Origin of the sequence: Microbacterium sp. JAI119, from assembly GCF_013410135.1 — a bacterium.
Lineage (GTDB): Bacteria > Actinomycetota > Actinomycetes > Actinomycetales > Microbacteriaceae > Microbacterium > Microbacterium oxydans.
In genome coordinates this window covers 170409-226843 of the sequence record NZ_JACCCK010000004.1, presented here as the reverse complement: position 1 = coordinate 226843, position 56435 = coordinate 170409, and the positions used below count along the sequence as shown (strand labels likewise).

General features: G+C 68.0%; 54 protein-coding genes, 1 tRNA gene, 1 pseudogene and 1 riboswitch (2 of these 57 cut by a window edge). Of the genes and pseudogenes, 31 read left to right on the top strand and 25 right to left on the bottom strand.

What is annotated here, in order from left to right; genetic code table 11:
• Positions 1-491: the 3' portion of a penicillin acylase family protein gene (locus HDC31_RS17200; protein WP_113680097.1), read on the top strand. It extends 2173 nt beyond the left edge of the window; the window shows 491 of its 2664 coding nt (coding positions 2174-2664); the start codon falls outside the window, past its left edge; it ends in the stop codon at positions 489-491.
• A gap of 56 nt (positions 492-547) precedes the next feature.
• A complete protein-coding gene (locus HDC31_RS17195) occupies positions 548-1309 on the top strand; it encodes an alpha/beta fold hydrolase (protein WP_046748041.1) in 762 nt (253 codons plus the stop codon).
• A gap of 47 nt (positions 1310-1356) precedes the next feature.
• Here HDC31_RS17195 and mnhG read toward each other — a convergent pair whose 3' ends face one another.
• The 6 genes from mnhG to HDC31_RS17165 are packed head-to-tail and all read right to left on the bottom strand — an operon-like array spanning position 1357 to position 7711.
• A complete protein-coding gene (gene mnhG, locus HDC31_RS17190) occupies positions 1357-1746 on the bottom strand; it encodes a monovalent cation/H(+) antiporter subunit G (protein WP_046748040.1) in 390 nt (129 codons plus the stop codon).
• Positions 1743-2012, bottom strand: a complete 270-nt coding sequence (locus HDC31_RS17185; protein ID WP_021200077.1) for a monovalent cation/H+ antiporter complex subunit F — start codon at positions 2010-2012, stop codon at positions 1743-1745. Before HDC31_RS17185 ends, mnhG begins: the two co-directional genes overlap by 4 nt.
• Positions 2009-2599: a Na+/H+ antiporter subunit E gene (locus HDC31_RS17180; protein ID WP_113680098.1), complete on the bottom strand. Its 591-nt coding sequence runs from the start codon at positions 2597-2599 to the stop codon at positions 2009-2011. Before HDC31_RS17180 ends, HDC31_RS17185 begins: the two co-directional genes overlap by 4 nt.
• Positions 2599-4149 (bottom strand): Na+/H+ antiporter subunit D, encoded by a 1551-nt coding sequence (locus tag HDC31_RS17175; protein WP_045262651.1) that lies wholly within the window; start codon positions 4147-4149, stop codon positions 2599-2601. The genes HDC31_RS17180 and HDC31_RS17175 overlap by 1 nt, the downstream gene beginning before the upstream one ends.
• Positions 4146-4742 carry a Na(+)/H(+) antiporter subunit C gene (locus HDC31_RS17170; RefSeq protein ID WP_046748038.1) on the bottom strand — a complete coding sequence of 199 codons (597 nt, stop codon included), beginning with the start codon at positions 4740-4742 and terminating at the stop codon, positions 4146-4148. The genes HDC31_RS17175 and HDC31_RS17170 overlap by 4 nt, the downstream gene beginning before the upstream one ends.
• Complete coding sequence (locus HDC31_RS17165; RefSeq protein ID WP_113680099.1) at positions 4742-7711, bottom strand: Na+/H+ antiporter subunit A; 2970 nt, start codon at positions 7709-7711, stop codon at positions 4742-4744. The genes HDC31_RS17170 and HDC31_RS17165 overlap by 1 nt, the downstream gene beginning before the upstream one ends.
• Before the next feature lie 120 nt (positions 7712-7831).
• Between HDC31_RS17165 and HDC31_RS17160 the strand changes: the two genes are divergently transcribed.
• Positions 7832-9331 carry a hypothetical protein gene (locus HDC31_RS17160; protein ID WP_113680100.1) on the top strand — a complete coding sequence of 500 codons (1500 nt, stop codon included), beginning with the start codon at positions 7832-7834 and terminating at the stop codon, positions 9329-9331.
• A gap of 19 nt (positions 9332-9350) precedes the next feature.
• Here HDC31_RS17160 and HDC31_RS17155 read toward each other — a convergent pair whose 3' ends face one another.
• The gene (locus HDC31_RS17155) at positions 9351-10412 is read right to left on the bottom strand and encodes a LacI family DNA-binding transcriptional regulator (RefSeq protein WP_113680101.1); all 1062 of its coding nucleotides are present in this window, start codon (positions 10410-10412) and stop codon (positions 9351-9353) included.
• Positions 10413-10472: 60 nt separating this feature from the next.
• On the opposite strand from HDC31_RS17155, the gene HDC31_RS17150 reads away from it, so the two are divergent.
• A complete protein-coding gene (locus HDC31_RS17150; RefSeq protein WP_046748034.1) occupies positions 10473-11711 on the top strand; it encodes an MFS transporter in 1239 nt (412 codons plus the stop codon).
• Positions 11712-11714: 3 nt separating this feature from the next.
• Here the strand turns inward: HDC31_RS17150 and HDC31_RS17145 are convergent, their stop codons facing one another.
• Both HDC31_RS17145 and HDC31_RS17140 read right to left on the bottom strand, forming a co-directional pair.
• Positions 11715-12362, bottom strand: a complete 648-nt coding sequence (locus tag HDC31_RS17145; protein ID WP_179516375.1) for a response regulator transcription factor — start codon at positions 12360-12362, stop codon at positions 11715-11717.
• On the bottom strand, positions 12359-13555 hold the full coding sequence (locus tag HDC31_RS17140; protein WP_113680433.1) for a sensor histidine kinase: 1197 nt from the start codon (positions 13553-13555) through the stop codon (positions 12359-12361). The genes HDC31_RS17145 and HDC31_RS17140 overlap by 4 nt, the downstream gene beginning before the upstream one ends.
• Positions 13556-13670: 115 nt before the next feature.
• Here HDC31_RS17140 and HDC31_RS17135 point away from each other — a divergent pair, with 115 nt between their 5' ends.
• Together HDC31_RS17135 and nucS are read left to right on the top strand one after the other, a co-directional pair.
• Entirely contained in the window at positions 13671-14549 is an 879-nt protein-coding gene (locus HDC31_RS17135) for a GAP family protein (protein ID WP_113680432.1), read from the top strand.
• Positions 14550-14605: 56 nt separating this feature from the next.
• Positions 14606-15301 carry an endonuclease NucS gene (gene nucS / locus HDC31_RS17130; RefSeq protein WP_045262658.1) on the top strand — a complete coding sequence of 232 codons (696 nt, stop codon included), beginning with the start codon at positions 14606-14608 and terminating at the stop codon, positions 15299-15301.
• Between the two features lie 10 nt (positions 15302-15311).
• On the opposite strand, the gene HDC31_RS17125 is transcribed toward nucS, so the two are convergent.
• Complete coding sequence (locus HDC31_RS17125) at positions 15312-15734, bottom strand: response regulator (protein ID WP_113680437.1); 423 nt, start codon at positions 15732-15734, stop codon at positions 15312-15314.
• A gap of 143 nt (positions 15735-15877) precedes the next feature.
• Here HDC31_RS17125 and HDC31_RS17120 point away from each other — a divergent pair, with 143 nt between their 5' ends.
• A complete protein-coding gene (locus HDC31_RS17120; protein ID WP_058630908.1) occupies positions 15878-16543 on the top strand; it encodes an HAD hydrolase-like protein in 666 nt (221 codons plus the stop codon).
• Between the two features lie 125 nt (positions 16544-16668).
• On the opposite strand, the gene HDC31_RS17115 is transcribed toward HDC31_RS17120, so the two are convergent.
• On the bottom strand, positions 16669-16875 hold the full coding sequence (locus HDC31_RS17115; protein ID WP_017203899.1) for a cold-shock protein: 207 nt from the start codon (positions 16873-16875) through the stop codon (positions 16669-16671).
• Positions 16876-17520: 645 nt separating this feature from the next.
• On the opposite strand from HDC31_RS17115, the gene HDC31_RS17110 reads away from it, so the two are divergent.
• Together HDC31_RS17110 and HDC31_RS17105 are read left to right on the top strand one after the other, a co-directional pair.
• Positions 17521-18345, top strand: coding sequence for a shikimate 5-dehydrogenase (locus tag HDC31_RS17110; RefSeq protein ID WP_258546250.1), 825 nt, complete (start codon positions 17521-17523; stop codon positions 18343-18345).
• 25 nt (positions 18346-18370) lie between these two features.
• Positions 18371-19114, top strand: coding sequence for an aspartate/glutamate racemase family protein (locus tag HDC31_RS17105; protein ID WP_113680431.1), 744 nt, complete (start codon positions 18371-18373; stop codon positions 19112-19114).
• On the opposite strand, the gene HDC31_RS17100 is transcribed toward HDC31_RS17105, so the two are convergent.
• Positions 19085-19522 carry an SRPBCC family protein gene (locus HDC31_RS17100; RefSeq protein WP_061016319.1) on the bottom strand — a complete coding sequence of 146 codons (438 nt, stop codon included), beginning with the start codon at positions 19520-19522 and terminating at the stop codon, positions 19085-19087. The two genes, HDC31_RS17105 and HDC31_RS17100, sit on opposite strands and share 30 nt — an antisense overlap.
• Positions 19523-19715: 193 nt before the next feature.
• On the opposite strand from HDC31_RS17100, the gene HDC31_RS17095 reads away from it, so the two are divergent.
• Both HDC31_RS17095 and HDC31_RS17090 read left to right on the top strand, forming a co-directional pair.
• A complete protein-coding gene (locus HDC31_RS17095) occupies positions 19716-21044 on the top strand; it encodes a cytochrome P450 (protein WP_113680430.1) in 1329 nt (442 codons plus the stop codon).
• 105 nt (positions 21045-21149) lie between these two features.
• On the top strand, positions 21150-22334 hold the full coding sequence (locus tag HDC31_RS17090) for a zinc-dependent alcohol dehydrogenase (protein ID WP_058630980.1): 1185 nt from the start codon (positions 21150-21152) through the stop codon (positions 22332-22334).
• Between the two features lie 56 nt (positions 22335-22390).
• On the opposite strand, the gene HDC31_RS17085 is transcribed toward HDC31_RS17090, so the two are convergent.
• Complete coding sequence (locus HDC31_RS17085) at positions 22391-22693, bottom strand: hypothetical protein (RefSeq protein ID WP_046748025.1); 303 nt, start codon at positions 22691-22693, stop codon at positions 22391-22393.
• On the bottom strand, positions 22690-22860 hold the full coding sequence (locus HDC31_RS17080; RefSeq protein ID WP_156172634.1) for a hypothetical protein: 171 nt from the start codon (positions 22858-22860) through the stop codon (positions 22690-22692). Before HDC31_RS17080 ends, HDC31_RS17085 begins: the two co-directional genes overlap by 4 nt.
• A 153-nt stretch (positions 22861-23013) precedes the next feature.
• Here HDC31_RS17080 and HDC31_RS17075 point away from each other — a divergent pair, with 153 nt between their 5' ends.
• Positions 23014-23256, top strand: a complete 243-nt coding sequence (locus tag HDC31_RS17075; RefSeq protein ID WP_046748024.1) for a hypothetical protein — start codon at positions 23014-23016, stop codon at positions 23254-23256.
• Positions 23256-24251, top strand: a complete 996-nt coding sequence (locus HDC31_RS17070; RefSeq protein WP_179516374.1) for a Clp protease N-terminal domain-containing protein — start codon at positions 23256-23258, stop codon at positions 24249-24251. Before HDC31_RS17075 ends, HDC31_RS17070 begins: the two co-directional genes overlap by 1 nt.
• Positions 24252-24519: 268 nt before the next feature.
• On the opposite strand, the gene HDC31_RS17065 is transcribed toward HDC31_RS17070, so the two are convergent.
• Together HDC31_RS17065 and HDC31_RS17060 are read right to left on the bottom strand one after the other, a co-directional pair.
• Entirely contained in the window at positions 24520-25101 is a 582-nt protein-coding gene (locus tag HDC31_RS17065; RefSeq protein ID WP_113680428.1) for a hypothetical protein, read from the bottom strand.
• Positions 25079-26794, bottom strand: a complete 1716-nt coding sequence (locus HDC31_RS17060; protein ID WP_113680427.1) for a cytochrome bc complex cytochrome b subunit — start codon at positions 26792-26794, stop codon at positions 25079-25081. The genes HDC31_RS17065 and HDC31_RS17060 overlap by 23 nt, the downstream gene beginning before the upstream one ends.
• A gap of 179 nt (positions 26795-26973) precedes the next feature.
• A riboswitch (guanidine-III (ykkC-III) riboswitch) is annotated at positions 26974-27038 on the bottom strand.
• Between the two features lie 138 nt (positions 27039-27176).
• On the opposite strand from HDC31_RS17060, the gene HDC31_RS17055 reads away from it, so the two are divergent.
• Together HDC31_RS17055 and HDC31_RS17050 are read left to right on the top strand one after the other, a co-directional pair.
• Complete coding sequence (locus HDC31_RS17055; RefSeq protein ID WP_113680426.1) at positions 27177-27461, top strand: hypothetical protein; 285 nt, start codon at positions 27177-27179, stop codon at positions 27459-27461.
• A 138-nt stretch (positions 27462-27599) separates the two neighbouring features.
• Complete coding sequence (locus HDC31_RS17050; protein WP_113680425.1) at positions 27600-28751, top strand: calcium:proton antiporter; 1152 nt, start codon at positions 27600-27602, stop codon at positions 28749-28751.
• A gap of 24 nt (positions 28752-28775) precedes the next feature.
• On the opposite strand, the gene HDC31_RS20345 is transcribed toward HDC31_RS17050, so the two are convergent.
• Entirely contained in the window at positions 28776-29450 is a 675-nt protein-coding gene (locus HDC31_RS20345; RefSeq protein WP_308472285.1) for an iron-sulfur cluster-binding domain-containing protein, read from the bottom strand.
• Positions 29451-29527: 77 nt separating this feature from the next.
• Positions 29528-30334 (bottom strand): annotated as a pseudogene (locus tag HDC31_RS20340) (MOSC domain-containing protein); the annotation flags it as partial.
• 486 nt (positions 30335-30820) lie between these two features.
• Here HDC31_RS20340 and gap point away from each other — a divergent pair.
• Entirely contained in the window at positions 30821-31852 is a 1032-nt protein-coding gene (gap, locus tag HDC31_RS17035) for a type I glyceraldehyde-3-phosphate dehydrogenase (protein WP_113680423.1), read from the top strand.
• On the top strand, positions 31845-32399 hold the full coding sequence (locus HDC31_RS17030; protein WP_058630916.1) for a peroxiredoxin: 555 nt from the start codon (positions 31845-31847) through the stop codon (positions 32397-32399). Before gap ends, HDC31_RS17030 begins: the two co-directional genes overlap by 8 nt.
• 9 nt (positions 32400-32408) lie before the next feature.
• On the opposite strand, the gene HDC31_RS17025 is transcribed toward HDC31_RS17030, so the two are convergent.
• Positions 32409-38384: an LPXTG cell wall anchor domain-containing protein gene (locus tag HDC31_RS17025; RefSeq protein WP_179516346.1), complete on the bottom strand. Its 5976-nt coding sequence runs from the start codon at positions 38382-38384 to the stop codon at positions 32409-32411.
• Between the two features lie 236 nt (positions 38385-38620).
• Here HDC31_RS17025 and HDC31_RS17020 point away from each other — a divergent pair, with 236 nt between their 5' ends.
• The 4 genes from HDC31_RS17020 (at position 38621) to HDC31_RS17005 (ending at position 40789) form a co-directional block, all read left to right on the top strand.
• Positions 38621-39118 (top strand): MarR family winged helix-turn-helix transcriptional regulator, encoded by a 498-nt coding sequence (locus tag HDC31_RS17020; protein WP_058630918.1) that lies wholly within the window; start codon positions 38621-38623, stop codon positions 39116-39118.
• Positions 39115-39918, top strand: a complete 804-nt coding sequence (locus HDC31_RS17015) for an SDR family oxidoreductase (protein WP_113680422.1) — start codon at positions 39115-39117, stop codon at positions 39916-39918. Before HDC31_RS17020 ends, HDC31_RS17015 begins: the two co-directional genes overlap by 4 nt.
• Before the next feature lie 305 nt (positions 39919-40223).
• Positions 40224-40490, top strand: coding sequence for a hypothetical protein (locus HDC31_RS17010; RefSeq protein ID WP_058630920.1), 267 nt, complete (start codon positions 40224-40226; stop codon positions 40488-40490).
• Positions 40487-40789, top strand: a complete 303-nt coding sequence (locus tag HDC31_RS17005; RefSeq protein WP_113680420.1) for a hypothetical protein — start codon at positions 40487-40489, stop codon at positions 40787-40789. Before HDC31_RS17010 ends, HDC31_RS17005 begins: the two co-directional genes overlap by 4 nt.
• Positions 40790-40821: 32 nt before the next feature.
• Here the strand turns inward: HDC31_RS17005 and HDC31_RS17000 are convergent, their stop codons facing one another.
• Positions 40822-41460, bottom strand: a complete 639-nt coding sequence (locus tag HDC31_RS17000) for a hypothetical protein (protein WP_147251193.1) — start codon at positions 41458-41460, stop codon at positions 40822-40824.
• Positions 41461-41606: 146 nt separating this feature from the next.
• On the opposite strand from HDC31_RS17000, the gene HDC31_RS16995 reads away from it, so the two are divergent.
• Positions 41607-42575 (top strand): GNAT family N-acetyltransferase, encoded by a 969-nt coding sequence (locus tag HDC31_RS16995; RefSeq protein WP_113680418.1) that lies wholly within the window; start codon positions 41607-41609, stop codon positions 42573-42575.
• Positions 42576-42628: 53 nt separating this feature from the next.
• Here the strand turns inward: HDC31_RS16995 and HDC31_RS16990 are convergent, their stop codons facing one another.
• Positions 42629-42814 (bottom strand): hypothetical protein, encoded by a 186-nt coding sequence (locus HDC31_RS16990; RefSeq protein ID WP_113680417.1) that lies wholly within the window; start codon positions 42812-42814, stop codon positions 42629-42631.
• A 171-nt stretch (positions 42815-42985) separates the two neighbouring features.
• Positions 42986-44404 (bottom strand): MFS transporter, encoded by a 1419-nt coding sequence (locus tag HDC31_RS16985; protein WP_058630925.1) that lies wholly within the window; start codon positions 44402-44404, stop codon positions 42986-42988.
• A 94-nt stretch (positions 44405-44498) separates the two neighbouring features.
• Here HDC31_RS16985 and HDC31_RS16980 point away from each other — a divergent pair, with 94 nt between their 5' ends.
• Entirely contained in the window at positions 44499-45554 is a 1056-nt protein-coding gene (locus HDC31_RS16980; protein ID WP_113680416.1) for a LacI family DNA-binding transcriptional regulator, read from the top strand.
• A 3-nt stretch (positions 45555-45557) separates the two neighbouring features.
• Here HDC31_RS16980 and HDC31_RS16975 read toward each other — a convergent pair whose 3' ends face one another.
• Complete coding sequence (locus tag HDC31_RS16975) at positions 45558-46490, bottom strand: nucleoside hydrolase (RefSeq protein ID WP_061016291.1); 933 nt, start codon at positions 46488-46490, stop codon at positions 45558-45560.
• Between the two features lie 115 nt (positions 46491-46605).
• On the opposite strand from HDC31_RS16975, the gene HDC31_RS16970 reads away from it, so the two are divergent.
• Positions 46606-47454 carry a ribokinase gene (locus HDC31_RS16970; RefSeq protein ID WP_058630928.1) on the top strand — a complete coding sequence of 283 codons (849 nt, stop codon included), beginning with the start codon at positions 46606-46608 and terminating at the stop codon, positions 47452-47454.
• A 20-nt stretch (positions 47455-47474) separates the two neighbouring features.
• Here the strand turns inward: HDC31_RS16970 and HDC31_RS16965 are convergent, their stop codons facing one another.
• Together HDC31_RS16965 and HDC31_RS16960 are read right to left on the bottom strand one after the other, a co-directional pair.
• On the bottom strand, positions 47475-48119 hold the full coding sequence (locus tag HDC31_RS16965; protein ID WP_147251192.1) for a hypothetical protein: 645 nt from the start codon (positions 48117-48119) through the stop codon (positions 47475-47477).
• A gap of 113 nt (positions 48120-48232) precedes the next feature.
• Positions 48233-48315, bottom strand: a tRNA-Leu gene (locus HDC31_RS16960).
• A gap of 145 nt (positions 48316-48460) precedes the next feature.
• Between HDC31_RS16960 and HDC31_RS16955 the strand changes: the two genes are divergently transcribed.
• The 7 genes in view from HDC31_RS16955 to pknB are tightly spaced (at most 44 nt apart) and all read left to right on the top strand, a layout consistent with a single transcriptional unit that may run on beyond the window.
• Complete coding sequence (locus HDC31_RS16955; protein WP_113680415.1) at positions 48461-49186, top strand: DUF3662 and FHA domain-containing protein; 726 nt, start codon at positions 48461-48463, stop codon at positions 49184-49186.
• A complete protein-coding gene (locus HDC31_RS16950; protein WP_046747993.1) occupies positions 49183-49701 on the top strand; it encodes an FHA domain-containing protein in 519 nt (172 codons plus the stop codon). The genes HDC31_RS16955 and HDC31_RS16950 overlap by 4 nt, the downstream gene beginning before the upstream one ends.
• A 7-nt stretch (positions 49702-49708) precedes the next feature.
• Positions 49709-51013 (top strand): PP2C family serine/threonine-protein phosphatase, encoded by a 1305-nt coding sequence (locus tag HDC31_RS16945; RefSeq protein ID WP_046747992.1) that lies wholly within the window; start codon positions 49709-49711, stop codon positions 51011-51013.
• Positions 51010-52395 carry an FtsW/RodA/SpoVE family cell cycle protein gene (locus tag HDC31_RS16940; RefSeq protein ID WP_046747991.1) on the top strand — a complete coding sequence of 462 codons (1386 nt, stop codon included), beginning with the start codon at positions 51010-51012 and terminating at the stop codon, positions 52393-52395. The genes HDC31_RS16945 and HDC31_RS16940 overlap by 4 nt, the downstream gene beginning before the upstream one ends.
• A 1-nt stretch (position 52396) precedes the next feature.
• The gene (locus HDC31_RS16935; RefSeq protein ID WP_046747990.1) at positions 52397-53851 is read left to right on the top strand and encodes a penicillin-binding protein 2; all 1455 of its coding nucleotides are present in this window, start codon (positions 52397-52399) and stop codon (positions 53849-53851) included.
• Complete coding sequence (locus HDC31_RS16930; protein ID WP_218867881.1) at positions 53848-55587, top strand: serine/threonine-protein kinase; 1740 nt, start codon at positions 53848-53850, stop codon at positions 55585-55587. The genes HDC31_RS16935 and HDC31_RS16930 overlap by 4 nt, the downstream gene beginning before the upstream one ends.
• Positions 55588-55631: 44 nt before the next feature.
• Positions 55632-56435, top strand: the beginning of a protein-coding gene (gene pknB, locus HDC31_RS16925) for a Stk1 family PASTA domain-containing Ser/Thr kinase (protein WP_058630932.1). 885 nt of this gene lie beyond the right edge of the window; the window shows 804 of its 1689 coding nt (coding positions 1-804); its start codon is at positions 55632-55634; its stop codon lies off the right edge, out of view.

The window sequence follows — 56435 nt, the reverse complement described above, 5'->3', positions numbered from 1 at the left end:
TCTGGACCAACGAGCAGCTCGACGTCGACGGGATGGAGCAGATGCTCGCGCTGTCGGCGGAGGAGGCCTACGACGAGCTCGCAGCCCTGCAGGGGACCACGATCTCGCGATGGAACTGGGGTGACCTGCACGCGATCACCCTCACCAGCGACACGCTCGGCTCGTCGGGGATCGCCCCGATCGAAGCACTGTTCAATCGCGGGCCGTTCCCCGTGAGCGGAGGAGCGTCCGTCGTGAACGCGACCGGATGGGAGCTCGGCGTCTCGTATGCGACGACGACGGTGCCGTCGATGCGGATGGTGGTCGATCTCTCCGACTTCGACGCCTCGACCTGGAACCACCTGACCGGTGCCTCCGGACACGCGTTCCACGAGCACTACACCGATCAGACCGCCGACTGGGCGGTAGGCGCCCAGAAGCCGTGGGCGTACTCGACGCAGGCGGTGAAGTCCGCAGCCGTCGACACGCTGGTGCTCAGCCCGGCCGACTGAACCCGAGGGTCGGAGTATCCGAGCACTGCCCCAGGATGCTCGGCTAGCGTGGATGGGTGCCAACCAGCTACCTCGCCCCCAAGGGCACCCCCGTCACGCTCCTGGAGTTCGAGCACGGAGGCGCGACCCTCATCGCCGAGACGTTCGGAGAAGGACCGCACACCTACCTGCTCCTGCACGGTATCGGCATGGGGCGCAGCGTCTACCTCGACGTGGTGCAGCGGCTCGATGGACGAGTCATCGCGGTCGATCTGCCGGGCTTCGGGGAGGCGCCAGAGCCCACGCGCACCCTCACGATGGAGCGGCACGCCGACCTGGTCGCGGCCTACCTCCAGCACGTGGACTCCGGTCCCGTTCTCGTGATCGGCCACTCCATGGGGAGCCAGATCGCTGCCGAGCTCGCCGCACGCCATCCGTCCCTCGTCGAAGGAGTGGTGCTCGCCGGTCCCACCGTGAACAAGGCGGCACGCAACATCGGAGCGCAGGCCCGCTACCTGCTGACCGACCTCATCGGCGAGCGGCCGCTGGTCATCTGGCGTGGAGCCCGCGAGTACCTCCGCGGCGGACCACACCTCTTCCGCAAGATGCGCGCAACGATCGTGCACGAGCCGGAAGACGCCTTCGTGCGCATCGAGTGCCCGGTGCTGGTGCTGCGCGGAGAGAGCGACCCGCTGGCACCGATGAGCTGGTGCCGCGAGATCATCGACGCGATCCCCGGAGCCGACCTCGAGGTGATCCCCGACCACGGTCACGGCACCCTGATCAGCGACTCCGAGCCCGCGGCACGCCTGATCCACGAGTTCGCCGCCCGTATCTGACGCCCGCGGGCCTTCCGTCGCGCGGCTCCCGGGATCAGACCTCGAGGTCAGCCGGCGGCGGGCGGGGTCTGCTTCGACTCGGCGAGTTCGTCGACCACGAGACCGCGCTGCTCGATGGTGCCGTTGCGGTACGCCTGCCGTCCGACCATGTGCGCCGAGAGCGGAGCGGTCGCGAACTGCATGAGCACCACCGGGGCGACCAGCACGAACCCGAGCAGGATGCCGCCGATCGAGCGCTGCGACAGTGCGATGGCGATGCAGATGAGGAGCAGACCGAGAACCTGCGGCTTGGTCGCCGCGTGCAGTCGCGAAGGCACATCGCGGAAGTGCAGCAGCCCGACCGCAGCCGACAGGCACAGCACGGCGCCGAGCAGGATGAGCACGAGCACCGCCACGTCGATGACGGCGTCGGGGATCATGAGACCGAACACGTTCATGGTGTCGTGTTGTCCCTTCTCGCGACGAAGCGGGCGACGGCGATCGAGCCGAACACCCCGATGGCCGCGATGATCAGGAGCACCGGGATGTTGCGGGTGTGACCGTTGATGGCCATCTCCGCACCGATCACGCACATCACCTCGGTGAGGAGCACGTCGGAGGCCACGGCCCTGTCGAGGATCGACGGCCCGCGCACGATCCGGATCAGGGCGAGCACGGCGGCGATGCCGAACACCACCATGATCAACAGCAGGAGGATGTTCATCGGGCACCGCCCTTCGTCGGTCCGAGGCCCGCACGCTCGTCGGCCTTGAGGGCACGATACTGAGCGGGGTCTCCGAGCGCACGCACGACCCGCTGCTCCCAGCGCAGCACGCCCGCACGCTGCTTCTCCACGTCGTCGAGGTTCCGGACGCCGATCACGTGCAGGTACAGGATCCGGCGGTCGCGGTCGGTCTCCACGACCAGCGACCCGGGGATCAGAGACGACACGACAGCGACGTGCGTCATGACGAGGTCGTCCGCGTAGCGCAGCGGCACCGCGATGATGGCCGTCCCCGGCTGTCGGCGGAAGTCGAAGACCTGCACGGTGACCGAGAGGGCGCCGCTCAGCACGGCGAACAGGAACTGCACCACGAAGAGCGCCGCGTACCAGAGGTTGATCCGGCCGGAGAGCGCGACGGTCGGCAGGCGGAACACGCGGGTGACGAAGATCGCGACGACGAGTCCCGTGAGGAACGACAGCACCGTGAACTGCGCCCACAACAGCATCCAGAGCACGACGAGCCACGCGAGGAACGGCAGCTGCACGCGGATGTCGCGCCACAGGTGACGCCGGGTGTCACGCGCCATCAGCCCACCTCGTCTTCCAGTTGCACGAGGCTCACGGGCTGCAGCAGTCCGGCGCCGATGCGGTCGCAGAGGGCGTACAGGGGACCGGCGAACACGGTCAGAGCGAGGGTCACAGCGACCATGCCTCCGGTCGCGAGGGTCATGATCTTCGGGATGCGGCGACGCTCCTGCTGCTCGTCGGCGGCGGGGGCGTTACCCAGGTAGGAGATGCGGCCCTCGGTCTCGGTGGAGTCCTCCTCCTCGCGCCAGAAGGCGAGGTTCCAGGCGCGCATCAGCGCGTACAGCGTCAGCAGCGAGGTGATGATACCGCCGAAGATCAGCACGATCATGATCGGAGTTCCGACGGAGGCCGCAGCTTCGAACAGCGCGAACTTGCCGATGAACCCCGAGAAGGGTGGCAGGCCGCCGAGGTTGATCGCGGGAACGAAGTACAGCACCGCGATGACCGGGGCGACCTTCAGCAGCCCCTTGACCCGCAGGATCGACGTGCTTCCCGCTCGGCGTTCCACGAGCCCGACGGCGAGGAACAGCGTCGTCTGCACGACGATGTGGTGAACGATGTAGTACACCGTCGCGCCGATAGCGGCGGGCGTCGCTATCGCGAGCCCGAAGATCATGTAGCCCACGTGGCTGACCAGCGTGAACGACAGGATTCGTTTGAGCTCTGCCTGCGCCACGGCGCCGAGCACTCCGACGATCATGGTCGCGAGCGCGATGATCAGCAGCAGGGTGTCGATGCTGTTCGAGGCGAAGAGCTGCGTCTCGGTGCGGATCAGCGCATACACGCCGACCTTCGTCAGCAAGCCGGCGAACACGGCGGTGACCGGGGCCGGAGCGGTCGGGTACGAGTCGGGCAACCAGAACGACACCGGGAAGATGGCAGCCTTGATGCCGAAGGCCACCACGAGCATCAGGTGCAGCACCAGCTGCGTCTCCTGGGGGAGCTCCGACATCCGCTCGGCGATCTGGGCCATGTTGACCGTGCCGAGCGCGCCGTAGATCATGGCGATCGAGGCGAGGAACAGGATCGACGAGACCAGCGAGACGACGATGTAGACCGCGCCGGTGCGGATACGGGACTCGGTGCTGCCCAGCGTGATCAGCACGTAGGAGGCGACGAGCAGGATCTCGAATCCGACGTACAGGTTGAACAGGTCCCCGGCGATGAAGGCGTTGAAGATACCGGCCGCGAGGATCAGGTACGACGGGTTGAAGATGGAGATCGGCGTCTCGTCGGTGCCGTCCGCCGCACCTTGGCCGATGGAGAAGAGCAGCACCGCGAGCAGCACGATGCTGGAGATCAGCACCAGGAGCGCGGCGAGCCGGTCGACATAGAGCACGATGCCGAACGGAACGGGCCATCCGCCGACCGACACCGCGAGCGGAGCACCCGAATCGACGACGACCAGGAGCACGGCGGCGATGATCGAGACGGCGGCGAGGGTGGCGACGGTGACGACGACCTGGAGGCGCGCGTTCCGGCCGAACACGAGAGTGACGGCGGCACCGAGCAGTGGCAGTGCGACGAGGAGGGGGACGAGGGCGGTCATGGCCTGCCCTCCTCGTTCTCGTCGTGGTCATCGGGTTCGTCGGGGCGCGGTTCTCGACCCTCGTCCGCAGCAGAGGGTTCGCTCCCCCAACCGGTCGGAGCGTCATACGGCGCATCGTCGTGGATGGAGGGGTGGTCCCGCATGTGCAGCACCGTGATCGGCGCGGTCTGCACGCCGACGAAGTCCGTGGTCGCCTCGTCGTCGTCCGTCTCGGATTCGTCGTCCATGAGGTCTTCGTCGGCATCGGTGCGCTCGCGCAGGGCGATGTCTGCCTCGTCGTCCTCGACCGTGTCGGCCTGTCCGAGCTGCCAGGAGCGATAGATCAGTGCGAGGAGGAAGGCCGAGACCGCGAACGTGATCACGATGGCCGTGAGGGTGAGCGCCTGCGGGAGGGGGTCGCTCATCTCGCCCTCGGTACCGAAGAACGGGGCGTTGCCCGGCACGCCCATCACGATCAGCAGCAGCAGATTGGTGGCGTTGCCGAGCAGCAGGAAGCCGATCAGCACGCGGGTCAGGCTGCGCTCCAGCATCGCGTAGACACCGCATGCGAAGAGGATGGCCATGATGACGATCAGGGTGAGGGAGACATCCATCAGCTGCTCCTCCCGCCCCGCGAGAGGAATCCTTCAGGACCGGGCGTGGTGCGCAGCGCGGCCTGACGGTCGACCTCGGCCCCGAGGCTGCGGAGCACGTCGAGCACGAGTCCGATCACGACGAGATAGACGCCCACATCGAAGATGGTCGACGTGACGAACTCCATGTGTCCGATGAGCGGGATCTCCCACTCCCAGAACGTGCTGGTCAACGGGGCGAGGCCGAAGAACAGGGGCACCACGGCCGTGCCGACGGCCAGGATGAGGCCGGTGCCGAGGAGGCGCCCCGCGTCCGTCGGGGCCGCGGCTCCCAGCTCCCAGCGACCGCCGGCGATGTAGCGCATCACCAGCGCCATACCCGCGACGAGACCGCCGGCGAACCCGCCACCCGGCAGGTTGTGCCCGGAGAACAGCAGGAAGATCGACACCACGATGATCGTGTGGAACAGAATGCGGACGATCACCTCGAGCAGGATCGACCTGTTCTCGGGCTTCATCTTCTGGCCGCCGACGAGCCATGCCCGCGGGCTGCTCTCGTTCTCGGACGTCTGGAAGCGGATGCCCTCGGTCGTCTCGACGAGGGGGCGGCTGCGCGCGGCCTTGCGCGTGGCTCGCGGCAGGTTCTTGGTGGCGGCCAGCAGATCGGCGCGGTGCGTGACGAACACGAGGGAGGCGACGCCCGTCGCGGCGAGCACGAGCACCGAGAGCTCGCCCATGGTGTCCCAGCCACGCAGATCGACGAGTGCCACGTTGACGACGTTCTTGCCGTGGCCGATCTCGTACGCGAGCTTCGGGAACGCCTCCGAGATCGGGTCGGCGACGCGGGACTGGGTGGCGACGACGGCCACGAAGGCCATCGTGACGCCCACGCCGATGGCCAGCAGGGCGCGGGGGATGCGCCCGACCGAGGCGTTGTGCTCGCCCATGCGCGCGGGAAGACGACGCAGCACGAGGGCGAAAGTGACCATCGTGACCGTCTCGACCAGGATCTGCGTGAGCGCGAGGTCGGGAGCGCCGCTCGTCGCGAAGAGCACGACCATTCCGAGTCCAGTGACCGAGACCAGCACCACGCCGGTGTAGCGCTTGCGCGCACGGACCGCGAAGATGCCGGCGATCGCCATGATCGGCGCGACGGCGATCTGCGCCGGGGTGTGCCAGAGGGACAGGTTGTACCGATCGATGTCGCTCGCGATCAGCGCCGTGACCTCGGCGGCGACGAACACCACGAAGATGGTGCCGACGTACACGGGCAGCGAGCCGCGCTGCGTGAGCGTCGTGCTGAGCACCGAGAGACGGTCGACGCCGCGCATGACGAAGTAGTACACGTCGGCCGCGGTGAAGCGCAGGATGCGAGCCTTGCGGTCCCAGGCGGTCCTGCGGGTGAGCAGGAACAGCCCGATGCCGAGCAGGATCGACAGGATCGAGATGCCCAGCGCCGGTTCGAAGCCGTGCCAGAGCGCCAAGTGGCCAGGGCCCTCGACGGCTTCCCCGGAGTGATCGAGGCCGGGAGTCGCCGTGAGGGCGTATCCCTGCAGAGCGGTGTCCAGGGCGGGAGCGCCGATGCCGGTGGCGAGGGTGACCCCCGCGAGGATGATCGGCGCGGACAGGAAGCCCACCGGCGGATCGGGCCATGCGGTGTCGGGAAGCTGCTGGCCCTGGTCGTCGCGCTTCTTCCAGAACGCACCCCAGAGGAAGCGCACGCCATATGCCGCAGTCAGCATGGAGCCGAGGACGATCCCGATCAGCGCGACGAGACCCCAGGCGGAGCCGCCCTGCGCGTCGTCGAGGAGCGCGGTGAGCGTCGATTCCTTGGCGACGAAGCCGATGGTCGGCGCGATACCCGCCATGGAGGCGACGGAGATGAATGCCGCTGTGGCCATGACGGGCGCCTGCCGACCGACACCGGAGAGCTCGCTGATGTCACGGGTCGACAGTTGGCGGTCGATCACACCGACGATGAGGAACAGCGCCGACTTGAACAGCGCGTGGCCGATGACCAGGGCGAGACCGGCGAGGGCGGTCGCCTGCGTGCCGTAGCCGACGACGATCGCGAAGAAGCCGAGCTGGCTCACGGTGCCGAAGGCGAGGATGCGCTTGAGGTCGGTCTCCCGAAGCGCCTGGATTCCGCCGAGCAGCATCGTGACGATGCCGAGCGTGATGACGATCGGTCGCCATGTCGTGCTGAACGCGAAGATCGGGGCGAAGCGGGCGATCAGGTAGATGCCGGCTTTCACCATCGCGGCCGCATGCAGGTAGGCGCTGACCGGGGTGGGAGCCGCCATGGCACCCGGAAGCCAGAAGTGGAAGGGGAACAGCGCCGACTTGCTGATGGCCCCGATCAGGAGCATCACGATCGCGGCATCGATGAGCGGCCCACTGGGCGCGAGCTCGAGGATCTCGCGGATGCTCGAGGTGCCCGTGTCGACGACGAGCAGCACGACGCCGACGAACATCACGAGACCGCCGAGCGTGGTCACGAGCAGCGCCTGCAGTGCGGCACGACGGCTGGCAGCGCGCCGACGGTAATGGCCGATGAGGAGGTAGGAGAGGATGCTCGTGACTTCCCAGAACATGACGAGCATCACGAGGTCGTCGGTGAGCACGAGCCCGTACATCGCCCCGGCGAAGCCGAGCAGGACACCGGCGAACTGGCCGACCCCCGCGGAGTCCTCGTAGAAGTACCAGCGGCAGTAGAGGAGCACGAGCGCGCCGACGCCGGTGACGATCAGCGTGAGCACCCAGCCGAGCACGTCCATGTCCATGGAGAGGTTGAGTCCCAGCTGCGGGATCCACTCGACCGATTCGAACGGGACGGGGCCGTCGAGCACCCGCGGCGTCATGACGAGCGCGTGCACGAAGGCGGCTGCCGGAACGAGGGCGGCGATGGCGAAGGCCTGAGCTCCGAGCCAGCGCACCAGAACGGGCATCAGCAGCGACCCGAGGAGGAACACAGCGAGGAGCATCAGCATATACGCGGCTCCCTCAGGGCTCGTCGGCCATTTCGGCACAGGCGGGCGGGTGTCAGACCAGTTTACCGGCGCGAGAGGTTCCTGCGGTCCACAGTTGCACGACCGTGCGAGAGTTGGCCCATGCGGCGGGTCTGGGTGCGAGAGCTCGCGGGCTGGTCGGGAGCACTGGTCGTGGCGGTCATCACCGTCGCTCAGGTGGCTTCATCCGCCCGCGCTGAGCTGCTGTTCCGAGACGGAGATTCCCTGGTCGTGGGCATGTTCGCTCGGTCGCTGCTCTCCGGCGCACCCCTCGACTGGGCGATGTCGAGCGTACTCTTCCTGCCCGAGTCCGCGGTGTTCTCCGGGCTGGACGCCGCGCTCGGGCTCGATGTGAACGGATTGCTCACGGTGAATGCCGTGGTCAACATGCTGGCCCTCTACGGTGCACTCCGCGTCGCCGTAGGGCGTCGGCGGGACAGGACAGCCCCCGTCGCATGGGCGCTGCTCGGGATGGGCACCTTCGCGATCCTCGCCATGACCGATCTCTCGGGGTCCCGAGACGCCCTGGAGCTGGCCTCACTGCTGCTGACGACCACGTACTACGCCGCCACCGTGGTCGCCGTCGTCCTCTGTGTGGGACTGGTCCGTCGCGTGCTCGACCGAAGCGCAGGGGGTATCGGCGCACTGATCGCGCTCGGGGCGATCGCCGCCGTGTCGACGCTCTCGAATCCCCTCTTCGCCGCCTGGGCCACGGTTCCGCTCTCGCTGCTGCTCCTCGTGATGCTCCTTCGCCCGCCACGACGAACACGCACCGCAACGATCCTCGTCGTGCTGGTCATCGGCACCGCGCTGGGCTTCCTCGGACGCATTCCGCTTCGGGCATGGATCGCCAACACCGGTACCGGCTACATCCAGCCCGAACTCTGGACGGAATCCGCGGGCTACTACGGGGGCCTTCTCCTCGACCGCCTTGCGACGCCCGCAGGGATCTTCGGAGTCGTGGTCGTGGGGGCTCTGGTCGGCTGGGCGATCGCGAACACGGCACGCGTCGGAGACACCGGCTCCCGTTTCGTCGCCACGGTCGCGTGGGCCATGCCCGCTCTCGTCCTGGTCGGGGCGATCGCCCTCGGGACCCACGCCGCCCGTTACCTGCAGCCGCTCGCGTTCGGACCCGTGCTCGTGATCGTGGCCGCTCCCCATATCCCGCGGATGCCCGCCCGGGCACCCCGTGCCCTCACGGCCACCGCGGCCGTGCTCCTGCTCGTGGGCGGGGCGCTGAGCGTGCCTCGGCTCGTCGCGGCGAGCACGACGCCCGACCCCGATCTCACCTGCGTGACCGACTGGGTCGATGCCTCGGGCCGCATCGGCGGCGGACAGTTCTGGACCGTGCGGCTGCCGAAGCTGCATGTCGCCGATCCCCGCCACCTCGTGCAGGTCGATCACGAGCTCAACGCGTACGCATGGTTGGTGAACCGCGAGGACTTCGACGTCGACGGAGTCTCGTTCCTCGTCGAGGACTCCCAGACCGTCGCGTGGCAGCTCTCCACACCGGCGATACCCGACGATGTCGTCGAGTGCGGGCGATATCGCATCCTCGACTTCGGCGAACGCGTTCTGCCGCTCGGCTCACAGCACAGCTGAGCACTCGGCGAGGACGCCGCTAGCGCGGGACGGGGCCCGTCGTGGTGCCGGCTCGGAACACGCAGGTGAGGTGCTGCGTGATCCCGGGTTCGCCACGCAGCATGCGGGCGATCTGCTCCCCGGCAGCGCGCCCCTTCTCGACCGCGGGCTGCACGCTGGTCGTGAGCGTGAGATCGCCGAGCCCGTCGACCTCGATGCCGTCGAAGCCCGCGACGGAGATATCTTCGGGCACGCGGAGACCCAGCTCCTCGGCTGCGCGGATGACGCCGACCGCAAGCAGATCGCTCTGCGCGAGCACGGCCGTCGGTCGAGTGGCCGGGTCGGTCAGGAGCATGCGGCCGACCAGCACGCCCTCATCGATGAAGCTGCCGGACGCCGAGATCGCCGGCGCGTCCGGGAAGACCTGACGCATCCCCTCGAGACGGTGCACTGAGACGTCGACGGTCGCTTTCTCGACCCGTTCGGGCGTCACCAGCGCGCGCTCGCGCTCGCTGTCGAGCGAGAGGGTGACCAGCGCCACGTCGCGGTGCCCGAGGTCGTAGACGTGCTGGGCGACGTCAGCGGAGGCTGCGACGTTGTCGAGGGTGATGCGCGGGATGCCCTCTCCGGCGTCGCCTTCGATGACGACCACGGGCAGTCCGCGGCCGAGGACCACTTCGAGCGAGGCCTTCGTGCGCCCGGAACAGCCGATGAGCACGAAGGCGTCGACGGGGGCGTTGGTGATGGCTGCACCCTCCTCCCCCGGCTCGTCGCGCATGAGGAGGATGCCGGCGCTCAGGTCGGCGAGCCCGTCGGTGAGGCCGTCCATCATGGCGGTCGTCACGGGATCGAGGAATGCTGCACGCAGATGCCCTTCGAGCACCACGGCGACGATGCCACTGCGTCCACGTCGCAGCGAGGCCGCACGAGGGTCCGGCCCCGCATAGCCGAGATCGGCTGCGGCGGCGAGGACGCGCTCCCTCGTGGCGGCGGCCACGTTCGCCTTGCCGCTGAAGACGACGGATGCGGTGGAGGTCGCCACGCCCGCCTCACGTGCGACGTCGGCGATCGTGGGCCGACGCGGCGTCTCCTGGCTGCTCATACTTCGAGGATAGCTCCCCGCGCTTCCCTACGGTCGAATCGATTCGATAGGCTGTCCGGCATGGAAACAGCCCTCTCTCGTTCGCAGTTCGTGCGCTGGCGCGCGGCGATCTTCGCCATCTTCCTCGCGAGCGGCCTCTCGATCGCGACCTGGGCGTCGCGCGTGCCCGGGATCAAGGAGGCGCTGGGACTCGACAACGCGCAGGTCGGTCTGATCCTGCTCGGCATGGGCATCTCGTCCATCCTCGGCATCTCGACAGGCCCCGCGGTGATGGCACGTCTGGGCGCCCGGCGCGGGATGCTCCTCACGATGCTGACGTTCGCGCTCGGCATCGTGCTGGTCGGCCTGGGCGCGAACGTGTTCGGTTCCGTCCCCGTCGTCATCGTGGGCATGGTGCTGTTCGGCTTCGGCAACGGGTCGGTCGACGTGATGATGAACGTCGAGGCGACCGCGATCGAACAGCAGATGGGCAAGACGATCCTGCCGGTCTTCCATGCCTTCTTCAGCTTCGGCACCGTCATCGGTGCGGGGATCGGCGCTCTCGCCGCGCAGCTCGCCGTCGACGTCGCGACCCACGCCGCGATCATGGGCGGGCTGATCGCCGTGATCGCGATCGTCTGCTTCTTCCAGGTCCCGGTGCGCGAGGCCGCCCTCGATCCCGCGGCGCATGAGAAGCCGGCCTTCCGCGTCCGCATGCACACGGCGCTCGAAGCGTGGCGCGAGCCCCGCACCTACCTCATCGGTGTGGTCATGCTCGGCATGTCTTTCGCCGAGGGCGGGGCCAACGACTGGATCGCCCTGGGCACCGAACAGGGTCACGGCTTCGCCGAGGGCACCGGAGCCGTATCCCTGGCCGTGTTCTCGGTCGGCATGACCGTCGTGCGCCTGTTCGGCGGTCCCCTCGTGGATCGCTTCGGCCGCGTCCTGGTCCTGCGCATCCTCGCAGCGACCGCAGCGTCGGGCATCCTGCTGTTCATCCTCGCCCCCACCTTCCCGCTCGTGCTGGTCGGAGCCGCGCTGTGGGGAATCGGCGCATCGCTCGGCTTCCCGCTGGGCATGTCGGCGGCGGCAGACGACCCCGCCAAGGCCGCGGCCAGGGTGAGCGCGGCCGCCACGATCGGCTACATCGCCTTCCTCGGCGGCCCGCCGGTGCTCGGAATCATCAGCGAGCACATCGGTCTGCTCAACACGCTGTTCATCCTGGTCGCGCTGGTCGTGATGTCCGGGCTGTTCTCGGGTGCTGCGCGTCCGCTCCGCGACGACGAGAAGAGCTCGGTCGCGACGGTCGCACAGGGCTGAGCGTCAGTCGTCGCGGCCGCGTACGAGCGCGGCCGCATGCGACCGACTGCGTGCGCCGAGCTTGGTGAGCACGTTCGAGACGTGCGTCTTGACCGTGGGGACCGAGATGCGCAGTCGCGCGGCGAGCTGGGCGTTCGACCACCCCTGCAGGATCCCGTCGAGGACGTCCTGCTCCCTGGCCGTCAGCTCGACCATCCCCTCGCGGCGCCTGACCTGTGCCGGCACGGCGGCGCTCTCGGCGACGGCGGCGAGCGCTCGGCGCGTCACCCGCGGATCGAGCGCGCCTTCGCCCGCCGCGATCGCCCGCACGGCCCCGCCGAGCGTGGGAGCGTCCACCGTCTTGAGGAGGAAGCCGACGGCGCCTGCGCGGATCGCCCCGAACACCAGGTCGTCCTCGTCGAAGCTCGTGAGGACCAGCACGTCGCTCAAGTGGCGCTCGACGATCTCCGCCGTCGCCGATATCCCGTCGCGTCCCGGCATCCGCAGATCCATCAGGACCACGTCGGGACGCAGCGCCGCGGCGTTGCGGACGGCGACATCGCCGTCCGCCGCTTCCCCGACCACCGTGATCCCCTGCGCCTCGAGCATGATGCGCAGCCCCGCCCTGATCGCGCCGTGGTCGTCCGCCAGCAGCACCGTCGGCTCGCTCATGCCGCTGCCTCCGTCGGGATGCGACCTTCCACCGACCACCCGCCGGCGACCGGCCCGGCAATGAAGGCGCCCCCCAGCGCGGCGACCCGTTCCCTGAGCATCTGCAACCCCCAGCCCCCATCCGCTGACGTGGACGCCCCGCTCGGCGAGCCACCCCTCGAACGCACCTCGACCCGCACCTCGGGTCCGCTCCTGCGGATGATGACGTCGACCTCGGCGCCGCTGGCGTGACGGATGCAGTTGTTCAGTGCCTCCCGCACGATGCGGATGACGGCCTGCTCGAGCGCGGAACCGACATCACCCACGTGATCGGCGACGAGTCGCACCGTGAGTCCCGCGCGTTCCGCCTCCTGCACGATCCCCTCGAGGTCCCCCCACCGCGGCGAGGACGCGGGACTACCCTCACCGCGCCGGAGCACGGAGATCATCGATCGCAGCGCCGCATGGGCATCGAGACCTGCATCACGCACGGCCTGCAGCGCTTCGCGGTCCCGCGGAGGATCGGGCGGCGTCGACAGGGCGGCCTCCGCGCGGATCGCCATCGCCATCACATGGCCGGCCACCACGTCGTGCAGCTCGCGCGCCATGGTCTCGCGCTCCCGTTGCACCGCCTCCACTCGGTCGCGCTCGGCGACGGCTGCGGCATGCTCCGCCCGCTGACGGTGCAGCTCCGCGAGCTCGTGCGCTTGGGATACCGCCACGGCCCACCAGTAGTCGGTGCCGAAGATCGCTCCGAACTGCACTCCGATGAGGAACGCGACCGGGAACGACACATCGGTGAGCAGCCAGGCGCAGAGGAAGAGGACGACGGTCGCCGCCCCCAGCAGCACCAGCAGCATCCTTCGCCCGCGGGAATCCGCCAGGAAAGCGGCCGTCCACAGGACGTCCAGGAGCACCACGAGGGTCCCGAGGCCCCCCACGGTGAGCAGGTCAGCGACGAACAGCAGGGAGACGAGCACGAGCACGGTCACCGGCATGCGCCGCTTGAAGAGGGCGATCGCACAGGCGGGAAGGGCGAGCACCAGCGCCCACCACGGAGACAGGGGCTCCTGCAGGAGCGAGAACGGCCCCCAGATACCCCGGAATCCGAAGGCCGCCATCACCACGGCGAAGATCGCCATGCCCAGCGGGTCCGCCCACCAACGGTGCCGGCGGTACCAGGCGCCGAATCCGCCTTCGACCTGCTCGTGCATGCCCTCATGCAACCACGACGGCCGCCGCCGCGCATCCGACGAAGGGATGAGTGGCTCTGCGGAGACGGTACTTTCGCCCGATCCGGATCGGTGGAGTGTCCGTGAACGTGGTGGCATGGAACTCTTCGGCGGACTGCCGCTCCCCCTGTCGCTCGCGCTCCTGGCGTTGATCGACGGGCTGAGCGTCGGCACACTCCTCATCCCGGTCTTCCTGCTGCTGCACCCGGGGCGGGTGCGCGCCGGGCGGATCCTGCTGTATCTGGGAACCATCGCCGCGTTCTATCTGGTCGTCGGCCTCCTGTTCCTGTGGGGCCTGGTGAACCTCGTCGACGTCGCGTCCGACTTCCTCGCGTCGCCCGCGGGACTGATCGTCCGGCTCGTCGTCGGAGCAGCGCTCCTCATCACGGCATTCGTGATGCCGACCGGCGGCAAGAAAGAGAAGAACGCACCGGCGCCCGCACCGCAGACAGCATCCGCGCCTCCGGTGCCGCTTCGGGGAGGGACACCGGGCGCGCAGGATGCGAACGGCTCCCGCCTGGCTCCCCCGGATGCCGCGTCCGCGATCGCGACCGATCCTGCTCCTCGTCCCGGACGCATCACGCGGTGGCGGGAGCGGCTCCTCGACCCGCGCACCCGCGGCACCGCAGTGATGGCCGTCGCCATCGCCGCAGGGCTCGTCGAGATCGCCACCATGCTGCCGTACATCGTGGCGATGACCATGCTCGCGGATGCCGGCATCGACACGCCGCTGCGTGTGCTCTCGCTCGCGGGATACTGTGCGCTGATGATCCTGCCCGCGGTCGTGCTGCTCGTGCTGCGGATGGTGGCCGCTCCACTCGTGCAACGGCCGCTCGAACGCTTCGCCGCCTGGATGGAGCGCACCGGGGCGGAGAACACCGCCTGGATCATCGGCATCATCGGGTTCCTCATCGCCCGTTCCGCCGCCACCGAACTCGGCCTCTTCGAGGCGATCGGTTCGTTCCTCGACCGGTGACCGGCACACCCTCCGGGTGCGACCGCGCAGCGCTCCCGACGAAGTAGGCTCGACGGGTGCGTCTCGTCATCGCCCGCTGCTCGGTCGACTACACCGGTCGGCTCAATGCCCATCTTCCGCTCGCCACGCGTCTGCTCGTGCACAAGGGCGACGGGAGTCTGCTCGTGCACTCCGACGGCGGCAGCTACAAGCCGCTGAACTGGATGAGTCCCCCGTGTTCTCTCTCGAACGAGACTCCGGGTGAGGAAGAGGCGAGCGCCGGCGTCGTCGAGGTCTGGCGGGTCACCCACAAGAAGACCGGTGACGCGTTGCGCGTGCAGATCTACGAGATCATCCATGACACCTCGCACGAGTTGGGCATCGATCCCGGACTGCAGAAGGACGGCGTCGAGGCAGACCTTCAGCGACTTCTCGCGGAGCAGGTCGAGCGCATCTCCGAGGGTGCGACGCTCGTGCGCCGCGAGTACCCGACGGCGATCGGGCCGGTCGACCTGCTGGTGCGCGATGCCGACGGCGCGGCGATCGCCGTCGAGATCAAGCGCCGCGGCGACATCGACGGCGTGGAGCAGCTGACCCGCTACCTCGAGCTGCTCGGCCGCGATCCACATCTCTCCCCCGTCCAGGGTGTCTTCGCCGCCCAGGAGATCAAGCCGCAGGCGCGTGTACTCGCCGAGGATCGGGGCATCCGCTGTCTGGTGCTCGACTACGACGACATGAAGGGCATCGAGTCGGGCATCCCCCGCCTGTTCTGAGCAGACGGCCTCAACGGACGGGGATGAGCCGCGGCGTCGGCCCCTCCAGACGCGCGATCGCGATCTTCACCTCGAAGATCTCCTGCTCGACTCGATCGAATCGCGCATCCACGCGGTCGAATCGCGATTCGAGACTCGCGAACCGTGCGCTGAACTTCGCATCGTGCGCATCGAGCTTCGCGTCCTGCGCGTCCTGCTTCGCGTCCTGCGCATCGAACCGTGCGTCGAGTCGTGCGTCCTGCGCCGCGAAACGCGCATCGAACCGCGCATCGAACTTCGCGTCCTGCGCATCGAACCGTGCATCGAGTCGTGCGTCCTGCGCCGCGAAACGCGCATCCATCCGGTTGATCGTCCAGCCGAATCCGCCGATGATCGCCACCAGCAGCGTCGCGGCCGTGGCCAACATCGTGATGATCTCCACCGACACGTACATACCCCCATTCTGACTCGCACATCCGCCGTTGTCACGACCTTATATGGGGACATAGAGTGCTCACATGAGACGTGGATAAGCCCTGTTCGTGCACACCTGTGCAGGAAAGGCGACCGTCCTCTTCCGGGCCATAGGGTGGAGGGGTGCCTCACTCCCCTTACTCCTGCGTGCTGTGGGACGTCGACGGCACCATCGTCGACGCGTCCGTCGGCATCCTTCGCCGGCTCGACATCGCGCTCACGCACTTCGGCCACCCCGCGCCCACGCGTGAGCAGCTGGTGCACTGGATCGGTCCGCCCATGTTCCAGTCCTTCCAGGACCAGGCGGGAATGACCCCGGAGCAGTCCGCCGAGGCCGTGGCCTTCTACCGCACGCTCGGGAAGGCCGACGGCTACACGACCGATGTCGCGACCTATCCGGGCGTCGTCGAGCTCATCAACGAGCTGCACGCCGCCGGGGTGCCGCAGGCGACCGCCAGCTCGAAGCCCGAGAACCAGGTCGATGCCCTCGTCGATCACTTCGGCCTGCGCCCCGCGTTCCTGACCACAGTCGGCGCGACCCCCGACGAGTCGACTCTCGCCTCGAAGACCGACATCGTCGCCGAGGCGCTTCGTCGGCTGCGCGCGCTCGGCGCCGACACGTCACGACCGGTTCTGGTCGGTGACCGCCATCACGACGTGGAAGGCGGGAACGCCAACGACGTCCCCGTCATCTTCGTCGAGTGGGGCTTCAGCGACAGGCACGAAGGCGATGACGCCGCGTTCCGAGCGGCCTCGGTCGCAGAATTGCGCGCGCTGCTGCTGAGCTGACCCCGCCTCCTCCCGCTGACGGGTATCAGCCGAAGCGGCGCTGAGGACCTCAGAAAGCACAGAACTCCCCGCCGGATGACGCATCGGGGACGCGATCCGGTGGGGAGTTCTGTGTCGCGCCCGTCTCAGACGGGGCGGATGTTCTCTGCCTGCAGGCCCTTCGGACCCTGTGCCACATCGAACTCGACTCGCTGGTTCTCTTCGAGAGACCGGTAGCCGGATGACTGGATGGCGGAGTAGTGCGCGAAGACGTCAGCGCCTCCGTCGTCGGGGGAGATGAAGCCGAAGCCCTTCTCCGAGTTGAACCACTTGACCGTGCCCTGGGTGCTCATGTACTGCCTGTTCTGCTGATGAAGAAGCCGACGCAGGGATGCCCCGACATCGCTAACGCTAGTGGAGGAGGCCCCGAGCGGAATAGCCGCTGCAAGAAGGTAATCCAAATGTTGCACGAGCGGCATCCGCCCGTCATGCGTCGCTTCGCGACCCGCACGGCGCCTGAGGCGCCCCGAAAATGGTGTGGCCCTCACCGCGGGGGGAGCGATGAGGGCCGAAGACGACCGGAGGGTGCGTCAGGAACAGCTTAGCTCCTTTTCGACGCTCTTGTCCCCCTTTTGGGGGACAAATCTGAACTTCGGTGCGAGACTGGACGATAGCGGCCCCCTCGAGTAGCCCATTGGGGACTGAACTACTCGAGAGGGCCCAATCGCATGCACGGATCGTCTGCCCCTGGGGAGGGCCGCCGTCTCCTGGGGAGAGACGGAGACGATCAATCCCCGTGTGCATGCACCTTCACCATAGGGGAGGATGCACGATGTCGCCACGGACTCTCGTCCACGCGATATCGGAGAAGGTCAGGGTACTGATCCCGCAGGGATCGCAGGTTTCGGGCGGAGACGGGACTCACAGCACGGAGGCACCTCCGTCGTCCTCTCTCCCCCGAATCCGCGGGCTCCGTCACTCGCGAGTAGCCTGATGCGGTGACTCTGCTCAACAAGGACATGACGCTGTGCATCTCGCTCTCCGCACGGCCCAGCAACAACGGCACGCGCTTCCACAACCACCTCTATGAAGCGCTCGGGCTCAACTGGATCTACAAGGCGTTCGCCCCCACCGATCTCACGCAGGCCATCGCGGGCGTCCGCGGGCTCGGCATCCGCGGCTGCGCGGTCTCGATGCCCTACAAGGAAGACGTCATCGCCCTGGTCGACCGGATGGATCCCTCGGCGAGCGCGATCGACTCGGTCAACACCATCGTCAACGACGACGGTGTGCTCACCGCCCACAACACCGACTACTCGGCGATCGCTCAGCTCATCGAACGCGAGCACCTGGATCCTGCGAGCTCGGTGCTGCTGCGTGGGTCGGGCGGCATGGCCAAGGCGACCGCGGCAGCATTCCGGGACGCCGGCTTCTCGCGCGTGACCATCGTCGCCAGGAACGAGGAGAGCGGACGTGCGCTGGCGGACCTGTACGGATTCGACTGGTCGGCGGAGGTCGGCGAGGCCACGGCCGACGTGTTGGTCAACGTGACCCCGATCGGCATGGCCGGGGGCGCGGAGGAGCACGCGCTCGCGTTCCCCGAGGAGACGATCGCACGCGCGTCCGTGGTCTTCGACGTGGTCGCGCTTCCCGCCGAGACTCCGCTGATCGCCGCGGCTCGCACAGCGGGGAAGACCCTGATCACAGGAGCAGAGGTCGCGACACTGCAGGCATTGGAGCAGTTCGTGCTCTACACCGGCATCCGACCGTCCGCCGAGCAGGTGCGCGATGCCGAGGAGTTCATGCGCGCAGGGAACGCCTGACGGCGAAGAGGGGAGTGGTGCGTCGATGAAGACGATCGGTGTCCTGGGCGGCATGAGCTGGGAGTCGTCACTGGAGTGGTACCGGCTGGCGAACGAACGGGTGCGCGCGCAGCGCGGTGGCCACCACTCCGCTCGCATCCTTTTGGACTCGCTCGACTTCGCGGAGATCGAGGCGATGCAGGCGCGTGGCGACTGGGACGCCGCGGGTGATCTGCTGGCGTCGCGCGCCGCAGCGCTGGAGGGTGCCGGTGCGGAGCTTCTCGTGCTCGCCACCAACACGATGCATCTGGTCGCCGACCGCATCCGAGCGGCGGTCGGCATCCCGTTCCTGCACATCGCCGATCCCGCAGGTGAGGCGATCACCGCCGCGGGCCTGCGGACCGTCGGGCTTCTGGGCACGGCCTTCACGATGGAGCAGCCGTTCTACGCAGAACGGCTCGCGCGGCACGGTGTCCGCACACTCGTCCCCGGCGCCGACGATCGCGCGCTTGTGCACGCCGTCATCTACGACGAGCTCGTGCACGGTGTCATCCGCGACGAGTCCCGTCGACGTTACGCGGAGGTGATCGAGCGCCTGGTGGGCGACGGCGCAGAGGGGATCGTCCTCGGCTGCACCGAGATCGAGCTGCTCATCTCCTCCGGCGATGCACCGGTGCCCGTGTTCCCGACGACGGCGCTGCATGTGGATGCCGCGGTCGCCCTCGCTCTCGGCGGCGACGCCGCGGCCGATCGAGCGGACTCAGTCGGTTTGCCCCTCCGCGAGGTATGACAGGCGGTGGAGCGTCTCGGCATTGCGCCAGCGCAGGATCGGGGCGGTCAGGAACCGCGGGATCAGCGCCGCGGGCCCTGCGACGGGCTCCTCGTCGATGCGCACCTGACAACCGGAGGGGGTCGTGCGTGCTCGCAGCGTGACCGTCGCCTCGCCCATCGGCCAGCCGCGCGCCCTGAGCACGACCCGCCGCGGCGGATCCCACTCGCGCACCTCGGTCGTGTCGTCGAGCAGCACGGGCCAGACCCCGACGGAGTGATGCAACTGCGCCGCCACCGCCGGCCAGGTCTCGTCGACGTCTCTCATGCGGGAAGCTCCGACCACCCATGCGGGGTAGAGCCAGCCGTTCGCGAGCACGCGGAACACGTCATCCGTCGTGCACGCCAGGTCACGGGTGTTCGTCGCCATGTCTCCTCCTTGCAGCGCCGTCCATTTGCAGCACCGTCTGTTTGCAGCGCCGTCTGCTCCTGCGGAGTCATCCTGCGCGGCATCCAGGCGCCAAGGGGACCCGCTTGACATCGCGGATCCGACGGAGATAGCACACTCCGATCCGGAGCGCTCCCCCCTGGAGGGATCAGGCGGCGCCTGGCACCGTCGGAGCATGTTGCAAAGACTGAGCTCACGCGTGGTGCAGGCCGTCACCGCGGTCGTCCACGACGATTCGCCCTCGCTCCTCACCCGGGGCTACGACTTCGGCGCACGCATCTGGCGGCGTGCGGAGCCCGGTGCACGGTCGGCTCCGATGCGACTGCTCGGAGACGACGCGGTGTTCGTGCGGGGAGTCGAGGGCATCGACCTGTTCTATGACGAGTCGCGCATCGCCCGCCACGGCGCCATGCCGAAGATCGTCCAGGAGACGCTGTTCGGACACGGGTCCGTGCACAGCCTGGACGGGTCGGCGCACCGACACCGCAAAGCGACGTTCGTGGAGGTGGCCTATGAGGATGCGCAGGTCGCGCGCCTGACTCCCTGGCTGGAGCGCGAGTGGAGAGTGGAGGAGGACGCCTGGCTCGATGGGGGAACCCGCAGTGCGTACGACGCGGCGGTCGGCGCCTTCGGCCGCGCGATCATGGGCTGGGCCGGGCTGCCGGGTACACCGGCAGCGAAGACCCGATGGGCGGCTCGGCTGGCGCAGATCGTCGACGGCTTCGGTGTTCCCTACTCACCCGAGTACGTGGCCGCCTTCGTGAACAGGATGTGGTCCGATCGGCATGCGGAGCGACTCATCGATGCCGTCCGATCTGGCTCACTGCACGCCGAAGAAGGCACAGCCCTGGCCGAGTGGGCCGACCACCGCGATCAGGACGGCTCGTTGCTCCCTGCCCGCCTCGCCGGCATCGAACTGCAGAACAGCATCCGCCCGATGATCGCCGCGGCGCGTTTCGTGGCCTTCGCGGCCAAGGAACTGCACGACAGGCCCGAATGGCGCGAGCGGATCGCCGCCGAGACCGTCGAACGGAATGCGCTGGTGAGCGGGCCTCTGGCCGTGATGTTCGCGCAGGAGGTGCGGCGCACCGCTCTGTTCGTGCCCATGCTGCCCGGGCGCGCGATCGTCGACATCGAGATCGGCGACGTGCGGGTGCCGGCAGGCGGGCGCGTGGTGCTCGACATCCTCGGCACCGACACCGACGAGCAATCGTGGGCCCACCCGCATCGATTCGCACCCGAGCGGTTCACCGACGTCGAAAATCACGAGTCGATCCGCACCTTCATCCCGCAGGGCGGTGCCGACGTCGCCACCGGGCACCGCTGCCCCGGCGAGAAGCTCGTGATCGCCGGTCTCTCTGCGGCGATCGCCGTGCTGAGTGATCCGCGTCTCGACATCCTCGACACCGGACTCGAGGTGAACCGGCGACGACTGCCGACCAGACCCGCATCGGGCGGAGCGGTGCGCAAGAGCGGATCGACCCGCGGCTGTCCGTTCCACTGAGACGCGCGTCCGCACGTCAAGAGGCAGCTGTCAACCCGGTGGCCGGTCGCCCTGGGAGCGACGAGCGTGGCGCGGACGAACGAAGACCAAGGATCGGAGGACATCATGAAGGCATTGACCTGGCAGGGCAAGCGCACGGTGACGGTGGAGGAGGTTCCCGATCCGGTCATCCAGCAGCCGGAGGATGCGATCATCCGGGTCACGTCCTCGGCAATCTGCGGTTCCGACCTGCATCTGTACGAGCTGCTGGGCCCGTTCCTCGATCGCGGCGACATCCTGGGCCACGAGCCGATGGGAGTCGTCGTCGAGGTGGGTGCGGACGTGAAGACGCTCGCCGTGGGAGACCGTGTCGTCATCCCGTTCAACATCGCGTGCGGAGAATGCTACCTGTGTCGACGCGGCTTCCAGTCGCAGTGCGAGACCACCCAGGTGCGCGAGTACGGCAGCGGAGCCGCCCTCTTCGGGTACACGAAGCTGTACGGGCAGGTCCCCGGCGGGCAGGCGGAGTATCTGCGGGTGCCCCTCGCCGACTACAACCACATCCCCATCGCGAGCGACCTGCCCGATGAGCGGTATCTGTTCCTCAGCGACATCCTTCCCACGGCGTGGCAGGGAGTGGAGTATGCACAGGTGCCGGACGACGGAACCCTCGTGGTGATGGGGCTCGGTCCGGTCGGACAGTTCGTCTCCCGCATCGGACGGCACCGGGGGCACCGGGTGCTCGCGGTCGATCCGGTGCCGGAGCGTCGCGCCATGGCGGAACGCCACGGCATCGAGACGTTCGACCTCACCGACACGATCGTGGATGAGCTGCGGGACCTGACCGACGGGCGCGGCGCCGATTCGGTGGTGGATGCCGTCGGGCTCGAGGCTCACGGCAACGCGGGCGTCGAGTTCGTGCAGAAGGCGGTGGGCGTACTCCCGGATCCGGCGGCACGACAGCTGCTCGACAAGGCGGGTGTCGATCGTCTGGCCGCCGTCTACGCCTCCATCGACACCGTTCGCCGCGGAGGGACCGTATCGCTGAGCGGAGTTTACGCGGGCGACGCCGACATCATGCCGATGAAGACGCTGTTCGACAAGCAGATCACCCTGCGCATGGGGCAGTGCAACGTGAAGAACTGGGTGGATGAGCTGGTGCCCCTGGTCGAGGACATCGCCGACCCGCTCGGTGTGATGGACCTCACCACGCACAGTGCGCCCCTCGACGACGCGCCTGAGCTGTACCGCACCTTCCAGAAGAAGGAAGACGGCTGCATCAAGGTGGTGCTGCGCCCGTCGACGGTGTGACGCGAGCCTGACAGCCGCGATTGACAGACGCGGCTGTCAATCGTGGGACGGAGACCTCAGGCCCGGCGGCCGGGGTCTCCGTCTTCGCGATTCCCCTCGTCGACATCGGGTCGACGGGTGCCGATACCCGGGTCGTCGTTGTGTGTCGACTCGTCAGGCACCGTCGAGCGGGATCCGGGTTCGACCCCGACCGCCGACGCGGCACCGGAGTCGGCACCCGCTCCTCCGGCCGGTACGTCACCCGGGTCCGCTGGCCGGTCGCCCCCGCGCTCGGCGAGGTGCTGGGCGATCCGGGATTCGGCGTCGCCCTCGACCGGCGAGGTCGCCGCCTCCGGACGCGTTCCCTCGCTCCCGCTCATTCGGTGCCGTCCCTGAGGTCGGTGGGAGCGTCACCGCTGTGGCCCGCGCCCTCGTCTTCCGGAGTGAGGTCACCCTGGCCCTCTTCGCCCAGCTCCGCCTCGATCGGGTCTTCGCCCTGCGTCTCCGGCTGCTCGCCTTCGGTGGGATACACGTCGGGATTCGACATCCTGCACTCCTCTCGTCGGGAGGACCAGGGTGGAACGGAATCCGCGGGTCCGCAGGACCGTTGACACCCGGACGACGGGCGACTAATCCCGAACACGGAGAACGTGAGCAACCTTGGTTGACAGCGCGGGGATGAGCAACGTAGGTTGACAGCATGGAATCCCTCGAGGTCGCACAGATCGCTGCAGACACCACCGATCCCCGAGCAGGGCTGCGCGCGGTCGCATCTCTGCGCCGACTCGCGGATGCGCTCGAACTGCGGCAAGTCGAAGCCGCGCTGCGGTCCGGCATGAGCTGGCAGTCCATCGCCGACGCCCTGGGAGTGACCCGCCAGGCCGTGCACAAGAAGCACTCGAAGCGGATCGATCCGTCCATCGAGATTCCGCGGAGGGGATGATGAGCCGATTGGTGCAGGCGGCTGCCACGATGCACACCTTGTCGCTGGCCTCTATGGAAGAGGCCTCACGCTTCGGGGTGCGTGATACCGACATCGATCATCTTCTGCTCGCTCTGACAATCGACCCCGACACGGGTGGTCAGATCCTGCGCGGCATGGGTGCCGGGCTCGACACGGCCCGCGCGGCCGTCGCGGCTCAGCACGCCGCTCAGCTCGAATCCGTGGGCGTCGCCACAGGTGTGGACGAGCCAGGCCGCATCGTCTTCCACGAGACCTCGGGGTACGAGTGGACGGACCGGGCGCTCGCGGTGTGGACCGCGGCGTCGAGTGGCGGCCGCCGGGGCGACTCCGCAGCGGTGCTGCGCGCGCTCGTGGATGAGCCGAGCGGTCTCGTCGAAGAGATCCTGCGACGACTCGATGTGGACCCGGACGCGCTGAGATCTCGCCTCGACGACACGCGGGTCGTCGATCCCGCGCGAACAGACAGGATCGATGAGAACAGCTTCTCCGCTAAGCGTTCGATCTTCGTCCCCGCCCCCATCGAGGACGTGTGGGAGTTGCTGTCGTCGGCCTCCCGCATTCCCGAGTGGGATCACGGGGTGGGCGAGGTGGGCTCAGCGATCGCACCCACCGGCCCTTGGGAGGCACGGACGATCACCGTCCGCAACGGCAAGAACGTGTCCGTCAAAGACACCTACGTACGTCAGCGGATCTTCCTGGACCGGTTCGAGGACCGCGCATTCGTAACCTGGCGCTTCACCTATCCGGACGCGAGTGTCGACACGTCACGGGTGCTCGCATTCGCGCTCGAACATGCCGCTGGGGGAATACAGATCCAGGTGACGCTCACGTGGGAGGTCAGGGGACCCCGACGAGGAATTCTGCACAGCATCCGGCGTCGCGTGCTCCGCCCCGTCCGGCGGCCGATCGCGCACGTCCTCACCTACTTCCAGCTCACCCAGACCGAGAGCGGCATCACGCGCGTGTTCCGCTGAAACCCCGGGTGGGCGCATCGCGCAGAACTCGCCGATGCGCCCACCGGGTCGAGTCCGCTCAGCCCTTCGCGCCCTTGCGGGGCTTGATGAACTCGGCCGGCGCGTTCTTCTCGCGCTTCGCGGCTCGCTTCTCCTTGAGTGTGAGCTGCGGTGCCTTCTTGGTCTTTCCGGACATGGTGTCTCGCTTCCCCTTCAGTGGCTGGCGTAACCTCCGACCATAGTGAGAATCCAGGGGAAGTCAAATTTCCTTTTGACCGGGAAATTTCCATCACTGACCGCCAGTGCGGCCCAGTCCTTCGAGAACCGCATAGGTTCCGAGCACCGGCGCCGCACCCGGCTCTGCGCCGTCGTCGAGGAGAAGGAGGACGTAGCCCGACTCCTGCGCCGCCCGCCCCCATCCCCGTGGCAGGTCGCTGATGCGATCGGCGAGGAGGGTCGGCCCAACACCGAAACCGTGAAGGTCACGCACCATCAGACTCCGGTCGCCTTGGAAAGCGACGCCGACACGATCGAACGCCCCGAGCGGCCCATCGAGAGGTGGCTCGAGGAGGCTCCATCCGCGCTCACGCAGATGCTCCGTCATACGCTCCGGATCCCCGTCGCCCATCCGGAAGCGCATCGCAGCGATCGCGACCCCGACTCCATCCAGAACGAGGAAGGTGCATTCCGATCTCGGAATGGAAGCATGCTGCCGCCGTGCACGTCGCACCGCGGCGATGCCGACGACGACAACAAAGGCCCCGAACGCTCCCGGAAAACCGCCCGACAGGAAGCCGAGCGCGACGCCGAGCGCGGCGAGTGCGTGCGCCGCGCTCGGACGCCAGCGGTCAGCCTTCTCGGGAGTCGGCATTCCCGCTGTCCACGGCCTCGTGCTCGGATCGTTCATCAACGGTCTTCTCCGGCTCCCCGTAGTGCCCGTGCCCCGCGTCGACCGCGTCTATATCTGCCTGCGTGAGCGGCACCAGACGGTCCTCGAAGAACCAGCGCGAGATCGAAGAACGGAGGTTCTCGGTCCACGGGATGCGACCCTTCGCGTTCGGACGCACCACGAGCGGCTCGTAGGTGTCGACGTCGATGAGCTTCCAGCGGTCGTACTCGTCGACGGGCTGGTGCACCTCGACGAACTCGCCGCCGGGGAGGCGGACGATACGGCCCGACTCGTAACCGTGCAGGACGATCTCGCGGTCCTTCTTCTGCAGCGCGATGCAGATGCGCTTGGTGATGAAGTAGCCGAGGATAGGTCCGAGGAACAGCAGCGCCTGCAGGGTGTGGATGACGCCTTCCATCGTGAGCATGAAGTGCGTCGCGATGAGGTCGGACGATGCAGCGGCCCACAGCACGGCGTAGAAGATGACGCCTGCGACGCCGATCGCGGTGCGGGTGGCCGCGTTGCGGGGGCGCTGTGCGATGTGGTGCTCGCGCTTGTCGCCGGTGACCCACGCCTCGATGAACGGGTAGATCGCGACCGTGACGATGAACAACCCCATGATGACGACCGGGACGATGATGCCGAACGACCAGGTGCGATCGAACATCACGACATCCCAGTTGGGGGGTGCGAGCCGAAGCGCACCGTCGGCGAACCCGATGTACCAGTCCGGCTGCGTGCCGGCCGAGATCGGCGAGGGGTCGTAGGGACCGTAGATCCAGAACGGCAAGATCTGGAAGAACGTGCCGAGCACCACGATCACCCCGAACACGATGAAGAAGAAGCCACTCATCTTCGCCGCGTACACCGGCATCATCGGGTAACCAACGACGTTGTCGTTCGTGCGGCCGGGGCCGGCGAACTGCGTGTGCTTGTTGATGATCATGAGCATCAGGTGCACCACGATCAAGGCGATCACCAGCATCGGAAGGATGAGGATGTGCAGCGTGTAGAGACGGCCGATGATGTCGGTCCCCGGGAACTCGCCGCCGAACAGCATGAAGGAGGTCCAGGTGCCGATCAGGGGGAGGCCCTTGATCATGCCGTCGATGATGCGCAGTCCGTTGCCGGAGAGAAGATCGTCAGGGAGCGAGTAGCCCGTGAAGCCCTCCGCCATCGCGAGGATGAACAACACGAATCCGATCACCCAGTTGAGCTCGCGCGGCTTGCGGAATGCGCCCGTGAAGAACACTCGGAGCATGTGAAGACCGATGCCTGCCACGAAGACGAGCGCTGCCCAGTGGTGGATCTGCCGCACCAGGAGTCCTCCGCGGATGTCGAACGAGATGCGCAGCGCCGAGTCGAAGGCCGCCGTCATCTCCATCCCGCGCATCGGTGCGTAGGCGCCGGTGTAGTGGGTCGGCACCATCGACGCCTGGAAGAAGAACGTGAGGAACGTGCCGGAGATGAACACCACGACGAACGCCCACAGGGCGATCTCGCCGAGCATGAACGACCAGTGGTCGGGGAAGACCTTTCGGCTCAGCTCCTTCAGGAGTCCGGAGACGCTGGTGCGCTCGTCGAGGTAGTTCGATGCGGCACCGACGAAGCGTCCGCCCAGAGGCGGCTCCTTCTTCTGCGCGGTCTGATCCAGAGTCGGAGACTCACGTGACATGATTCGGTCCTCTTCGGTGGTAGCGGGCCAGGGAGCTCTGAGGCTGCGCATGCAGGAACGCGCGCGACCGATCGGTAGCGCGAGACGTCCGCCGACGGGCGCGACGAAGAGGCGTCCACGGGGGACGGCGAGCGGGATTCAGGGTGGTTCCACACGCACCTGGCAACACGGGACGACCTTCTGGTCAGTCTTGTCGCTGTGCGGGTACTGCGCCCTCGTCCGCCGGTTCAGGAACGAACCTGCCGCCAAGCTATCAGACAACGGACGGCTCCACGGGATCGGCCATCGTCGTACCGTGTTTGCTACCCTGGAGAGGACACGACGGCGGGGGACGACCTCCGACGGTGAGACAGACCGGGGACGACCCCGACAGGAGTCTCCCGTGAACCACCCATCCGCCTGGCCGGTTTGGATCGCATCCCGCGAACCCCGTACCGCCCGCGCCACACTCGTGCTGTGCAGCGCTTCGTTCGCGATGGTCAGCGCTGCGGCCCTCAGCGTCGGCCCGCAGGGGATCTGGCTCGAACTACTCCTCTCGACGGGATTCCTCGCGTGGGCGACCGCGCAATGGGTATGCGTAGAGCGCCGTCGACGTCGCGAATCGGCGTTCCGCCGCGACGTGGAGCGCTACATCCGCATGCTCTCCGAGTCCTCCGCTCCGGAGTGACAGATCGCCGTCGTTCGCGAGGCCACCGCCGCGACCGACCGCGTACCATCAGATGCAGTGCGCTGACTCAGCGCCGCGGCCGGGACGACCCGGTCGTGTTCATCATTCGGGGACGGCCCCACCCGAAGGAGTCCGGCGATGTCACGCACGGAACTGAAGACGTTGATCGGCCCGACGGATATCGTCCGCGTCGTCCTGGGATGGGGAGCCTTCGCCGCCCTCCTTCTCCTCCACCCGGTACTGGAGCCTCCCGTGCCCACCCCGGTGCTCGTCATCGCGCTCGCGGTCATCATCGCGGTGATCCTCGTCTGCGCGTTCGGCGTCGTGAAGCAGGCGGAAGCCCTCGCGCATCGCCTCGGAGACCCCTACGGCTCGCTGGTCCTCACGCTCTCGATCGTCATGATCGAGGTGATCCTGATCTCGGCCGTCATGCTCGGACCAGGCGAGCATGCGACCATCGCCCGCGACTCGGTCATGGCCGTCGCGATGATCATCCTCAACCTCGTGATCGGGCTCGCCCTCCTCGTCGGCGGACTCCGCCACCGCGGCATGGCCCACAACCGCACCGGCACCTCCGCGTACCTGTCCATGCTGGTCGTGCTCGTCGCGCTCGCCTTCGGCCTCCCCGCTCTGATCGGCACGGACGGGTCCTACACGGTGGCGCAGGAGATCCCGATCATCGTGCTCACCCTCGCGCTCTACGCGTTCTTCCTCTATCGGCAGATGGGCGCGCAGGCGGGCGATTTCACCGAAGTCGACCCGCGCCTGCTGCAGAGTCCGCAGCGCCAGGAGAACACGGAGGAGCACAGCGGGATCCGTGAGGTTCTCGCCGAGCATCGCACGGAGGTCCTCGTGCGGCTCGCCCTGCTGGTGGTCACCGTCATCCCGATCGTGCTCCTGTCCCACGACATGGCGGCACTGCTCGACGACGGGCTGGGCCGCCTCGGCGCTCCGGTCGCCCTCGCCGGCGTGCTCATCGCGGGCATCGTGTTCCTTCCCGAGTCGATCACCGCGGTCCGCGCCGCTCTGGGCGGAGAAGCTCAGCGCGTCACCAACCTCTGCCACGGTGCGCTCGTCTCGACGGTCGGACTCACGATCCCCGCCGTGCTGATCATCGGCATGTTCACCGGCCAGACGGTCGTGCTCGCGGAGTCTCCGGCGAACCTCTTGATGCTCGGCGTCACACTGCTGCTGTCGGTGACGACCTTCGCCGCGAAGCGCGTGACGGCGATGCACGGCGCCGCACACCTGGTGACCTTCGGGGTCTACCTCGTGGTCCTCTTCCGCTGACCTCCGAAGCGGAGTGCCCCGGAGTCACGTTCCGGGAGCCGCGCCGTCCAGGCGCAGAGGGGTCAGCGGCGCGGCACTGCAGACGGCGACGCGCCCTGGCCCCGGCTCGCACAACGGCTCGTTGAGGTACTCGAACTCACCGTGTGTGACGGTACGCACGCAAGTACCGCACACTCCGACACGGCATTCACTCGGCCAGTCGAGACCCGCACTCTCGGCGGCGTTCAACAGGCTTCCCGCCGCGGGCTCCCACACGAAGGAGCCCGCAGCCGAATCGACGCGCAACGGGACGTCGGCGCGAGGCACGCGCGGCGGCCCCCACTCCGAACTCGCCGGAGAGGAGAAGAGGTCGACGTGGACGCGCTCAGGAGCGAACCCCGACTGCACGAGCAGGGCGCGCATGGCGGCAGCGAAAGTCGGCGGACCGCATACCGAGGCATCCGCTTGCTCGAGATCCAGGTCGGCCACGATGGACGCCAGGGCCGTGGCATCGATCAGCCCCTCGATGGCCGTGAAACCCTCGCAGCTCTCCGGCGCCGGCGTGTCGGTGACATGGAGCTGTGCCGTAGCGTCCGTGAGCTCGGCGACCGCCCTGCATGCCTCCGCCCACAACGGCAGGGACGTCGAACTACGCGCGCTGTGCACGACTCGTATGCGTCCTGCTCCGCGTCGCGCGACGCGCGAGCGCAGCAGAGCCACGCTGGGAGTGATACCGATTCCTCCGCTGACCAGCAGAGATCTCTCGATGCATCGTCGCCCCCGACGCCGTGGGGCCCCGAGACGAGTATCGTCTCGCCGACCTCACGGACATCGTGCAGCATCGTCGAAACGCGCCCGTCCCGCTTCACGCTGATGCGGAACCGCCCCGGTGCGGTTCCTGAGATCGTGTACGACCGCCAGTTGGGAGTCGGAGCGTCCGGAAGGTGCACCCGCACGTGGGTTCCCGGAGGAGCGGTCGTGAGCAGGTCGAGGGGGTCCGAAAGCCAGAGGCTGACGACGTCGTCGGACTCGTGCTCTCTGGCCAGCACCCGGGCAGCGCGCGGCCACCCGGACTTGCCCTCCAGACGTGCGACGGCGCCGGGCTCCTCGCGGACCGCGTCACCCACACGCACGGTGCCTCCGCCGATGACCCGAGCGTAGACGCCGCAGAATGCGTAGCCGTAGCGGCTGGCCAGCAGCGCGGGCACATTGAGGTCGGACACCCCTTCGACCGGGCGGATGGTGGTGGCGCGACAGCGGTCGGTCGGCTGGAACACCTCGAGCTCGGCCTCCCCGACGCGGATGCGCGCTCCCACGAGCTCGAACTCCTCGAACGGGGCCAGCCCGGTGAGGTAGAGGTTGGCCCGGAAGCGGCGACGATCGACGGGAACACCGGTCTCCCTCTCCAGCTCCTCGAGGGTCGCGAGGTTGATGATCGACAGATGCGCGTCCTCCCAATCCCAGAGTCCATCGGAGGCGGCCTCGACCAGGCGGGGCTCGCCATGATCCGCTCCGAGGGTTCGACGCAGGAGGTCGTCGATGGCGGCCGAATCGAACGCCCCGACCTCGCCGGCGAGCGACGACCCTCGCTTTCCTCGCGCCATACCCTCCGCTGTCTCGACGACCAGGGCGGGGGAGTCGGAGCCGTCCTCGACGAGGCCGAGTGAGATGCGGGCGAGGTGCTCGTGGCGGGCGAGGTGGAAGAAGTGCTCGCGAGAGAGCCATCCCGTGGAGCTCGGAGTCGAGTCGCGGCGGGCTATCGCGAATGCCCGGTCCCCGCGCAGACCACGACCGGGATCGAGACGAACGGGGTCGCGTGCCGGCACGCCGGAGAGTCCCTTCACCGGATAGCGCACGATGCTGTCGATGGAACCTCGGCTCCTGGTCATGAACGTCCCTTTCCCCTGCTCTGACGATCGATCATCATCATCGGCTCTCGGATCGTCCCCACCCCTCGGTATTCCGGCATTGGATCTCGCGGTCGTCTCCGCTCGCGAGTGCACGGATCCGTGCCGACGTCTTCCGGCCGTGATATTTTTGGCATAGGCCAAAAATATCATCACGCCGGAATCGGCACAGGAGGGAGCACTATGTCCACGAAGATCGCCATCAACGGCTTCGGTCGCATCGGACGGAACTACTTTCGAGCCCTGCTCGCGAAGCAATCGGATCTCGAGGTGGTCGCCGTCAACGACCTCACCGACACGCGCACGCTCGCGCACCTGCTCAAGTACGACGCGGCGAACGGCACCCTGGCCGGACCCGTGCAGCATGATGAGGCGCACCTCTTCGTCAACGGACAGGCGATCCGCGTGTTCTCGGAGCGCGATCCGCTCCGCCTGCCCTGGGCCGAGCTCGGTGTCGACATCGTGATCGAGTCCACCGGGCTCTTCACGAAGGCGGAACTCGCCGCGAAGCACGTGGAGGCAGGAGCCCGGAAGGTGATCATCTCGGCCCCGGCCACCGGTGACGACGGAACCTTCGTCCTGGGCGTGAACGAGCACACCTACGATCCCGAACGGCACCACATCATCTCGAACGCCTCCTGCACGACGAACTGCCTCGCCCCTGTGGCCAAGGTGTTCCACGAAGCGTTCGGGATCGAGGCCGGACTGATGACGACCGTGCACGCGTACACCGCCGACCAGAACCTTCAGGACGGCCCGCACTCCGACCTGCGGCGCGCGCGCGCAGCCGGTGTCAACATCGTGCCGACCAGCACCGGGGCGGCCAAGGCGATCGGCCGTGTCATCCCCGAGTTGGAGGGCAAGCTCGACGGCTTCGCGCTGCGGGTGCCGGTGCTCACGGGATCCATCACCGACCTCACGGTCACCGCCTCGCGGTCCGTGACTGTGGATGAGGTGAAGGCCGCGTACCGCGCCGCCGCCGAAGGCCCGCTCAAAGGGATCCTCCGTTACACCGAGGAGGAGATCGTCTCCGCCGACATCGTCGCCGACCCGCACTCGTCGATCCTCGACGCCGGACTCATCCGGGTCATCGGCGATCAGGTGAAGGTCTCGGCCTGGTACGACAACGAGTGGGGGTACTCGAACCGCCTGGCAGACCTCACCGAGTATGTCGCCGAGCGGCTGCCGGCACGCGAGGAGGACGCGCGTGCCTGAGTCGACCATCGACACGGCGGCGTTCACCCTCGACGTGTCGGAATGGGTGAACAGCGCTCCGGTCAGCCCGGAATCGCTCCACGGACGGGTGGTGGTGGTCGAGGCCTTCCAGATGCTGTGTCCCGGATGCGTGAGCCACGGACTTCCCCTCGCTCAGCGCCTCCACGGCATGTTCGACCGCAGCGAGCTCGTGGTCCTGGGGCTTCACACCGTGTTCGAGCATCACGAGGTCATGGGAAGGGAGGCGCTCGAGGTGTTCCTGTCGGAGTACCGTATCGAGTTCCCCGTGGCGATCGACCGCCCGATCGACGGTCAGGCCATCCCCGCCACCATGCAGCACTACGGCCTCAGAGGAACGCCGTCGATGATGATCGTCGACAGGGAGGGGCGCGTGCGGCAGATCGCGTTCGGCGCCGTGGACGAGCTGGCGCTCGGGACGTATCTGGGGCGACTCCTCGCCGAGCAGACTCCATACTCCGCCCCGTCGATCTCGGGCGGGGCGGAGCGGACCGGGGAGTCCTGCGACGTCGACGGTTCGTGCACCTGACGCCCGGGGCTAGCTCACGGCACCTCGCCGACGACGGATCAGGACCGCTCCCGCGAGGAGCAGCAGCACCCCGATACCGGCCAGCAGCGACGCGGAGGCTCCGTCCACCCCTGTCGTCGGGAGCCCGCCGCCACCGTCCGGTAGCGGGCCGGGGGGCACGACCGGGTCGGGGGGCAGGATCGGGTACACATTGGTGATGGACGCCGTCTGGGTCGTCGGCGGCTCTGCGTCCGCCACCGAGGGTGTCGTGATCGTCACGGTCTGACCGTCTCCGAGTCGGGACTGCTCGCCGTGGGCTCCGACGTCTCCGACCTCCGAGACCACACAGGTCGAGCCCAGTGGCAGAGCGTCGAGCCGCCCCTTCAGCTGGCTCTGCTCCGAGACGGTGATGATCCCGTCGGCGGGGAGCGCCAAGGGAACTCCCGCGACCGAGCATTCGAGTCGGAAGTCGAAGGTGGTGGGCGCCCGCCCTGTGTCGCCGACCACGACCTTCTGCACCGCGAGATCGCCGTCCTGCAGCAGGACCCCGGCCTGCACAGGGGCTACCGAGTACTCCCGGCCCCCGGCGTCGGTCCCCACGGCGCCCATCTGGTTCCATGCGATGCCGCCCGCGTCGGGGACGGCGATCGGGGCGAGGTCGGGGTAGGTGGTGGACTCGGGCACGTTCTGCGTCTCGTAGTGCAAAGACAGCACGTCGCCGGGGCCGAACGAACCGGTGGCGGTACCCGTGAAGTCGATCATGACGCGGATGCCGGTGACGTCCTCCCACGCTCCGCCGTAAGAGTCGGCCGGAGTCCAGGTTGCCGTGGTGTCGCAGAGCAGGTCGTCGAACCACGCAGAGGTGGGTCCGGTGCCCACACACGGGGAAGCGGAGGTGGTGACGTCGAGAGTGAACACCGCACCGCTGGGCAGCACGTTCGCGGTGAGCGAGTCGGGCAGGAGCACCGGCGCGTAGGTGCTGTTGCGCGCCGTGCCGGTCGCGAGCAGACGATCACCGATCCTCGGCAGGGGATCCACGATCGACACGGTCGGGAACCCGACGGTGCCCCCGTTCACGACGGACAGCCGCCAGTCGTCGGTCGCACCCACGGCCGTGTACGCGGCGCAGGGGGTGCGCGTGTACCCATCGGGGTCGAGCGGGCAGGCAGCGTCCGGATTGTTCAGGTTGACCTGCCCATCGACCAGATCGCCGTCGATCTCACCCTTGACGTACTTGTATGCGGCGAGCGCGCCACCGGGCGATGGCTGCACGTAGTTCGTCGTCCCGCACTGGTCGGCGGCGAGATCCGGAACCGTGCCCTCGCCGTTGCCGGAGGCATTGGTGCAGGAGTCGAGGTCCTCAGCGGTGGTGACGACGAAGCTGTTGGTCGTGAACTGATCGAGAGCGAGCCCCGGAGCCAGCACCAGGTTCACCGTGATCGTGAAGACCTCGCCGGGAGACATGCGGTCACCGCCCTCGGGCCAGGTGAACGTCACGTTCTTGCCCGTGTCGTCGATCAGACCCGACACGTCGGTGGAGAGCGTTCCTCCCGCAGAGGTCTGATAGGTGGGCGGTGAGAAGTCCCAGTCGAGGTACTCCGGCAGCTGATCGGTGAGCTGGTCGATCGTGACGAAGCCCGTTCCCGTGTTGGTGAACTGCAGCGTCCAGGGCAGGCTCGCGCCGATGGACACCACATGACTCGTTCCCGGCTGCGACTTCACGACGTCGAGCTGGTGGGTCCCCGGGTCGATGGCGAGCTCGGCGTCGCCTTGGTCTTCTGCCGCAGGGTAGAGGCCGTCGAGTCTCGCGCTCTCCGCGGTCGCCGCGTTCGGGACGGTGGCGGGCAGCACCAGGGGCGAACCGTCTCGCTGCGTGGTGAGCACCACGACGTCGAAGGAGAGCTGAGCAGTCCAGTCGTCCGGTGGCGCGTTGCGGGAGAACACGTCGCCCGCGGCGTTGCGGAACACAGCCCTCACCCCGACCACCGTCGCCGGATCGATTCCGGCGGGGAAAGCGGCCGTCGCAGCGAAGACTCCCTCCGCCCAGGTCGTCCCGACGAGGACGTCGATGCGCACCTGATCGGCGCCGGCGGGGAGGACCACGCTCAGCGCCGGATCGGGGGCGAGGCGCACGGTGTTCCAGAAGTCGGCGTCCGCATCGGTGATCGTGACCTGCTGCGTGGCGGCCGTCGAGACGCCGTCCGTCGCATCGAGCGTCACGGTGACCGGGTTCGCCAACTCGGTCTCGAGGATCGCGTCCGGGGTGATGATCTTCGCGAGAGTCACATCGAGGAGCGCACCGATCAACTCGACCGTGTCCCTGGCCGTGTCGTTGGGCCTGGACGCAGAGCCGGACGGGGTGAGCACCGGATCATAGGACTGGGCGATCACGTCATTGGCGACGGTGCCCGGTTCCACGAGCTGGCCGGCATCCGAGCGCTCGTACTGTCGCACGCGCGTCTCGATCTGCACCTCGAGAGCCTCTCCGGCACGGATGCTTCCACCGTCGGTCTCGGGGTCGATGCCGTGGAAGACGACACTGACACCGACCACGGTCGCGAGGTCGGCTTCGGCGAGCGCTGACGCTGCCGTGACGGACATCGTGCGCGTGCTCAGGGTGCCGTCGGCGCGATCCCACAGCGTGACGGTGGAGGTCGCCGGGTCGACCTGATCGGCAGGGTAGCTGAACGCGAGCGACAGCACGTCGAGCCGTTCGTAGGGGTTCGTCCCCGCGTCGTAGTCGGCCCCGTCGAAGGGGTCATCCGCCCAGGCATCGGCTGCGCTCACACACTGGTCCGCCGCTCCGGGCGTGCACGGGATCGGATCGGTCACGCGCACGTACGATGCGCGGGCCGTGCTGTCGTTCCTGGCGGCGATGTCGAACATCACGGTCGGATAGTTCGCGGGGTCCACATCAGCCGACTCCGGGATCGTCACGGTCGCCGGCGTGGCAGTCTTGTCGACGGACACGAGCGGCGGCTGATCGATCAGCGTGATGTTGTCGCGCTCCGTGTCGCTGCCGTTCCCTGCCGCCGAGGTCCAATCCCCGCGCAGCGTGTTCCACACGACTCCGGGGTCGGCGTCGTTGAAGGTCTGGTCGGCGCTCACCCAGCGGTCGGCGGTGGCACTGTCGTCACGAACGACGTTGCGCAGCTCCCACGTGAGGAATGTCGGTCGGTACTGTCCGACGGCGGAGGTGGCGAGCCCGGAGCCGGGTTCCGGCCTGGTCGGGTCGGAGCTGGCGGTGCGGGCGGCGTCATCCGGACGGTAGACGAGCCGCACACCGGTGGTTCCGGCGGTCTGCTCCGGGGTGAGGGTGTAGCCGATGAACCCGTCCGCTCCCATCCACGAACCGCCGGGCGCAGAGATGGGTGTCCACGCGCCGTCGACGAACAGCCAGACCTCGGTGATGTCATCCCAGGCCAGCAGCGGATCGTCGGCGAGGGTGACGGGGTCGATGCTCAGCAGATCGAACGCCTGGAAGACAGTCGTCGCCGCGCCGGCGGGATCGGTGTCCGGGGCGGTCGCGGGATCCGTCAGGTTGAGGACGTCGATCCCCGGGGTCCCCGTCCGCCACTCGTTGCGGGTGGACACGATGGCGCCGGACTGCGCATCGACGAAGTCGACGTCGGTGGTCTTGTCTCCGGTTTCGACCCAGCGCTTCTCGGCGTCGACTCCCGCGCCCTCGCCGGTCGCCGGCGTCTGGACGCCGATCGTGTCCTGATCGGTGACCACGGCGCTGTCGATGCCGTCGGGGAGGCCGTCGACATCGCCGTGGCTCTGCGCCGTGGCCTCGTTCTCGTACACGGTGGGTCGCTGTGCCGACTGCTCGTCTTCGGGATCGTCACGCGGGTCGGTGGGGCCCGATCCGTCGCGCAGGTCCGTCCGCGCCTCGAAGACGAGGTTCGGCTCGACGCTGAAGCCCTGGGCGAAGCCGTCCGGATTGTCGAACGTGAAGCGGACGCCGGTGACGTCTGCGGGCGTGTCCGGAGGTGTGAGGGCGGCTGCGAACTCCGCGCGGCTCATCTGGAATGTCTGCGCCGTCGCTCCGGTGCTCACCGTGGCGAGCGTGACCCAAGTGCCGTCCGGGCGCTGGTACTCGGCGGTCGCCGTGGTGTTCGGCGGCACCTGTGTCGGGGCGATGCCCACGAGGTCGAACGCGTTCCAGAAGTCGTCGACCTGGTCTTCACGCCAGGTGTCTTCGACGACGATCTGCGTCGGATCGACCTGCGCCACACCTGTCGCCGTCGTGGCGGTCAGACTTGCGACGACGCTGTTCCCCGGCTCGACCGCACCCCTCGGGCTGATCCGCTTGTCGAGCGCGACATCGATCTGCGGGAAGTAGACCGCGATGTCGGCGGAGGCGGAGTCATCTGCCGTTCCCACGTCGTTCGTAGCCGTGACGTCGATCGTGTTCGTGCGCTGATGGGTCGGCGCCTCGGTACTCACCAACGAGAGGGAAGGGTCGATCGCGACGTCGATCGTGGCGGCCGCGTTCGCGGGGATCTCCCCCGTGAACTCGATGACGAACCCGGTGACGGTCCCCGACGGCGGAGCCGGAGACGCGGAGTCGGCGAACGGCACAGGCGCCTGGGCGACTCCGTCGATGTACCAGGTGATGGTTCCCGCTGTCGCTCCCGCGGGGTAGTCGATGCCGGACGGGAATCCGCCGAACACCATGTCCGCGTCGAAGAAGCCCAGATCCGAGATGGTGAGGCTGTCCACGGGACCGTTCGAGGTGTTGGTCGCCGTGAGCTCGGCGGTCGCCTCGCCCCCTGCCGCGAGCTCGGCGGGGGTGATCGTCTTGCCCGCGAGCACCCCGATCGTCAGCGGTCCGATCTCGTAGGGCGCGGTGGCGTCGTCGCTCGCCGTCGCTCCGCCCGGGGCGTTGACGGTCGAGGTGATGCTGTTGGTGACGGAGTCGCCGGTCGCGAGCGTGCTGCCGTCGTTGCGATCCGTGGCGCGTTGACCGACGGAGAACGCCGTGGACGCGGTCGCATCGGAGCCGATCGTGCCGCCCGAGTACGTCAGCCGGATGCCCCCGACGTCTGCCGGGTCGACACCGGTGGGAAGAGCCGGGGTGGCCCCTGGCGTGCCCGCCTGCCAGCTCCATGTGCCGGATCCCTCGTCGTAGACATAGGCGTCGACCTGCACGGCTGTCGCTGCCGGAGGCAGGGTCGTCGCCCCGAATCCCTGGAAGTCGACGACGCGGAACGGGTTGTCGGACGCCAGCGCCGTCGCGCCGTCGGCTGCCGTCGTCGGCTCCTGGATGACGAGCGTCTCCGCACCGATGTTCGACTGGTTCTGCGCGCCGAGCGTGATCTCCGACGTCTCGCCCGGATCGAATTGCTGGGACGCGGGCGTCCAGCTCTTGCTCGCCTCGACCCCGATGACGGTGTCGACCGTGACGACCGCATCCGCGGAGTCCGTGATCGTCGCCGGCAGGTCGCCTGGACCGTTGTCCCAGTCGGCCGATGCCGTGTTCGTGACGGTGTCGCCGTTGTGCTGCCAGTCCGCGGGCAGATCGAGGGGTGCCCGGAGCACCACGCTGAGTTTGAGGGTCCCGCCCGCTTCCAGCCCGATGCCGCCATCGACCGGCTGCTGGAAGACCACGCGGACGGTGCAGTCGTCGCTGACCTCGACGGGGACGCCGTTCTCCTCGACGCACCCCGTGGTGGTCGCGGTGAGCGGCAGGTCAGACGGCGTATAGGAGGATCCGACGAACTGGAACCCCGCGAACTCCGCGGGCAGCGTGTCGGTGAGCACGACGTTGAGACAGTCGACGTCGTCGCAGACCAGGTCGACCGTGTAGGTGAACTCATCTCCAGGGCCGAGGGTGTCCTGCGTATCCAGCCCGTCGACGCGCTTGTCGATGCGGAGCGAGGACTCGGCCGCCTGGGCTGCGAGGGGAACGACGAGGCCCGCGCCGACCAGGGCGAAGACCGCGACGAGGGAGAGGAGGAATTTCCGCAGTCGACCCTCAATGGGCTGTGACGTCGTCGACATGGTGCTCGTTTCGTGGGGAAGCCACAAGGGCAACGAAGGAGTGCAGGCCGCCGACAGGTCGATGGATCAGTGATGAGGCCGGGTCGGAGACCACGTGTTCATGTTCTGGCGAGTATAGGAGCGCGAGTCCGCGTCGTTCTAGGGGGATTCTTCAGGTCCTCACCCTGCCGGGGTGAGGACGAGAGGCCACGGAAGCCAATAGTTGCCGCACGCAACTGAGCTGTTACCATTGAGACATGGCTGTCCACGACGAGCTCGATGACATCCGTGACGCGCTGGTCCGAGTGGTCGCGGAGTGGACGCAGAGCGAGCTGCAGGTGCGGATCGCCGAGAGCGTCGACGACTCCCTCGACGCTCTCGAGGTGCGGGCCCTGTATCTGGTCGGCATGAGCGGAGGCTCCCTCGGATTCGGCCGCCTGGCCGATCGGGCGGCACTGTCACGTCCCACCACCTCGAAGCTGGTCTCGCGCATGTCGGCTCGAGGATTCTTCGACCGGATCCGATCAGGACGCACGGTCGATGTACGGCTGACGGATGCCGGCCAGGTGGCGTATGCGCGCCTCGTCGACGCCGGGCAGCAGATGGTCGGCGGAGCTCTCGCAGGGTGGTCCGTGCAGGAGATCACCCAGTTCCAGGCTCACCTCAGCCGATTCGTCGCCGCCCTCCCCGGGGCGACGCTCGCGACCACATCCCGGTCGTCCGATCTCGTCCCATCACCCCTGGAGGAAAAATGACCCGCACGTATGTCATCACCGGCGCCGCATCCGGTATCGGCGCCGCCACCGCCGAGTTGCTGCGCACGCAGGGACACTCCGTCATCGGCGTCGATCTGGCCGGAGTGGAGGTCACGGGCGACCTGTCGACGCCCGCAGGCCGCCTCGCCGCCGCGGACGCGGTGATCGCGGCTGCCGACGGAGGCATCGACGCGGTCATCGCATGCGCCGGGATTTCGGCGCCCATCGCCAAGACCATGGCCATCAACTACTTCGGCGTGACCGAGTTCCTGACTGCCCTGCTGCCGAGCCTGAGCCTGGCGGACCAGCCTCGTGCCGCGGTGGTCTCCTCGATGGCCTCGTTGCAGCCCGTCTCGGCTGATCTCGTCGATGCAGCACTGAGCGGCGACGAGAACCGCGCGCTCGAGATCGGGGACCAGCTCGCCGCCACGGCGGAGGGCGGGTTCCTGAACTACTCCTCGAGCAAGCGCGCGCTGTCGCGGTGGGTCCGCCGCGCGTCCGTCTCGGAGGAGTGGGCCGGCGCCGGCATCCCCCTGAACGCCGTCGCACCGGGAACCGTCATCACGGCGATGACCGCCGGATTGCTCGCGAGCCCTGAGGGACTGGCGCAGGTCGACGCCGCCGTGCCGATGCCGCTGAACTACCACCAGCCCGCATCCTCGATCGCCGAGCTGCTCGTGTGGCTGACGAGCCCGGCCAACACCCACATGGCGGGCCAGACCATCTACTGCGACGGCGGCGCCGATGCCGTGCTGCGCGGCGACGACATCTGGTCCTGGAACGACGCACCGCGCGACTGATCCCTGCCAGACGAGAAGGCCCGATCCGGTTCACGGATCGGGCCTTCTCGTCGTATCCATCACGCGGCGTCCCCCGCGGTTATTTTGAATGACTAAAAATAACGTGATACTGTCGGAGGGAACCGGACGGCCAGATCGTCTTTCCCTTCATCGACATCCGACAGCTCTTCGGGAAGGCACCTGGCCGCAGGACGAGCATGCCGTCCATCGGGGGCGCATCGCCCCAGGGTGGCTTCGGCGCGCCCGCGCACAGGACCGAGCGCGCCCGCATCCGACGGCGCCCGGCGAGACGAGAGGAAGCACTGATGAAGGAGACCCGAGACCGCTGGAAGCCGAACCCGGTGTTCAGTTCGATGCCGCATTCGATGGGCCGAGGCTCCCGCGAAGACATCGTCTGGGAGGCTCTCGACCGGGTCAACGGCAAGCCCGCCCCCACGATGGGAACGATGCAGGCCGCGATGGGGAACGAGGCCCAGATCCGCATCGTCCATGACACGATCCGCGCCTATCTCGACGCGCACGGTCTCGACGACACCAGCGAGCTCGGTGTCCGCGCCGGAGACGTCGCATGAGGGGGAGGGCCGGCAAGGCCGACCTGACGATGCGCATCCGCCCGACCGAGCTGTGCCGCACTCCACCCGAAACACTGAACGGGGACCAGTTCATCGCCCGACTCGGGTCCGTCGGTCTCGGCAGCACCTCCTATGTGGTCGGACGTCGCGACCCGCACGCCCCGGATTGGATCGTGCTCGACTACGCCACCGGAGCACACGAAAGGGTGTGGAGGCAGGCGGGTGAGCACGCGGATGGCGTGCTCACCTACGTACTGGTCGACGACGACTCCTCGAAGGGGTACGTCTCGGCTGCCTGACGATCGCTGCGTGACGATCACCGCCTGACGGGTCAACCGCCGAACACGACCACCGCTCCGGGCCGAGCACGCGCGGCCCGGAGCGCCACGGCGGCCAGGGCTCCGGTGGCGAGGATGCGCGTCAAGATCAGCACGTTGGACACCGTGATCATCGCGTTCTGGTCGGATACGCCGCCCGACATGACGGCGACCTCCATCAGCGAGCCCAGCACCACCGCGGCGAGCGCGATCGCCGGGATGAGCCTCCAGGGTGTCACCAGCGTGCTGCGCAGGACTCCGGCGACGATCGTCCCCGACAGCGCCAGTTCCACGAGGGCGTTCACGTAGATCGGCACGGCGGAGCTGAAGTCGAACGATGCCGTCAGCAACAGCGGACCGATGGGCAGCCAGCCCGCGAGAAGAAAGAGGGAGACGACCGCAGCCCTCGGCAACCGCGGGGTGTCGTCACGGCGCGCAGCTCCGATCCCGGCGGCGACGAGCGCGAGGCTGAAGGCGAGGGTGGCCGCTGTCGACATCCCGACGAGAGCTTCGACATCGAGGGACCCGGGAAGACTGCGGAAAGCTGCCAGCAGAGCTGAGACGACGAACAGCCCGCCGGATGCCAGCCACCAGGGCGACCACCGCGATGACACGCCCTCGACCGTCACCCCCGAGGTCTCAGATCCACTCATCGCTCACCACTTCATCGTCGGGGACAGGTCCTGCACCCACCCTGTCAGATACCGCGGGGAGCCCACGAGTCGAGCGATCGGCCCAACCGCGTGGCAACCTGGATGAGGCACCGTCCGACCCCGAGCCGAGAGCGTCACGACCTTCGATGGATATCCGCATCACGCATGTCGACCCGCAGAACACCGCGCTGCTGAACCAGTGGAACGGCATCCTCAGCGGCGGATACGCGGCCGGACGCCGGAAGGTGTGGTCTCGCAGCGATGAGGCGACGCGTCGGCAGTTCCAGAACCCGCATCCGACCCGCAGGTCAGTGCTGTTGCTCGCGGAGATCGGCGGAGTGCCGGTGGGTGCCGCAGAGGCCCACGTGCACCCCGGAGATCCGGCCGACGTCGAGATCGCCGTTCTCGATCGCTTCCGTCGCCGCGGAATCGCCCGCGCCCTGCTCCGCGCTGTCCGCGACGCAGTGCGCGGCACCGCCACACTCGTGCGCACCGAGACGTACTCCGAAGCGGGGGTCTCGTTCGCGCAGTCGGAGGGGCTGCGGGTCGGTATGCGCGAGAGCCGGCAGGTGGTCGACCTGCCTCTGCCTGCGGGAACGCTCGAAAGCCTGCCCGCTGCGCACCCGGATATCGAGGTCGTCTCGTGGGTCGGCGCGTGTCCGGACGAGCTGCTCGCCGACTGGGCGCGGCTTCGCACGCACATGTCGGACGACGTGCCGATGGGCGACCTCACCCGAACTGCAGCAGCTGCCGACGTCGCAGCGGTTCGCCGGAACGAGCAGCGCATGTCGCAGCAGGGCTATGCGCTCGTGCGGAGCGTCGCACGAATCGAGGGGAACGCCGTCGGCTACACGGAGATCCTGCTCTCCCGGCCCGACCCGACGATCGTGCTGCAGGACGACACCTTCGTCGAGGAGCGGGTGCGAGGTCGCGGCATCGGGCGGGCCCTGAAGGTCGCCAATCTACGACTGCTCATGACCCTCCCGGAGAGCTCGGCGTCACGATTCCTGCAGACCTACACGGCGCCGACGAATGCGCCGATGCTCGCCCTCAACCGATCGGTCGGCTTCACCGAGGTCGACGTCCTCACGGTTCTCGAAGGTCCGCTGGGCTGACTCCTCGCTCCCGCATGCCGGGTCGATTCTCCGCGTGGTTCCGGTGCCCTCGGTCAGGCGACGGTGTCGGCCTCGGCATCGGCATCGGCATCGGTGTCGTCGGGGAGGGACCCCATGCTCGTGGAGGACGTCGTAGAGGGGGCGAGTGAAGCGCAGGCCGCGAGTTCGAGCGCCGAGGTGCTGAGTCCGACGGCGGCGAGCGCGAGAGCGAAGCGAGGACTGGGGGTGCGTGAGGTCACGGGATGCCTTCCCTGAGGACGGGAACTTCCATCGTCGCGCCGACGACGGCGTACGGCATCCGCCGAAGGTAGGGACGATGTCGTCCTGCAGACGGATGTTTCACGACCCACGCCTCGGAACCACCTCGGACCCCCGCCCGGATGAGGGCAGGGGTCCGAGCGCTACGCAACCTACCGGCGCACCAGTTCCGCGCTCACCGGCTTCGGGATGAACATCGAGAACACCAGCGCGCCGACGAGGACGACGGCCCCGGTGATCAGCGCCGCGACATACCCGCCCGCCGGCACCTCGCTCGAGGCGAAGGAGGTCTGCGCCGCATAGATGACGACGAAGCTCAGCCCGGCGCCGAGATTGATGGCGCCGGTGTTCAGGCCGGGGAGTGAACCGGGGCGATCCTTCGGCGAGAGCACGACACCCAGACCGTTGAGCATGATGTTGCCGATTCCCGCGTAGGTGATCCCGACCGCGATCGAGAGGAGGAGCAGCACGAATCGCGATGAGGTCTCCACGTTGGCGACCATGAGTCCGAGCACGAGCACGGTTCCGCCCAGCCCGATGCGCAGCATCGTGCGGTATCCGACCGTGGCTGCGAGCCGACCGCTGAGCGGACCCATCAGGAGCCCGGCGAGGGCGTAGGGCATCAGGATCCACAGCGACACCTCCTCCGCACTCATCGAGAGGTTCATCGCGGTGTCCTGCGCGAGTGCGGGGACCACGCCGTTCATGATCGCGAAGATCCCCGACAGGGTCAGGAGCGAGGTCGCGCTCAGTGCCCAGGTAGCCCTCTGCTTCAGCTGGGGGATCGACACGAGCGGATCCGCGATCCGTCCCTCGAGCTTCCAGAAGGCGGCGAAGGATGCAACCGCGACGATGCCGAGGACGACGACGAGCAGCAGGTCCGCGCCGGCGAGCTTGCCGAGCTCGTTGAGCGCGACGAGCATCGATCCCACCGAGACGACGAGCAGCAGCGACCCCCACCAGTCCATGCGGGGACGGTCATCGGCCATGGTCTCCGGGGCGAGCAGGCGCACGGTCAGGGCGGCGACGATCGCCACACCCGCCATGGTCCAGAAGATCGACGCGAAGCCGTGGTTCGTCGCCAGATATCCGCCGAGCAGAGCGTCACCTCCGGCGATCCCTCCGTTGACGGCGGTGACGACACCGAGGAGGGTGCCGTACGCCTTCGGATCCTTCACCGCGGCTCGCAGCATGATCAGGCAGAGCGGAACGACCGGTCCCGACACGCCCTGGATCAGCCGGCCGACGAACAGCATCGGGACGTTCGTGGCCAGCGCCGCCACGACGCAGCCCACGGCCATCACCACGAGCATGCCGACGAGAACCCGTCGACGTCCGATCAGATCACCCAGGCGGGGCAGGAACAGGGTGAACAGCGCGGCAGCTGTGAAGAACACCGTCTGGGTCGCGGCGATCTCGGTGGAGGTGGCGTCGAGTTCGCGCTCCATCGTCACCAGCGCGGGGCTCAGCATGCTGGCGTTGAGCTGGAACGCGAGGCAGGCGGCGAGGAGGGCGATCATCAGCGCCACCACGTTCGTCCGGGTGCGAACAGCTTCTGTGTGGTTGGTCATTGCTCACTTCTTCGTGTCTGGTGGGGGGCTTGTCGGTGGTTGATCAGGGGCTGATCGCGTGCGTAATCCTTTACGCACGCCATATCTTTGACTGATGGTGTCGACGGCGGCACCGATGGGGGGTCGGGTCGTGGTGAAGAAGGCGTCGGTCACGCTGCACGAGGTGGCGGCAGCCGCCGGGGTGTCCATCGCGACCGTCTCGCGGGCCCTCAACGGGAAGGACCGCGTCTCCGGCCGCACCGCCGAGCACGTGGCCGAGGTCGCCGAGCGTCTCGGCTATCGCGTCAATCTCATCGGTCGCGGACTGCGGGCGGGCAGCGGTGCCACGATCGGCGTCGTGGTCCCGGTGATCAGCAACCCTTTCTACGGCGAGCTCATCCACCGCCTCGAAGACCATCTGCAGCGCCGCGGCTTCGATCTCGTCATCGCCGACTCGCACGGTGAGGTCGACCGCGAACGCGACCGCCTCCGCATGCTGGTCGAACGCCGCGTCGAGGGGATCTTCGTCGTGCCGTCCGATGCCGAGCTCTCGCACGACGCCGTCGCGGACACCGCCCGCAGAGTGCCGCTGGTGCAGCTCGACCGCCGCGTGATCGATCTGTCCGCCGACTTCGTGGGAGTGGACAACGACGCCGGCATCGATCTCGCCGTCGACCACGTCACCTCCCGCGGAGCGCGTCGGGTCGTGCTCGTCTCGGGCAACGACGTCACCTCGGTGGGCCGTGAGCGACGGGCCGCGTTCGAGGCCACGGTCCGCACCCGGTCGCTGTCCCGCGAGGACAACATCTTCGGCGAGTACCTGCTCGCCTTCGGAGAGCGGGCCGCGGAAGAGCTGCTCGCCCGCGGGCCTCTTCCCGACGCGATCATCGCCGGAGACGACCTCGTCGCGGCCGGCGCCATCGCGGCGTTGAAGCGCGCGGGCAGGAGCGTTCCCTCCGATGTGCAGGTGACGGGCTTCGACGGGACGATGCTCGCCGACGTCTGCGAACCGCGGCTGACGACCGTCGTGCAGCCGTTCGACGGGCTCGCCCAGGAGGCGACCGAGGCCCTGGTGCGACGGATGGAAGACCCCGAGGCCCCGTACGTGCTCCGTCGCCTCGCGCCGAGTCTGCGCGTGGCCGAGTCGACGACGCCCGCCGCTAAGCACTGAACCTCATGCCAGCGCGCCGACGGCGTCGGTGACCAGGTTCCAGAACTTCGGCACGTCGAGGGTGATCGCGACGTCGGTGTTCGGCTCCTTGCCGAGCATGTCGTGGAGATCGACGCAGGTCGCACCGGCTGTGAACTCGCCCGTGGTCTCGATGTCCACATGGCAGCGCTGCACGGAGGCGACGGCGCGGTCGATCGCGATGGCCACGGTGATGGGGTCGTGCAGAGGCCCCTCGGGCATGCCCTCCGCCTTCTCGTAGGTGCTGCAGAAGAACCGGAGCAGCTCGACCCCGAAGGCTGCGGTGTCGTTGCCGACCGCACCGATGCGCTGGATGACCTCTTCGGTGATGAGGGCCTGGTGGGAGATGTTGAGCCCGACCATCGTCAGCGGCAGTCCGGAGGCGAACACGACGGCTGCGGCTTCGGGGTCGGCCCAGGCATTGAACTCCGGGTACGCGCCCACGTTGCCGCGCCCGGTCGAGCCGCCCATCCAGATGATCTCCTTGATCTGCGACGTGACCTCGGGGCGCTGCTGCAGCAGGAGCGCGATGTTCGTCAGCGGACCGGTCGGGATCAGCGTGATCGGCTCCGATGAAGCGGCGAGCGTGTCGGCGAGGAAGTCGACGGCGTGGCGGGGGTCGAGCGGCACCGTGGGTTCGGGGAGCACCGGACCGCCCAGCGCGTTCTCGCCGTGGATCCACGCACCAGGGGTGAGTTCACGCGTAAGGGGCTTGTCGGCACCGGCGGCGACCGGCACGTTCGTGACCCCGGCGACCGTGAGGGCGATCCGTGCGTTGCGGGTCGTGTGCTCGAGGTAGCCGTTGCCGCCGACGGTCGTCACACCGCGCAGGTCGATGGCGTCGTTTCCGGCCGCGAGCCAGATCGCGAAGACATCGTCGTGGCCCGGATCGCAGTCGAGAAGGACGGGAGTGGTCATGGTGCTCCTTTGCAGATGTTCGTGCGTAAACGTTTACACTTTCTTGCAGGAACGTCAAGTCGGGTGCACACCGGCGTCGTTGCCTGCCCCGTCCCGCGATCCGAAAGCCGCCGCCATGATCACTCCTGTCTCTCCCTCACTCGTCGTCGTCGGCAGCGCGAACGTCGACGTCACCGCGTTCGTCGATCGCCTCCCCACCGCAGGTGAGACCGTCGCCGGCGGAAGGCTGTCCCGAGACCTGGGAGGGAAGGGCGCGAATCAGGCCGTCGCCGCCGCCAAGCTCGGCGGGAGAGTCCGCATGATCGGCGCCGTCGGGGATGACGCCGACGGGGCCTGGACCCGAGACGAGATGGATCGGGCCGGGGTGGACACCACCGACCTCCGCACCGTCGATGCCCCGACCGGAACGGCACTGATCGTCGTGGATTCCGACGCCGAGAACCAGATCGCGGTGTGCCCGGGAGCGAATGATCGGGTGAGTCTCGACGGCGTGACCTTCCGAGAGGAGGAGGCGGTGCTCATGCAACTGGAGATCGCGCTCAGCATCGTCGAAGAGGTCGCCGCAACGGCGCCCGGCTTCATCGCCGTCAACGCCGCTCCCGCCCAGCCGCTACCCGAAGCGCTGCTGAGTCGCGTCGATCTGTTCATCGTGAACGAGACCGAGCGCGAGCTCATGCCCGAGCTCGCCGAGGCCGAACTCGTCGCGGTCACCTACGGCGCGGCCGGCGCCGCCCTGTATCGCCGTGGCGAGGAGATCACCCGGGCTGACGGCATCCCCGCCGAGGCCGTGAACACGGTCGGCGCGGGGGATGCGTTCTGCGCGGCACTCGTGCTCGCGCTGCGCGCAGGGCACGCGCCTGCCGACGCTCTCGAAGCCGCGTGCGCCGTGGGGTCTGCGGCCGTGTCGCACCTCTCATCGCAGCCGCCGTTCGAGCACCTGAGTCGGTACCTGCCGGTGCGGTGACGGGAGAAGGCTCCGACGCGCTACTCCCAGACCGTGATGGTCACGTCGACGGAGTTCGCGTCGTAGCGAAGCACCTGGATCGCTGCGTACCGATCAGATTGGAGCCGGACGCACGTCGTGGGTGCCTCCAGCTGGTGGGGGTCGAGGGACGACCCGCGCGACCACCCGGTCGCCGCGGCACACGTCGCGTAGTCCGCGTTACCCGAACCCAAGACCACGGTGGAGGCGCCGTACCCCAGGACCAACCTGTCACCGCTGTAAGAAAGAGTGTCCGAGTAGACGAAGTCCGCGGCACCGAAGTTCGGGAGCGCCGAGTTCAAGTCGAGCGTGTCCCCCCGCTTGGCGAGCGTCAGAGTGGCCGTCGCACGGATGTCGTGAACGTCTTCCGGCGCGACCGTGTACGGCAACGCCGCGCGGAGCTCCCTGTTCTCATCGCGCAGTTCTGCGATCGCTTCCTGCCGGACCTCGAGTTTCGCGTTCGCGGAATCCAGTTCCTGCTCGAGTTCATCGATCTTCTGATCGCGGGCCGTGATGGTCCCATCCCGATCCACGACAGTGTTCAGCAGCGGGATCACCACCGCCGCGAAGCCGATGATCGAGGCGGCGAGCGTGATGAGCGCGGCTCGCCATCCCATCAAAGAAGTGCGGTACTCGCTGCGTTTCATGACCAGACACTAGCGGTCGATTCGCGCCGCACCACCACCGTCATCGACGACCCGAAGCATGCGGAAAGAAGAAGGCCCGGCTTCCTCGAAAGGAACCGGGCCATCTTGAACTGTGCGCGAGGGGGGACTTGAACCCCCACGTCCTTACGGACACTGGCACCTGAAGCCAGCGCGTCTACCATTCCGCCACTCGCGCGAGTGGTCTCGTTCCGAAGAACTCAACTTCCCAAAGATATCATGCGTTTTCGGGCTCGTTGCACACTCGACGGGGGTCTTCGGCGGCGTTCCCCCAGGACACCTGGCTACGATGTCCCTACCAGCCGGCATGCCAGAGGAGCCCAGTGGGACTACTTGACAGCTTTGAGAAAGGTCTCGAGCGCGCAGTGAACAGCGCGTTCGCCAAGACCTTCCGCAGCGGCATCCAGCCCGTGGAGATCGCTTCGGCGCTGCGGCGTGAAGCCGACACGAAGGCCGCTGTCGTGAGCCGCGACCGCATCATCGCGCCCAACAGCTACATCGTTCGCCTCAGCGACGACGATGCGGAGCGGATGCGCGGGCTCGGTGGCGCTCTCACCGATGAGCTGCATGCCCTCCTCACCAAGCACGCCACGTCGCAGGGGTACAGCTTCGCCGGCCCGCTCTCGATCACCCTCGAGGCCGACGAGAAGGTCGCCACCGGCACGGTGCGCGTCAGCTCCGGAACGGTCGAGGGCCGCGTCAGCTGGCAGGCCGTGGTCGACGTCGACGGCCGCCGCCACTCGATCTCGCGCGCTCGCACGGTGATCGGACGCGGTTCGGATGCCGACATCACGATCGCCGACGCCGGTTCGAGCCGCAAGCACGTCGAGATCCTGTGGGACGGCGAGCGCGCCATGATGCGCGACCTGGGATCCACCAACGGCACGAAGGTGAATGGCCAGAAGCTGCGCGAAGCCGCGCTCCCCACCGACACCACGATCACGATCGGACGCACCGACCTGGTGTTCCGCATCGTCCCCGTGGCCACCCCCTCGCGGCCGACGTCCCGAGGCGACGACGCCACCCGAGCGTTCGGAGCCCTCGGGTGAGTGAACTGATCCTCCTTCTGCTCCGCATCGGGTTCCTTCTCCTGATGTGGTTCTTCGTGTTCGGGGTGGTGTACTCGCTCCGGGCAGACCTGTTCGGAGTGCGCGTGCGCAAGCTGCCCGCCGAGGCGACCGCCGGAGCCCCCGCACAGGCGGCTGCGCCCGCGGCACCCGTCGCGAAGCCGGCTTCCGCCCGCCCCTCCACGGGCCCGGCGACGGTCGCGACAGCCAAGCGGCTCGTGATCACCTCCGGCCCGAAGGCAGGCCTGGAGCTGCCGCTCAGCGCCGACTCCCTCACGATCGGCCGCTCCAGCGAATCCGCTCTCGTGATCCGCGACGACTACACGTCCAGCCACCATGCGCGCCTGATGCTGCGCGGCGACGCCTGGGCGATCCAGGACCTCGACTCCACCAACGGCACCTTCGTCGCAGGCCAGCGCGTCTCCGGCTCGCCGGTCGCCCTCTCGCTCGGCACCCCCATCAAGGTGGGCGCCACGACCTTCGAGCTGCGAGCCTGACGCCGGCATGGTCTTCGAGGGCTCGAGCGTCGCGATCTCCCACACCGGGAAGGTCCGCTCCAACAACCAGGATTCCGGCTACTCCGGAGCGAACCTCTTCGTCGTCGCCGACGGCATGGGCGGTCACGCCGGCGGTGACGTCGCATCCAGCATCGCGATCCAGCGCCTCGAGCCGCTCGATCAGGCGTATGCGACGACGGAAGACGCACAGGCCTCGCTGCAGGCGGCGGCGACCACGGCCGCGGGCGACCTCATCCGTGCCGCGAAGGACCGTCCAGAGCTGGCGGGTCTCGGCACCACCCTCAGCGCGATCATCATGGTCGACGAGTACGCGGTCATCGGCCACATCGGCGACTCGCGCATCTACCTCTATCGCGACGATGCCCTGACGCAGATCACCGCCGACCACACGTTCGTGCAGCGTCTGGTCGACTCGGGCCGCATCACCCCGGAGGAGGCGCGCTACCACCCGCGCCGATCCGTGCTGATGCGTGTGCTCAGCGACATGGACTCCGACCCCGAGCTCGACATGTTCGTCATGCACACGCAGCCCGGCGACCGCTGGCTGCTCTGCTCCGACGGACTCTCCGGCGTGGTCGACGAGCCGCACATCCTCAAGGCCATGCAGCTCGGTCTCGCCCCCGGACGTACGGCCGACATCCTGCTCAAGCAGGCACTCGACGGCGGCGCGCCCGACAACGTCACGATGGTCCTGGTCGACGTCGGCGGACAGCACCCGATCCATTCGGGAACCCCCACGATCGTCGGCTCAGCGTCGAACCCCGACGGCGTGTACGTTCCTCCCGTGCGGGCTCCCCGCGGCAACTGGCTGCACCCGGTGCGACAGGCCGCGAACGAGCCCAGCCACTTCGAGCCGGCGCCCGAGTACCTCGAGGAGCTCATCGAAGAGGACCGTCGTCGCGCCAAGCGCCGGCGCCTCGGGTGGATCGCCGGCGCTCTCGTGGTGATCGTGATGCTCGGCGTCGCGGCCTTCGCTGCCTACAGCTGGACCCAGACCCGGTACTTCATCGGCGCCGATGAGGACAGCGTCGTGATCTTCCAGGGCGTGCAGCAGAACATCGGTCCGATCACGCTGTCCACCCCGATCCAGGACACCGACATCCTCCTCGCGAACCTACCTCCGTATCAGCGGGCATCGGTCGAGCGCACGATCACCGCGCGCTCGCTGTCCGACGCGATGGCGATCGTGGACCGGCTCAAGGCGGGTGCCGACGCGAACACGATCGAGCAGACGCCGCTGCCCACGCCCATGCCGACCCCTGTCGAGACTCCGGCCGGGGGTGACGGATGACCACCGACGTCACAGCCGACACCAGCGTCATCAAGGCCCTCAAGCGCATCCGCATGCCCCAGAGCCAGCGCAACCGCGAGTTCTGGCTGCTGCTCTTCGCGTGTGCGATCAGCGGTGCCGCGCTCACGCTCGTCCAGCTGGGCGCGCTCGGGGTGATCGACCCGATGATCCTGGCGATCGGCGGTGGCCTCGCCGCCCTCGCGTTCGCGCTGCACATCGTGTTGCGCTTCGTGGCATCCGACGCCGACCCGTTCGTCGTACCGATCGCGACCCTGCTCACCGGACTCGGCATCGCGATGATCTACCGCATCGACATCGCCTTCAAGAACACCGGCTGGAACGCCTACTCGACCAAGCAGCTCGCGTGGACCGCCATCTCGCTGGCCGGTGCGATCGTGGTCGTGATCCTGCTGCGCAACTACCGGATCCTCTTCCGATACACCTACATCTTCGGACTCGCCGGAATCCTGCTCCTGCTGCTGCCCTTCGTCCCCGGGCTGCGCATCCCCGACGCGAACGCTGCGGTGTGGGTGTCGCTCGGCGGCGCCTTCGCCTTCCAGCCGGGCGAGCTCGCCAAGATCTGCCTGGCCATCTTCTTCGCGGGATACCTCGTGCGCACCCGTGAGAGCCTGACGTCGGTCGGCAAGCGGGTCCTTGGCATCACCTGGCCACGCATGCGCGAGCTCGGACCCGTGCTGGTCGTCTGGCTGATCTCGCTCGGGATCATCGTCTTCCAGCGCGACCTCGGAACCGGAACCCTGATCTTCGGGATGTTCGTCGCGATGCTCTACGTCGCGACGGGGAAGACCAGCTGGGTGCTCATCGGCCTGACCCTCGTGGTCGCCGGCGTCGCGCTCGCGACGCAGATCCTCAGCTACGTGCAGGGTCGCTTCATCAACTGGCTCTTCCTCTTCGACGCCAACCAGGTCGACCCGGACGGCGCCGGGTACCAGCCCATGCAAGGGCTCTTCGGCCTCGCCCGCGGCGGTCTGATGGGCACGGGTTGGGGCCAGGGACGCCCCGAGGTCACTCCGCTGGCCCACAGCGACTACATCATCACGAGCCTCGGCGAAGAACTCGGGCTGATCGGACTGTTCGCGATCCTCTGCCTCTACATGGTGTTCGTCAGCCGCGGCATGCGCATCGGCCTCGCCGGTCAGGACGACTTCGGCAAGCTGCTCGCGACGGGTCTCTCGTTCACGATCGCCCTGCAGGTGTTCATCATGGTCGGGGGTGTCACGCGCCTCATCCCGCTGACCGGCCTGACCACGCCGTTCCTCGCGGCGGGTGGATCCTCCCTCGTGGCCAACTGGCTCATCGTGGCTCTGCTGCTGCGCATCTCCGACGGTGTGCGGCGCCAACCCCGGGTGGTGATCGGCTGACATGACGAAGGAACTCCGCCGCCTCAGCATCATCATGCTGTTCATGTTCATCGCGCTGTTCGCCGCGACCAGTTGGATCCAGGTCGTCGAAGCGGATGCGCTGGCCCAGAACAGCAACAACAAGCGCACCCGGCTCGACAGCTATGAGATCCAGCGCGGATCGATCATCGTCGACGGCGTCGCGATCGCGAGCTCGGTGCCGAGTGATGACCGCTACCAGTTCCAGCGCACCTACGCGGATGCTCCCATCTGGGAGCCGGTAACGGGATACTTCAACCCGGCTCTGGGCTCGAGCACGGGCATCGAGAAGGCCATGAACGCCGAGCTATCCGGCACGGGGTCGAATGCCTTCCTCGGCGAGGTCGAGCGCATCCTCTCAGGCCAACCGCAGCGCGGGTACAGCGTCGAGCTCTCACTGAACACCGCGGCGCAGCGAGCGGCCTACGAGGCCCTCGGCGGCCTCAAGGGTGCTGTCGTGGCGATGGATCCGAAGACCGGACGGATCCTGGCCATGGTCTCCACGCCCGGCTTCGACACGAACCTGATGGCCACGCACGATGCCGATGCCGCGAACGCCACCTACGACCAGCTCGTCGCCGACGCCAACAAGCCGCTGTCCAACCGCGCCATCGCCGGCGACCTGAATCCTCCCGGTTCCACGTTCAAGGTCGTGGTCGCCGCTGCGGCCTATGCGAGCGGCAAGTGGACCCCGGAGTCGACGCTGCCCAACCCGGCCGTCTACACCCTTCCCGGGTCGTCCAACCGCGTCTCCAACGCGTGGGGCGGCACCTGCGGCCCCGGAGAGACCGTCACGATCGCCGAGGCGATCCGCCTCAGCTGCAACATCCCCATGGCCGAGCTCGCGGTCGAACTCGGCGACGACGCGATCCGCGAGATGGCCGACAAGCTCGGGTTCAATCGATCGTTCGACACGCCCCTGACGTCGACACCCTCCAGCTACCCGCGGGCCCTCGACGACGCACAGACCGCTCTGACCGGTTTCGGCCAGGGAAAGGTCACCGCCACTCCGCTGCAGATGGCCATGGTCTCCGCCGGACTCGCGAACGACGGTGTCGTGATGAATCCGCGGATGGTCGACGCCGTGATCGGCAACGACCTCTCGGTCATCAAGGCGTTCCAGGACAGCGAGTTCGGACGTGCGATGGAGGCCGATGTGGCGAACGACGTGACCGCCGCGATGGTCGCGAGCGTCGCAACGGGAGCGGCCCAGGGTGCAAGAATAGACGGGATCGACGTGGCCGGTAAGACGGGCACCGCAGAGAACGGAAACAGGCCGCATACGTTGTGGTTCACCGGCTTCGCGCCGGCGAACGATCCAGCGGTCGCAGTAGCGGTCGTCGTCGAAGACGGCGGCGGACAGGGACAATCAGGCAGCGGCGACACCATCGCCGCTCCGATTGCGAAGAAGGTCATAGAGGCGGTGCTGGGCAGATGAGGCCGACGCAGGGTGTGTCGTTCGGTGGTCGTTACGAGCTGCAGTCGCGTATCGCGATCGGTGGCATGGGCGAGGTGTGGGAAGCGACGGATCACGTCATCGGACGTACCGTCGCGATCAAGATCCTCAAGGACGAGTACATGGGGGACCCCGGGTTCCTCGAGCGCTTCCGAGCCGAGGCTCGGCACGCCGCACTCGTCAACCATGAGGGCATCGCCAGTGTCTTCGACTATGGCGAGGAGAACGGCAGCGCCTACCTCGTCATGGAGCTGGTGCCCGGCGAGGCTCTCTCGACCGTGCTCGAGCGCGATGGAGCACTCAGCGCCGACAAGACCCTCGACATCGTCGCCCAGACCGCGTCCGCTCTGCAGGCCGCTCACGCGGCGGGTCTCGTGCACCGCGACATCAAGCCGGGAAACCTGCTGATCACGCCCGACGGCCGCGTCAAGATCACCGATTTCGGCATCGCCCGTATCGCCGACCAGGTACCGCTCACCGCGACCGGCCAGGTCATGGGCACGGTGCAGTACCTGTCGCCCGAGCAGGCGTCCGGTCACCCGGCCTCCCCCGCCACCGACACCTACTCGCTCGGCATCGTCGCCTACGAATGCCTGGCGGGCAAGCGTCCGTTCACGGGTGAGTCGCAGGTGGCCATCGCCATGGCGCAGATCAACGAGCAGCCCCCGCCGCTGCCCCCGACCGTGCCGATCCCCGTCCAGAACCTCGTCATGGCCATGATCGCCAAGAAGCCCAGCGATCGCCCCTCGTCTTCTGCGACGGTGGCGCGCGCGGCTCAGGCTCTTCGCCGAGGCGACCTCAACTCCGCGGCCATCGCCGTGCCCGCGATCGCGACCGGCGGCATCGCAGGCGGAGACGACGCGACACGGATCCTGACGGCATCGGGAGACGACGGCACCACGCGCATCCTTCCCACCACGGCTCAGCTTCCCACCGAGGCTGCAGCCGAGGAGGAGAAGGAGAAGAAGAAGCGCAGCCCCTGGACCTGGCCGCTGATCGCTCTGATCGCTCTGCTGGTGATCGTGCTCGGCGGCACGTTGTGGGCGATGCTGGCGAACCAGGGCGGCGATGCCGATCCCACGGGTTCGCCGAGCAACACGCCGCCCCAGACCCAGACGCAGACGACACCGCCGCCGACCACTCCGACGCCGGAAGTGACCCGTGTGGACGTGACAGCCCTGAACCTGAACGGCATGGACTGCGGCGCCGCCACCTCCACTCTCAAGGAGGCGGGCTTCAACAGCGAGATCACCTGTGTCGACGGCGATCCTGCGCCGACCGATGCGGACGTCGGCAAGGTCTACCGCGTCGCACCGACCGGCAACGTCGAGACGACGCAGGCCATGACTCTCACGGTCTACGCGGCTCGTGCGGGCATCCCGACGCCGACCGACGCGCCGACGATCACCGGAAACCCAGTCGCGGGTTCGACGGTGACCATCTCCTGGGGAACCGGATTCACGTGCCCGAGCGGAACGACGCTTTCCGGCTACGTCGTGTCGGTGCAGAACGGCAGCTTCGTCTCCGGTGGGCCGAACTTCCAGCCGACGCAGCGCAACACGCAGGTGAAGATCGCCGACGCCGAGGGGCAGCAGCTCATCGTCACATACCAGGGCATGTGCTCCGGTGGCGATCAGCGCACTTCCGCGGCATCGCCCCCGCTCTCGGTGACGATCACGGCGGCCCCCGGCGACGGGGACACCGACACCGACGGGTAACCTGTAGTTCAGTTCAGCAAGCGTAGTTTTCCAGGGGGTCATCCGTGTCCACAGAGCCACGAATCGTCGCGGGCCGGTACCGCGTCGACGAGCTCATCGGGCATGGCGGTATGGCGAAGGTCTACCGCGGGTACGATCTGACGCTCGGTCGAGACGTCGCGATCAAGATCCTCGACGCCGATCTGGCACGGGACACCACGTTCCGCAATCGATTCCGGCTCGAGGCCCAGGCCGCGTCACGGATGTCTCACCCTTCGATCGTCCGCGTGTTCGATGCCGGCGACCCCTCGACGAGCGACATCGGTTCCGACGAGCCGCCCTATATCGTGATGGAGCTCGTCAAGGGCACCCTCCTCAAGGACATCATCGCGGCGGGACCGGTGCCGGCGGCCGACGCCGTGCGCTATGTCGACGGCATCCTCGAGGCGCTCGACTACTCGCACCGCGCAGGCGTGGTGCACCGCGACATCAAGCCGGGCAACGTGATGGTGACCGACAAGGGTCAGGTCAAGGTGATGGACTTCGGCATCGCCCGTGCCGTCTCCGACTCGTCCTCCACGGTGGCCGAGACGACCCAGATCATCGGCACCGCCGCCTACTTCTCGCCGGAACAGGCCAAGGGCGAACCCGTCGATGCGCGAGCCGACCTCTACTCCACGGGTGTCGTCCTGTACGAGCTGCTCACCGGACGCCAGCCGTTCCGTGGCGAGTCGCCGGTGGCTGTCGCCTACCAGCATGTGAGTGAGACACCGGTCCCTCCGACAGAGGTCAACGAGGACGCTCCTCCAACGCTCGACCCGATCGTGCTGCGCGCACTCGCGAAGGATCCCTACCAGCGGTATCCGGAC

Excerpts from the sequence above, each read along its gene's own strand:
- HDC31_RS16980 (WP_113680416.1), top strand. The coding sequence starts at position 44,499 with ATGGTGTCGACGGCGGCACCGATGGGGGGTCGGGTCGTGGTGAAGAAG.
- HDC31_RS17065 (WP_113680428.1), bottom strand. The coding sequence starts at position 25,101 with ATGCCGACTCCCGAGAAGGCTGACCGCTGGCGTCCGAGCGCGGCGCAC.
- mnhG (WP_046748040.1), bottom strand. The coding sequence starts at position 1,746 with ATGAACGTGTTCGGTCTCATGATCCCCGACGCCGTCATCGACGTGGCG.
- HDC31_RS17140 (WP_113680433.1), bottom strand. The coding sequence starts at position 13,555 with ATGCACGAGCAGGTCGAAGGCGGATTCGGCGCCTGGTACCGCCGGCAC.
- HDC31_RS16985 (WP_058630925.1), bottom strand. The coding sequence starts at position 44,404 with ATGACCAACCACACAGAAGCTGTTCGCACCCGGACGAACGTGGTGGCG.
- HDC31_RS17000 (WP_147251193.1), bottom strand. The coding sequence starts at position 41,460 with ATGAGTGGATCTGAGACCTCGGGGGTGACGGTCGAGGGCGTGTCATCG.
- HDC31_RS17025 (WP_179516346.1), bottom strand. The coding sequence starts at position 38,384 with ATGTCGACGACGTCACAGCCCATTGAGGGTCGACTGCGGAAATTCCTC.
- gap (WP_113680423.1), top strand. The coding sequence starts at position 30,821 with ATGTCCACGAAGATCGCCATCAACGGCTTCGGTCGCATCGGACGGAAC.
- HDC31_RS17060 (WP_113680427.1), bottom strand. The coding sequence starts at position 26,794 with ATGTCACGTGAGTCTCCGACTCTGGATCAGACCGCGCAGAAGAAGGAG.
- HDC31_RS17075 (WP_046748024.1), top strand. The coding sequence starts at position 23,014 with ATGGAATCCCTCGAGGTCGCACAGATCGCTGCAGACACCACCGATCCC.
- HDC31_RS16970 (WP_058630928.1), top strand. The coding sequence starts at position 46,606 with ATGATCACTCCTGTCTCTCCCTCACTCGTCGTCGTCGGCAGCGCGAAC.
- HDC31_RS17150 (WP_046748034.1), top strand. The coding sequence starts at position 10,473 with ATGGAAACAGCCCTCTCTCGTTCGCAGTTCGTGCGCTGGCGCGCGGCG.
- HDC31_RS17125 (WP_113680437.1), bottom strand. The coding sequence starts at position 15,734 with ATGTACGTGTCGGTGGAGATCATCACGATGTTGGCCACGGCCGCGACG.
- HDC31_RS17015 (WP_113680422.1), top strand. The coding sequence starts at position 39,115 with ATGACCCGCACGTATGTCATCACCGGCGCCGCATCCGGTATCGGCGCC.
- HDC31_RS16930 (WP_218867881.1), top strand. The coding sequence starts at position 53,848 with ATGAGGCCGACGCAGGGTGTGTCGTTCGGTGGTCGTTACGAGCTGCAG.
- HDC31_RS16995 (WP_113680418.1), top strand. The coding sequence starts at position 41,607 with ATGGATATCCGCATCACGCATGTCGACCCGCAGAACACCGCGCTGCTG.
- HDC31_RS17005 (WP_113680420.1), top strand. The coding sequence starts at position 40,487 with ATGAGGGGGAGGGCCGGCAAGGCCGACCTGACGATGCGCATCCGCCCG.
- HDC31_RS17105 (WP_113680431.1), top strand. The coding sequence starts at position 18,371 with ATGAAGACGATCGGTGTCCTGGGCGGCATGAGCTGGGAGTCGTCACTG.
- HDC31_RS17145 (WP_179516375.1), bottom strand. The coding sequence starts at position 12,362 with ATGAGCGAGCCGACGGTGCTGCTGGCGGACGACCACGGCGCGATCAGG.
- HDC31_RS17155 (WP_113680101.1), bottom strand. The coding sequence starts at position 10,412 with ATGAGCAGCCAGGAGACGCCGCGTCGGCCCACGATCGCCGACGTCGCA.
- HDC31_RS16975 (WP_061016291.1), bottom strand. The coding sequence starts at position 46,490 with ATGACCACTCCCGTCCTTCTCGACTGCGATCCGGGCCACGACGATGTC.
- HDC31_RS16945 (WP_046747992.1), top strand. The coding sequence starts at position 49,709 with ATGGTCTTCGAGGGCTCGAGCGTCGCGATCTCCCACACCGGGAAGGTC.
- HDC31_RS17070 (WP_179516374.1), top strand. The coding sequence starts at position 23,256 with ATGAGCCGATTGGTGCAGGCGGCTGCCACGATGCACACCTTGTCGCTG.
- HDC31_RS17095 (WP_113680430.1), top strand. The coding sequence starts at position 19,716 with ATGTTGCAAAGACTGAGCTCACGCGTGGTGCAGGCCGTCACCGCGGTC.
- HDC31_RS17100 (WP_061016319.1), bottom strand. The coding sequence starts at position 19,522 with ATGGCGACGAACACCCGTGACCTGGCGTGCACGACGGATGACGTGTTC.
- HDC31_RS17160 (WP_113680100.1), top strand. The coding sequence starts at position 7,832 with ATGCGGCGGGTCTGGGTGCGAGAGCTCGCGGGCTGGTCGGGAGCACTG.
- HDC31_RS17085 (WP_046748025.1), bottom strand. The coding sequence starts at position 22,693 with ATGAGCGGGAGCGAGGGAACGCGTCCGGAGGCGGCGACCTCGCCGGTC.
- HDC31_RS17180 (WP_113680098.1), bottom strand. The coding sequence starts at position 2,599 with ATGGCGCGTGACACCCGGCGTCACCTGTGGCGCGACATCCGCGTGCAG.
- HDC31_RS17185 (WP_021200077.1), bottom strand. The coding sequence starts at position 2,012 with ATGAACATCCTCCTGCTGTTGATCATGGTGGTGTTCGGCATCGCCGCC.
- HDC31_RS17050 (WP_113680425.1), top strand. The coding sequence starts at position 27,600 with ATGTCACGCACGGAACTGAAGACGTTGATCGGCCCGACGGATATCGTC.
- HDC31_RS17170 (WP_046748038.1), bottom strand. The coding sequence starts at position 4,742 with ATGGATGTCTCCCTCACCCTGATCGTCATCATGGCCATCCTCTTCGCA.
- HDC31_RS17165 (WP_113680099.1), bottom strand. The coding sequence starts at position 7,711 with ATGCTGATGCTCCTCGCTGTGTTCCTCCTCGGGTCGCTGCTGATGCCC.
- HDC31_RS17090 (WP_058630980.1), top strand. The coding sequence starts at position 21,150 with ATGAAGGCATTGACCTGGCAGGGCAAGCGCACGGTGACGGTGGAGGAG.
- HDC31_RS16935 (WP_046747990.1), top strand. The coding sequence starts at position 52,397 with ATGACGAAGGAACTCCGCCGCCTCAGCATCATCATGCTGTTCATGTTC.
- HDC31_RS16940 (WP_046747991.1), top strand. The coding sequence starts at position 51,010 with ATGACCACCGACGTCACAGCCGACACCAGCGTCATCAAGGCCCTCAAG.
- HDC31_RS16965 (WP_147251192.1), bottom strand. The coding sequence starts at position 48,119 with ATGAAACGCAGCGAGTACCGCACTTCTTTGATGGGATGGCGAGCCGCG.
- HDC31_RS17175 (WP_045262651.1), bottom strand. The coding sequence starts at position 4,149 with ATGACCGCCCTCGTCCCCCTCCTCGTCGCACTGCCACTGCTCGGTGCC.
- HDC31_RS17115 (WP_017203899.1), bottom strand. The coding sequence starts at position 16,875 with ATGAGCACCCAGGGCACGGTCAAGTGGTTCAACTCGGAGAAGGGCTTC.
- HDC31_RS17135 (WP_113680432.1), top strand. The coding sequence starts at position 13,671 with ATGGAACTCTTCGGCGGACTGCCGCTCCCCCTGTCGCTCGCGCTCCTG.
- HDC31_RS17080 (WP_156172634.1), bottom strand. The coding sequence starts at position 22,860 with ATGTCGAATCCCGACGTGTATCCCACCGAAGGCGAGCAGCCGGAGACG.
- HDC31_RS17010 (WP_058630920.1), top strand. The coding sequence starts at position 40,224 with ATGAAGGAGACCCGAGACCGCTGGAAGCCGAACCCGGTGTTCAGTTCG.
- HDC31_RS17020 (WP_058630918.1), top strand. The coding sequence starts at position 38,621 with ATGGCTGTCCACGACGAGCTCGATGACATCCGTGACGCGCTGGTCCGA.